Origin of the sequence: Streptococcus sp. HSISS3 (assembly GCF_000448605.1) — a bacterium.
Taxonomy (GTDB): Bacteria; Bacillota; Bacilli; order Lactobacillales; family Streptococcaceae; genus Streptococcus; species Streptococcus raffinosi.
In genome coordinates this window covers 682780-740450 of the sequence record NZ_CM002130.1, presented here as the reverse complement: position 1 = coordinate 740450, position 57671 = coordinate 682780, and the positions used below count along the sequence as shown (strand labels likewise).

Sequence of the window (57671 nt, the reverse complement as noted above, 5' to 3'; positions counted from 1 at the left end):
GACTTCTTCAATTGTAAACATCATAAGTTCCTTTCTTGATTTTAGTCTTACTTTCCCCCTTATGAGCCAGCACTTTCGTAGGCATCCAAGCCCCTATCCCAGAGTTTGAGGGAAATGAAAAAGAAGACAAGGGAAATCAGAATCAAACCACCGATATTAAAGAGCCCATTCTTACCCTGCAAGAAATAACTGGCAGGATAGTAAGCCGTAAAGGCAAATGGCACGATAAAACTGATCAACCAACGAAGGAGCGAATTGTAAATGGAAATCGGGTACTTGGCAAAATCATTGAACATATAAAAAATATAAATCATGGCGCCTGACTGTTTAGTCCAAAAAGCGATACTGGCTGTCGCTATTTTCAAGGAAGTATAAATCAAGGTAGCAAATGGAATACAGACTAGGAAAATCAGGAATTTGGGAATCGTCCAAGCAATGCTTGATACTGTTGTTCCCAATAGAATGCAACCGACCAAAAGTTCCCCCAAGGCATCAATCTGAAAGGTCTCAACCAGAATATGAAAGAGAGGGTTGATAGGACGAGTCAAATACTTGTCAAATTCCCCTTTTCGGACTAGTCGTTGACCTAAGGCCCAGAGATTGTCAAAAAAGAGATGGTCCAATCCCTTGGGAATCAAGGAAAATCCGTAGATAAAGGCAATCTCTTGAAAAGTCCAACCTTCTAGGGATGGGATATGTTGAAAGATAACATTGAGAAACAAGAGGTTCAGACCTTGAGTCAGAAAGACTCCCAAGACACCTACCACAAAATCCACCTTGTATTCCATGATTTGCTTGATGTATTGTCTGATAAAAATCAGATGCATGCGTTGATATTTTTTCATACTAACCTCCTTGAATAGTGATAAATGACTGGACTCGTTTCCAAATCAACTGAGACAAGCCCACCATCACTATAAGCCAGAAGATCTGGAGCAAAAGCGCTTGAAGAATCTGACTGGCATCGTATTTCCCAACAATGATCATAACCGGAGTGTAAATCAAGGATGAAAAAGGCAAGAAGGAGAGAATAGCTGAAACCACCTTTGGAAAGAAAGCCAAGGGAATCAAACTTCCAGACATAAAGGCCACTATGGAAGTCTTGAGTAGATTGGAACCCCAAAGATTTTTAAAGACAAATGCTGAAAATCCAAAGCAGATGTTAAAGAAAAAGTTAATTAGATAGGCGAGCGTTAAGCTAAAAAGATATAGAACAGTTAATCCCAGCACTTCTACAATCCCTTGCCCAGACAGGATTTTCATCAAAATAATGACACTTAAAAATGGCAGTCCAACAGAGATAAAAATCAACCACTTGGAGCCAAGTTCGGTGAAAAGGTAAGAGGCCGCAAAATGCACTGGTCTCAGCAAGCGCATGATAATGGAGCCATCCTTGACCTCCTCCCCAATCATAAAGGAGCTATCAGACCTGGTCAAGAGATTGGTCACAAAACTCATGATGATGTAGAAGGTGATATCTGCCATACTGAAGCCCTGAATCAAAGGCTCCTGGGAGGAGTCAAAGACAGCCTTCCAGAGATAAAAGGCCACAAAAGCTCCCATGACATCGCCAATCCGATAGAGAATAAAGTTGACTCGATAGGTAATCAACTCCTGAATCCCTGCATTGATAAAGGGTTTATACCGTCTCCACAATTTGACCATCTTAGAGCTCCTTTCGGTAGAAGCGACGGATAATATCTTCAATATCCGTATCTACCATCTTCAAATCACGGACTTCAAAATCAGATAAGGTTTGCTTGATAATATCGGCCGATTGGTAGCGGGAACTATCGAATTCAATATTGAGAGTATTTCCTTGTCTATCAATGGACATATCAGGCAAGCCCTCATAATGAGAGACTAGATGATTTTGACCTGGCGTCAGGTCAAAGGAGAGAGTCTTCATCTTGCCAAAGGTCTCCTTGAGCTGACTCACCGTCCCATCAAAAATCTCCTGCCCCTTGTCAATCATAAAAATCCGATCACAGAGTTGCTCAATATCACTCAGATCGTGAGTGGTCAAGAGAATAGTTGTTTCTTCCTCTTGATTGATTTGAGTTATAGCCCGGCGAATGTTATCCTTGACCGACACATCCAAACCAATGGTAGGCTCATCTAAAAAGAGAACCTTGGGATTGTGAAGCAAGGAAGCCGCAATATCCGCCCGCATCCGTTGACCTAGCGAAAGAGTCCGCACGGGATCCTTGATAAAGTCCTTCAAATCCAAGACTTCATTCAAAAAATCCATGCGCTTGTGGAAGAGCGAATCTGGGACATCGTAAATCTCCTTCAAAACCGTGTAAGTCTCTTGCAGGGCCAAGTCCCACCATAGCTGAGTTCGTTGTCCAAAAACAACCCCAATATCCTTGACATAATCCTGGCGATTATCCTGTGGAATCTTGCCATTAATCCGACAAAAACCAGATGTCGGTTTCAAAATTCCTGTCAGCATTTTAATGGTTGTCGACTTCCCAGCACCATTTGCCCCGATAAAACCTAGAATCTGCCCCTTGGGCACCTCAAAGGTCAAATCCTTGACCGCTTCAAAGGTCTGCTTTTCAGGATGAATAAAGGAACGCAAAGCCCCCTTCAACCCCGGTTCCTTGACTGTCTTCACAAAATTTTTCTGAAGATGTTTCACTTCTATCATTGCCATATCTATCTCCTACAGTAAAAAATCAACAAACCGTGTCCTCTAAACACAAAAAGCCAATTTCTCATCTCCTAAAATCTGCCTTCTTTATCACAGCAGAAGACCTTAGTATTACTCTATTATAAAGCAGTTAAAAAAGGAAACCAAGTGTTATTCTCGAAAAAGAGAAAATAGTTTTGATACTTGAAAAAATCATAACCACCCGTTTAATTCACTAAACAAAATGACACAATTCAATAATTCATCAAAGCCTCTACATATTCCTGTAGAGGCTCATTTCAACTTCTCTCATTCTTGCTTGTGAATGTTTAGATAGGTTATAAGCCACAAAAAAGCCACCATATGGTGACTTCATTCTTATCTATTTCTCCTCACCCTAGCCAGTCTTTTTCTTTGGCAATGCGGACGGCTTCTGTTCGGTTGCCTGCATCGAGTTTAGTCAGGATGGCTGTCATGTAATTTCGGACGGTTCCATTTGAGAGAAAGAGGCTTTCAGCAATTTCTTGGTTGGTTGACCCTTGAGCTACCATGGCCAAGACTTCTTGTTCTCGTTGGCTGAGTGGGTTATTGTCAAAGGCGACACCCTCAACTAGCTCTGGCGAATACTCCTTTTGGCCTGCTAGGACGGTATGGATGGTCGCCATAAGGTCACTGATGGAACGCTCTTTGAGCACGTAGGCATCCACCTGGGCTGCAAGGGCTCGTTTAAAATAGCCTTTTCGTTTGAAGGTGGTCACAATAACGACCTTCGTTTCTCTTTGGTTGGCACGGATCCACTCTAGGACATCAAGGCCTGTTTTAACTGGCATTTCAATGTCTAAAATGGCTACGTCGACCTCTTCTTTTTCCAAGAGAGCAATGGCTTCTTGACCATCACTAGCCGCATGGACCTCTTCGACATCGTCTTCCAACATGAGGAGCTGGCAGAGGGCATCCCTCAACATTGACTGGTCTTCGGCAACTAATAATTTCATGCTTTTCCTCCCTCTTTCAAATGTACACGAATAATGGTTGGATGCGATTGAGACAGAATTTCCAAGTCTCCATCTACCAAACTGAGACGCTCTCTGATACTGTGTAGTTCTTGTCCAGTGACTTCCTCAAAGCCACAACCATCATCCTCAAACTCAAGGACAATACCATGATCACGTCTTAGACGAATCTGACAGCTATCGGCCTGGCTATGTTTGATGACATTATTGGCCAGTTCACGAAGCACCATGGACAAGGTAGACTGACTAACGGGTGACAGGCTGTCTAAATCAAGGCTACTATCCACGGTCAGGACGATATCAGATAGGTCAAAGAGCCGCTCAAGTTCCAGTAGCTCCTCGGCCACCGTTCGGTACTTGAGCTTATTGACAATCTCACGCACCTCATACATGGAGTCTCGGCTAATCTGGTTCAATTCTTCCAGATTCTTTCTAGCAGCTTCATACTGCTCCTTGTCCATCTGTTTCAAAGCCAACTCGGTTTTAAGACTCATCATGGCAAAGGTATGCCCTAAGGTATCGTGCAAGTCACGACCAATACGATTACGTTCATTTTCAGCTGATAGGATATTGATGGTACGGTTGGCTTCTTCCATCTTTCTCTCCTGACGTATACGGTTTTGAAAATAGTACATTCCCAACGAAAAGAGGAGAATAGCCATAGACATGAGGTGGGTACCCAAATCGTCTGTCAATAGGAAGGATGATAACGTCAAAATCAAGAGTGTCGCTAGAAAGGATAAGAAGCGATAAGATGATATGCTATCCTCAAATCGCCAAACGAGAAGATTGACGTTGAAAAAAATAAACCACATCATCCCCCCTGGAAGGTCAGGGTCATAAAGATAATGTAAGCTAGAGTGTAAAACCACAGAAAGGGAATCCACTTACTATAAGCTTTTTTCAAATATACCATCAGGAGATAAGCGATGGTAAACAGACCCGTCAAAACTAGGGTCCAGACTGGAAAATACCCGCCAAAAACTCCAAAGATTGGGAAAACAAGGAAAATCAGACTAACAAAATAAGCGAAATCATTTTTCTGGTAAGATCTAAACATGGTCACTTTCTCTGTAAAATTTAATAAAAAGGGCTAAGCCTGTAGCTATTGTAGCATAGACCAAGATAAAAATGAGTGATTTCCATGAAAATTCCCCTTTTTTTGCGAAATTGACTACCAACTGATTAATATGATAGATGGGTGTCCACTCCGAAATGTGCTGAACCCATTTTGGAAACAAGGTTACTGGCATCCAAGAACCACCGATAATAGCAAGTCCAAGAAAGACGATATTTCCGACGATAGCCATGATTTGTTGAGACTTAATTTGGGCTAGGAGTAAGCCAAAGGATAGGAAGACTAGACTTGACAAGAGTAAAAGAGCACCTGAACCGATCCAATGTGATAATGGCATCTTAACATCACGCACAAAAGCTCCCACACAGAAAGTTACGATGATAGCAACCATAAAGTTCATAAGAACTCGAAAGATTTTAGAGAGGTAGTAGGCCTGAATACTGATTTTTGAATGTTCGATGTAGGTTAACCAGTGCTCCGTTTGGTCCTCTCTAAGCATGTAGGGAAAGGTAAAGAAACCAAAGCTGGACATAGAGAATCCTGTCATGGTCAACATATAAGACAAGATAAAGGCTTTTTGTGACTCTGGGTCAGGACTCATTTCCATACCTGAATACAAGAGGAAGAATCCGACAGGCATTCCGATGGACATGATAAAGACTGGCCAACTGCGCCATGTTTTTATCCATTCGATTTTAAGTAGTGCTTTCATGACTTGTCCTCCCTTGTGCTATCAAATAGGCTATCTAAAAGTGTCTTATTTTGAATTTCAATGTCAGAAATGCGACAGCCTTGAGCTTGTAAACTACTCCACACACTTTCAATATCTTTAGTCATAAAGGTTACAACATCACGTTTTTCAGTCACATCATAAATGGCTGCCAGTTTGTCAAGACTTGGCGCAAAGCGACTTGCTAAAGTGACTTGTTTTTCCTTTTCCTCGCTACGCATAGCATGTGGCGTAGTATCCCTAATGAGTTTCCCCTGATGAAGGACCAAAATGCGGTCAGCTGTGTGCTCGACTTCTTCGATATAGTGGGACGAATAAAGAATAGTCACACCTGACTTTTTCAGATCATTGATGATTTCCCAGAAACGTTGGCGTGTCGTAGTGTCCATCCCTGCTGTCGGCTCATCTAAAAAGAGAATGTCAGGCTTGCCAATTAGACAGAGAACAAAAGCAAGAAGACGTTTTTGTCCCCCTGAGAGTTTGTCCGCAAACTGCTGATACTGATCGTCTTTGAATTGTAAGAGCGCTTGAATCTCTACTTTAGATAATCCATTCTCAGAAATATCTTGGAAAAAAGCAATCAGTTCCTTGACTTTCAATTGCGAGGGAATGGTATTTTCTTGGAGAAGGACCGCAATTTTATCTTGCGCTTTCCCCTTTTTACCCTTGATAAAGACTTGACCGCTACTGGCTTTCTTATCACCAAGAATACAGGACATCAAGGTCGTTTTACCAGCACCATTGGGACCAATTAAAGCAAGACAATCACCTTGTCCTACCTCAAAGCTAATATGGTCTAAAATCGTTTTCCTTTTGATTTTTTTGACAAGATTTGTGACTTGAAGGATTGTTTCACTCATGTGTGTGATTTCCTTTCTTTTGGTAGAAGGCTAGAAAAACATAACAAGTTGCAACTGAGACGCCCATAACACTGTAGAGAATATCACTGCTGCCATGAAGTAGGACATAAGCAAAGAGGATGGTCCAAATTGCCGCTAGGAGCATGATGCTCAGTATTTTCAATAGTTTCATGCTGGGCCTCCTAGTTTTTCAAATCATTTATGACAAGGTCGATAAAACTTTTAGCCATAGTGATGAGAATGTAGGCTGAGATAGACAAGCCAATAATCATGCCAAGATTTGAGAAGATAGCTTCAAAATTGCCTCTTTCAAAGATGTCAGTAAACATGCTAAGTCCAGCAAAGATAGTTCCGATAACTGCGTAGATAAGGTAAGATGTTTTGATTTTCATGAGATGACCTCTTTCGTTTTATTATTTCTAAGTTATGACTAAAGTATATCTTTTTGGTCACTCTCTTTTTAGCACCAGATGTCATGACATGATATGACATTTGTCATGTGACATAAAGGCAAGAAAAAGAGCTGACCTTTCAGTCAACTCTAACTTAAGTTATAAGCAAAAGGAAGTTCATTCGTCATTTTGACACTATTCGTTTCTAGCCAAGAAATTATAATTTCAAGGCCAACATGTTAACCGTCATACCTGCTGCTGTTCCCAAAAGGTAGACGACATCTCCTTCTTTAACTAAGCCATGATCTAATGAGTAAGCTAAACCAAATGGAACAGATACAGAAACCATATTACCATAGTCAGTAACTATGTTAAGATATTGATCTTCAGCAATACCAAGTTTATCCATTACCAAAGATAAGGCGCGACTAGCTTGATGGGGAATGATGTAGTCCACATCCGCAAGAGCCAAGTGAGTTTTCTCTTGGAATTCTTGAAACATATCAGGAAGCTTATGCGCTGATAAAAGGAGAATCTTCTTGCCCTTCATATCAAACATAAAGTCCGTTTTTGTCTTTTCTGAATATTTTTTAGGATGGTAAGAAGTCAAACCTCCACGGATTTCAGTATCATGAGCACCTTCTGACCAGGTATGTTGTAGACTTGCAATAACCCCTTTGTCTTGAGAACTTGCTTGGAAAATAAAGGCTGCTGCTCCGTCACTAAAGAGTTCAAAACTTTCTTTTTGTTTCGGATTGAGACCCAGACTTCCGACCTCACTAGATACAATCAAGACACGATGGTATTCACCAGCTTCAATCAAGTAGGACATTGTTGATAAAGCTGAGATAAAACTTGTACAAGTCGTATTGATATCCATAGCTGGGATGGCAAGTCCTTTTGCCACGCGCTCATGAATCAAGGCTGCAGTACAAGGAATAGGCTGCACACCAACTGCACTGGCTGAGACAAGACAATCAATGTCTTCAATTTTCAAATTAGCATTTTCAAGAGCTCGTTGGATAGCCACTTCGGCCAAATCCAACTGTGTTTCTTCATCTTCTACAACACGATAACGTGTTTGATTTTTGAATTGTACGGTTTGTTTTGGAAGACAAACTCCATAACCTGCGATTTCAACATGTCTTTTTACTTCTGTCATTGTCATTCATCCTTTCATAAACGCTGAATACGTTTGAGTTTTCGACTGGTATCCCAATGATAATCGGAAAAATGGATTTCCGGAACCTTAAACTGCTTTTGCTGCGCCAAGAGTTGAAACTGAGCTGTGATAGCTTCTTCTACTTGCTCGTCTCGTTGGCTTAGACAGACTTCAACAATCTTCTCTGAATGTTGCTTGACTTGATAGTCTCCAACATTTTCCACAAAGAGAATACAACGCCTGATAAAATCAGGATAGATTGTCACCTGTCCTCCATCCTGACCTTCAAAGTAGAAGATATCATCGGAGCGACCTTCGACCTTGTCAATCCTTGTATAATGAGAACCACATGGACAAGGTTCAGGATTTTCAACCAAGATATCATTAAGTTTGTAACGATAAACAGGTTGACTGCTTCGCTTGAAATCCGTTATCACTGGATAAAATCGATGCTCATCCAGATACTCTTTCTCTACAAAAATGATATCCTCATTGAGGTGAAGATTGCCTGCAGAGCAAGTGCAGGCTAGAAAACCTTCCGTTGCTTGATAAACCTGGTCAATAATGGGGAGCTTAAAAGCACTTGAGATGCGAATTCTATCACTATCCTCTAAAATTTCTGCTACAGAGACAATTTTTTGCGGTGAGATAGACAAGTCTCCTGTTTTAAGACGCTTGCTCAACTCTATCAGCATGGAAGCTGGTGCCACAACAATCGTCGGTTGATAATGATTAAGACGTTCAATATGTTCATCGGTATTTTTGAAAATATCGAAGTATTCTAATCGTATCAATGACGTATTGATAGTCTGGTAGAGTTCATTATCTGCCCTAAGGAAAAAGGCAATTCGGTGGCCAAAAAGATGACTCTTTGGCAACATCTTAGCTAAAATAGCTGCCGCCCACATGCTTCGCTCTTTCTCGGTCGTGATGAAGAGGCCACGATGTCCCGATGTTCCTGAAGATAAACCAACAGCTACTTCACCTTTAAGTTCCGTGAAGTCACGAGTCTTTTCACTCTCAATAGCCAAGGCTAAAGCCTCATCGCGATCGATGCCTTGAGTGTTTAACTCGTTAAAATGCGTCATCATAAAGGTCTTATCCATATGGTCGAAGTCAGTAGGAACACCATTTTTAAAATAAGGAGACTCCCGTTTTAGAAAATCCATATAGTTAGATAATTGCTTTTTCTGATAAGCTTCTAAAGCTGCTCTCGTTTTGAAGTTGTGAAGCCATCTGGTTTGGATAAAGGTTTTAAGAAAGGTTATTTTTTTCATACAAGATACGCTCTATCCTTTCTACAGGGTCATGGCTAACTAGTACTTCCGTCCCATCTTTTAGGATATCCTCCAGTAACTCAGTCCCCTTGATATAATCCGCCATATTATCCTGAACCAAGGACGGAATGAGATGCATTTGTTTCGTATAAGGTAGCAAATCAACACCCCAGCACAAGTCCGCTGCGATAAAAAGATTATAATCTTGAATATAGAGACAAGCCTGGCCCTTGGCATGGCCATCAACAGAGGCTACCAAGATACTTCCATCTCCAAATAAATCATAGGTCGGACGATAAGGAAAAGTTGAGTTTTGCTGATCAGCCTTGATTACTGTTACCTGTTTCTCAAAAGACGCTGGCAAAAATTCCTTAAAAATCAAATCCTTCAACTTAGGCTTCTGATAAACCTCATAAACCTCCTGAGTCAGAAGGAAGCTCGCATTAGGAAAGAAGCCAGCCCCTCCCAAATGATCAGGATGCAGGTGGGAAAGCATAACATAGGTAATGTCCTCAGGCCTAATCCCCTCCGCCTTCAACAAGTTTGAAATCTGATCCTTTTCTGTCATCTGCACCGGCGTTCCCAAACGATACAAGCCATAGCGAAGCTGGGTCTTAATATCGTAGTGATAACCTGTATCATAAAGCAGATAGCCTTTATCTCTGTGTTTGATTAGAAAGACACCGGCTGGAAAGGTCATCTTTTTATTCTTGACTTTTTTGAACAAAAGACCAGTATAGCTAGTACAATATCCCGCAGGAAAATAATCAATGCTTTCGATAATCTTGGACATATTGTTCAATCCCTTCTGAAATCGTTATTTTAGGCCGATAGCCCAAGTCACGCTCTGCCTTGCTAATATCCAAAGTCTGACTATAGCGCAGTAAATAATAGGTATAGCGTGTTAGGGCTGGCTCTCCTTTGAGCTTTAGGCTCTTATAAATAAACTCCAAACTACTTGAAATAGCACACACAAGTGGAGCTGGGATTTTGCGATAGCGGATGGGATAGCCCAAACCTCTCAAGGTTTCTTCAATCAAGTTCCTAAATGCTCTGGGTTCTCCATTGGTAATATTATAAACCTCTCCAGCTGCTTGAGGAGTTTCCAAAGCCAGACGAATAGCCAAAGCAACATTTTCCACACAGGTCATATCCATCAGTTGGCGACCATCACCAATCAAAGGAATACCGATCTTCTGACTAAGATTAAGAATACGTGGCAAAATGCTGGTGTCTCCAATTCCAAAAAGTCCTCGAGGTCGCAATATGACACTAGACACATCAGGATAATCTTTAAATAGTTTTTCTGATGCCAATTTACTTCGAATGTAATTGTTAAGCCTATTTTCCTGAGGGGCATCGCTTTCTTTGATATCCAGCTGGTCTCTAGGTGCTGCATAGATACTTGGAGACGACACATATACCAAGCGCTCGATTTTAGCCTCACGGCAAGCCTCAAGGACATATTTAGTTCCTAAGACATTCGTTTGGTAAAAGTCTTCCCAAGGACCCCAGACTGTTGACAAAGCGCCGGCATGAACGACCATATCCATTTCCTGACAAGCCTTAGTCAAATCCTCTTGGTTTGTCAAATCTCCTTGAATAAAGGTCACAGAGGCATTTACCAGAGACTGGCCAATTGCACGATTACGACCAAAAGCTCTGACTTGATAACCGTGCTCAACCAGTTCTTCCACAACATATTTGCCTAAAAAACCTGTAGCACCCGTTACTAAAACTTTCTTCATTGTTTTTTCTCCTTGTCTGCCAGCAGGCGAGCAATTTCACCCTCCACTACTTCTGTAGGGTGGTATGACTTGGCAGCATGACTTAAAGCCTTTAGCTCTGACCAATCTTTCTTAGCCAACAATGTCTCAAAAGCTTTCCCAATTGCCTTGTCTTCCTCTCTTTTGGCAGTCAAAGCTACACCTGCCTCAAGTCCACGAATAGCATAGTCATACTGGTCATAATCGTGTGGCAGTATTAGGGCTAGCTTACTATGTATAATACATTGGTAAAAAATACCCGCACCACCATGATGAATGACATAATCCATCTGTGGAATGTACTCTTTGTAGGGAAGATAAGAAACCACTGAAACATTATCCATTAATTTTTGGCATTGGAATGCTTGCCCTCCAAGACCTAAAGTTACAAAAAACTGGCACTCTGGATGAGACTTAGCTAACAGCTTCGTTTGGTAAATTAAATTGTCCTTTGCCCAATCCAATTGGGTCCCACAGGTCACTAGGACTTTTTTATGATTAGCAAATGAAGACAAATCCAGAGGATAATCCTCACCTCGTTCTGCCGAAGCTCCAGAAGGACCCACCCAGTGGTAATGTTCTGGGAACCCTTTCTTTATCTCCAACTCTTTCATTCCTATTCCTAAAATAGAATACGGTGAATAGATACTCTCTTGTCCCTTATGGTTGTACATTTTAAAACCATAACGCTTTAAACGATTTCGTAATAAAAAAGTGGCGGAATACTTCAAGAAACGTGTCATTTTTCTGCCTAGCCATTGTTGAATCAATTGATTGCGATTCTTCGGACTTCCCATTCCTCCGAAAAAACAAGGAGGACCACCCGTCGTTTCAATAGCAAATTGTGTGGCCATTGTCGTTATCCATGGAATCCCCATTTGCTCTGCAACAAGTCCTCCCGACAAGGTTATGAAATCTGCAATCACTAAATCAGGTCGGTTTACTTCCCATTCCGATAGTAATTGATCGGAAACAAGATTAATAATATCAAGACTAGCTGATAGTTGACGATAAGCAGAAAAAAGGCCCAATTGCTCCTTATTATTAGCCACCCTTTCAAAGTCCGCTTCATGACCTTCAAGAATAGTAACAACCTTAAAGCCTGCTGCCTCAGCTACTGCACGTTTCTGCTGTCCTGTGAATAAACGAATATCATAGCGAGGATTTTTTAATAAAGGCATTAGCAGATTCATGGTTGGATAAAGGTGCCCACTTAATGGAACGATAACCACATCAATTTTTAGTTTTCCCATAACACTAGCATAGCAAATTTTTTTTGAAAGAACTACTCAAAACCAAATACTATCTAAACTCATTTTTTCTGAATAGATACACTTCTTCAGTAAGATTTTTCATCCATTAATCAATCAAAGCTTGCCACAAATACTTTATCACAAAACTTTTCAATATTTTTTATCAAGAATCCCCTAATTTACTTCCATCATAACAAATATTCTTTCCAAAGGAATTGAGAGGTAGTTTTCTGTCTCAGTAAAATCTGATAAACTAGAGTTATGCAAACAACAGACTCATTTAGTAAGGCAATTATTTTGGGAGCTACAGGAGGAATTGGACGTCACCTAGCAACTGAACTGGCAAAACATCTTGATTTTCTGGTTCTAGTAGGCCGAAATCCAGACAAATTAGTCCAACTGCAAAATGAATTAGCTGGAAGCAAGGCACAACTTTCAATCAAGGTTTTAAATCTGTGTGATAAGGAAGCACTGGAGAATTTTGGAAAGGCATTAGATGCTGACCTTCTGGTCAATTGTGCAGGACTAGCTAGCTTCTCCATAGGAAGTGATTTAGCCACAGAAAAGGAACAAGAGCTCTGGCAGGTAAACTACCATGCTCCAGTCCAGCTAATGAAATTGCTAGTGCAGAAAAATCGGAAAATCCGGCTAGTCCAACTTTCTTCACTGGCAGCTCTTTTTCCCCATCCCTATTTGGCCGCATACAGTGCCAGTAAGGCTGCTCTGCAAACTTACGTTCTAGCCCTCCATGAAGAACTAAAAAATGCAGATTCTCAGGTCCAGCTAGGTCTGTATATTCTTGGACCAGTCCAAACGCCCATTTTCTCTCAAAAACTAGTTGATGCTCTAGGAGGTAGTCGTTTTCAGATGAAGCCTGAGAAAGTCGCTCAGCAGTTGATTCGATTCATAGAAAGAGATACTTCCTATGCTGTTATCGGCCTTCGCTATCGCTTGCTCGTTTTGCTAGGTCGTCTGCTTCCCCAAGGATGGATCATTCGTCTCCTTGCAAGGTATTTACGAAAGGGACTTAATAGATGAAATTTATATTTATATTTTTAGGCGTTGCTTATCTTCTCTTATTTCTCATCCGCTGGTTGCTGTCACTAATCTATTACAAAAAAGTCAAATCTGATGCTACTGACTTCCCAGAAGAGCTTTTTACTGTGGTCCAACCCATCCTCTCTGGGGATCCTCGTTTAGAGAGTGATTTGCGAGCCAATCTCCAGCAAACAAAAGTAGTTGAGTTTTACTGGTTAATTGACCAGTCTGACACAGAAGCTCAGCATGTAGCGAACAAAATTTGCCAAGATGCTTCCTTTGCCCAACGCATTCGAATCTTTCTCATTGAAGACGTCCCTCAGGGGATTAATCCCAAGAGTTACAAGATTGAGCAGGTTGTAGAGGAGCTGACCCGGCCTTATCTGATTGTTTTGGACGATGATAGTGTGATTGATTTTTCTAAAATGGGTGAGCTGACTACCTATCTAGGTCAAGAGGTCATTCTGACAGGTATTCCCTATAACCAAGAAAGAAGTAATTTCTGGTCCAAGTTGGTTGCAGCATTCGTTAATGGCAATTCCTTTATTACCTATTTTACCATGGCACAAGTTGAGGCAAATTACTCCATCAACGGGATGTTTTATATCCTACCGGTAGAACTTGCAAAAGACCAGGGCCTCTTCACAGCGATTAAGGACTATCTATGTGATGATTTAGCCGTGGCCGATTTTCTAAGTAGTAAAGGGGTATCCATTGTTCAAACTCGAGTTACCTGTAATGTCCGTACGACCATCAAGAGTGCCACACAGTACTTGCTCCAGATGAAGCGGTGGCTTCTCTTTAGCTCTATCTATCTCAAAGAACACCTGGACTGGAAGGTTTTTTGCCTCATTGGCTTACCGAGTTTTCTGACTCTTCCAGTTTTGATCTTAAGTCTTATTTTAGGTTGGCCTTATCTTCTTCTAGCCTTAAGCTTACTGGTATTCAAGGCAGTTTGGATGCTCCTCTATCGACAAAGCATTCTAACCAATCGCTTACACTTGGATGAAGTCACCTACGAAGTGCTGAATGATTTCCTGCTTCCTTGGCTGTTTGTCTATGTTCTAATGACACCTCCTGTGATTAATTGGCGGGGGCGGAAGATTCGAGTGACGGATGGAAAGATTCGTTATGAGTAAGATGACGTCCTATTTAGTCCGTTTGTCTGCTTTGTCTCCTGATCAGACCATGCTAGACTCTGATCGCTTGGTTCTCTTTATTAGTGGGAGCAGTGATATTACTTGTGCCGGGCTGACAGCTGGGCAACTAGACCTCCTCCATGCAATTTGTCCATCTGGCTATTCAGTGGTAGCCAGTAATTTTCCCTTCAATCAAGATTTTGAACATATAAAGTCTCCACAAGTATCCCTCTTGTCAGCTTCTGCATCCCATATCATCTACTATTGGCATACGATTTTGAACCTTCGTTTCCAAAAGTTGTTACAAGTACACATGTCTCCCTTGTTAGAAACTCAGAAAGTAGTTCTTGTTTGTAAGAGTTCAGGTGTCAATATGCTGACCCAGTGGTTGAATAATTTGGAAAATGAGATATCCCTTCCAAGATTTCGCATAATCTCACTTGGACCTGTCTCCCAAAAACTCTTAAACAATAAAATATTAGAGGCTTTAGTGATTAAAGAAAAAAGATCCATATTCTAAATTCTTGGATAGCTATCCAAGAATATTCAAGTGGATACGGATCATTATAACTATGAATACAGAGAAGATGTGAAAGGAATCATTTATGACTGAATTGAACAAAATGATAAAGATTGATGTGATTAGCGTACCATTTAGTGGTCATTTATTTCCGACCTTGACACTTGTGAAACCCTTATTAGAAGACCCTCGTTTTCAAATACGTGTCATCACAGGTTATCAAAAGAAGAAATTAGTTGAAAAAATTGGCTTTGACTGTGTTGCCCTATTTCCAGATCGTCCGACAGTGATGGAAGATATCGCCAATACATCAGAACAAGCAAAACCGCATATTATGTACCAACAATTAATTGCAAATAGCAGACTAATTCCGGAAGTTATCGACGAAATCAAGCGAATTTGGGAGTTCGAGGGAAGACCAGACTTGGTTATTGCAGATTTCATTGCAGTTCCTGCTGGTATGTTAGCAGACCGTTTGGGAATTCCATGGATTACGACCATTCCAAGTCCAGTAGCTATTGAGAGTCGCACGACCACTCCTGCTTATTTAGGAGGGTGGAAACCCCATCAGGGAATCCTCTACAAATGTAGAGATGCACTGGGTAGACAGATTATCCGCATGGCAAAAAGAATTGGCTTTGCACTTGTTAAAAGAAATCTTAAAAATTTACAAGATTTCAAACTTTATAGAGAGGATGGTACAGAAACCATCTATTCTCCTTATTCAATTCTGGCTCTGGGAATAAAAGAGTTGGAGTTTAGAGATGATTTTCCACCCCATCTTAAGTGGGTTGGTTATCGCTGTCTTTCTTTTGACAAACTCCCCAAGGAACAAGAACAGTATTTCACGACCTCTAAAAAACGCGTGTTAGTGACTTGCGGCACCCATTTAAAATGGGAAAAAGAAAGAATGGTGAAATTGGCCCAAATACTAAGTCAAGAATATCCTGACTATCATTTTTATGTCACACTAGGTAACCCAAGTGGTTTGCAAAATCCGCCACATCATCTAAATAACAATCTTTTACTTTTCGATTATCTGCCCTACACAGACATTCTAGATAAAATGGACTTTGTGATACATCACGCTGGTTCCGGTATTCTAATGGGATGTATCGAACAAGGCATTCCTAGCCTTATTCTTCCTCAAGATTTTGATCAGTTTGACAACGCCTTACGAGCTGAATTAGCACAGGTAGGGCTTGTCTCTCGAAAAAAAACAGATTCTGAAGTCTTAGATTTATTCCAAGCATTAATTTCTCAAAAAGATTGGCCTAAATTACATTCTCTAACTCAGATAAGCAAAGCCTATCAACCTACAGAAATACTTTATCAAGAGATTGAAAGACTCTTAAACATAGATAAATAATCTTATTAACAAAAACTTAGGTCCTCTCCTAAGTTTTTTTGTAAATTTTAGTCAGTATAAAAAGCCAACCCGAGGGTCAGCTTCTTACTGTCTAATATCGATCAGCGAGTTCGTAAAAAGTGCGGACGACACGTCCTTTATAATGCACTCTGACTTTCCGTAGCCAAAGGCTATCACCTTTTTCAAGAATATTAAAGTTAGATTGGCTGACGAAAAAGTTACGTTTAGTGTCACCAACCTTAACCACTAGGAAATGATTAGCCCTTGTTCTTGGTGCTTTGGCAATTCTCTTTCCAATGATGACGCCAACAACCTTAGACCAATCCTCGCTATAATAACCCATCTTGGTTAAGACAAAGAGGAGAAATCTATCCGTTAATATCCAGATAATAGCGATAAGCCCAAGCAAAAAAACGATAAAGATTCCCGTCACCAAGCCTAGACTACCACTTTCACGCCCACTTTCAAACCAGAGATGTAAGCCTTTCTGATTTCCAAAATACAAGAGAGCTAGGAAAATACCTGTAAGGAGGAGAGCGAAGACTCTTTCACTATTTCTTAAAATAAAATCTTTCATGTCCTACTCCTTCTCTACCGTAGAGTAGCTACCATTTTCACTCTTGATAGCAATATCTGATGACATGGCAACTGATAAAGTAATTGGACCACGGACCTGGCCGTCACTATCTCTAAGTTCCCAATTGCTACCGTCAGTTGTTGTTGCAATCCCCTTGGTCTCTTGACCATTTTCATAAACCGGCAAAACATAAACTTCTGTCACACCTGGTAGTTCTTGACGCTGTCCTGTCGAGCTATCCTCAATCACAAAGGTTGAACTGGCCTGGTCGTAGACCACCTTTTTAGTGTCAGAAATGGGCTTGTCTGACTTTTTAGCCAAATCAGAAATAGCAGATGCTGCTTTATCTACCGTCCCCTGTGAGACCAGTTCATTTCCTGTAAGCCCTGTGATGACTTGTATCTTCTTAGGTTGCGATTTAAGCATTTCTCGGGTGAAAAAGCCATTGGCTAGGAAAAAGATACCACATACCATAATGAGAAAATAGACGACAATAATCTTTTGCCCTGTTCGGGTGGGCTCGGTCACTTCCGTCACTTGACGTATCGGACGTCCCTGCCAAACATCTTGCTTGTATTTCTTATCCAAGAGGTCACAAAGGTAGGCCTCCAACAATGTGAAATCAAACTCCTTGGCTAACGTTTCAAGCCCTTCCAAGGTCTCATATTTCAGGCCGCCTCTTTCGAGTATAGCGCCTATAGTCATAGTCAAACGGTAGGCAAAATCCTGATCACCTAGCCAGCCCAAATCAGAGCACTGATTGATATAACCATTGAGTTTAGAAATAGTCAGAGGATTGCAAAGAAAATACTCCTCAACAACTTGAAGAAAACTATCCTGATCTTTGATAGCTAAATCTTCTCTAAGAACAGAGTCCTCGCTAGTCCTTGAATGAGGCTCACTTTGATTGAACGTTTCATGAATATCAGATAAGGCTAACTCATCCAACTGTTCCTGTTCTTCCTCAGAGATTACCTGCTGAAAGTCATGTTCTGTCACTTGCTTGTCTTCGACTTCTTCCGTCGCAGAAGCCGTAAGCTCAAGTTCTTCAATACTTTCTTGATCTTGGCTAGACTTGCTAGCATCTGTAGCTTTTTTAAAGGAATCTTCTAGCTGAGAGGCAGATACCAGACCGACCACGCTGCCATCGGCCTGTTTATGGCCTATGACAGCACCCACATCCTCATTTCCAGAATACGATTTTTGCCAGGCAAGGGCCTCTTGATAAGCCTTTTGCAGGCGTTGAAAATTTTCAGGATCATCCTCAGGGTGATAAACCTTACTTTGTTTGGCGTAGGCTCTCTTGATGTCCTTAAGATTATTGGTTGGTTGAATGCCCAAAATCGACCAAAAATTCATGCGTCACCTCCTATCTCCAGAAATTAGGGTCATCAGACCTATCAAAGGGCTCACCAGTCTCCTCATGGTCAGCTTCTTCTTGACGGAAAATATCCAAATCATCTAGTGACAAGATATTTTCAATGCTATCAAGATAAGCTTGGTAGCGTTTCACGATTTCTTTTCGCTTCTTGATATTGTTAATAGCCAACTGATAGCCTTTTTCAAAATCTTCCATTTGCCACAAAAAATGTAATTGCATCTTATAAGGCATTTCCATGACTAAACGATAGGCTCGCTCTGATTGCGTTTTAAAGTCGGCCTCAAAGGACAATTGATCAGAGACAAGCTTGATATTCTCAAGGTGCTCACTCTTATCGACTTCTTCGATTTTACTTTGATTACCGATACGATACGTTTTAGTCTCGCCTGTTGACCCCAGTTTAACCTCTATATAGAGCATGGAATTAATATCGTAAGTAAAGGTGGTCTCAAAAAACTCTGTCTTAGTCGCAGTTCCAGGAACATCGATAATAAACTCATCCAAAAAGAGATTTGCTTCAGGATCGAGCGATTCTCCCTGATAAATCATAAAGCGACATTGTTTCTGTCCCCGACTGGCATAATAATATTTGCTTGCAGAGGTCGGAAGGACAGACAGCTTATTAATGACCTTTGAAAAGATGTTTTTATCAAAGTCAGAGTCATAGGCACTGATTCCCAATGAGAAAGGACAAATATCTGTAATCACTAAATCTTTGACCTTCTCTTGACGCTCCTTGACTGCCAAGTAAGTCCCCAAACCACGCGCAACCAACTCATCCATATCTTTCAGACGCTTAATAGGAAGATTGAGCAGATTCGTGATATAAGATTGAACCAAAGGCATCATCCTAGACCCACCGACCAAGATAAAGGCATCCAGTTCATGTGCCTTGTAACCACTATCACTCACCGCCCTACCAATAACTTTCTTAACACGGTCAAGAACCGGTTGAATGATGGTCTTAAGCTCTGCCTGATTGTATTGTTTCATGTAATATTGGTCATCATAGGTCAAGGATACCGCAGCCACTTTTTCCTTTTGCAGCTTTAGTTTGCATCGCTCTGCGGATAAGAGGAGACTAGATTTTTGCTTCCTACCTAATTTCTCCAAATCAATCCCTTGCGACTGGCAAAAATCTTCAGCAATAGCCTTATCAAAGTCACTACCACCCAAGAAGTTATCCCCTGCAATGGAAACAATTGAAATCACATTATCAAAGCAATCAACCACAGAAACATCAAGCGTTCCTCCTCCAAAGTCGAAGACAATGAAAGACTCATCCTTGCCAATCTTATGACAAGAAATGGCTGCCGCAGAAGGCTCGTTAATCAAACGTTCCACCTTAATGCCCAATCGTTGTCCAATAGCCTTGGTGGCTGAACGCTGCTTCTCGTTAAAATAAGCTGGCACACTAATGAGTACCTCATCTACCTTTTCACCTAAGTAGTTTTCAGCATCTGCCACCAACTGTTTAACCACTAGGGTTGATAAATCCGTTGCCGAAAAGGCTTCCCCATCAAGGTAAAACATTTCATTGCTTCCCATGGAACGTTTAAAGAGTTGGGCCGTATTATCAGGATCAGTCACTAAGCGTTCCTTCGCAATTTTTCCAACTGTCAAGACATCGTCTGACACATGGACAACGCTTGGCGTCAAATAGTCGCCAAAACTATTTGGAATCAGCTGGACCTCTCCCTCACGATAGGTAACCGCTAAACTATTCGTCGTTCCCAAATCAATACCAATTGTTGCCATAACATTCTCCTAAACTGCTTTTGTCTTTCTATTATAACATAGTCAAAAATGTCCTCTTCAAGTGGTAAATAAACGTTTTCAAATACGCCATGAACTAAGAAGGCCTGCATATAATGACATCACATTCTTTTTGAGAACAAAGTGAGTATAACTGAGACTTTCCGCTATGATAAAAACCCCCGAAGAACTTAAACTTCAGAGGTTCAGAAATATCGAGACCTTATACTCTAAGCATAGGCATGGAACTTCTTTGAAATTCGCTGACATCCGTCATAACCCAAGGAAAGTCTCAAAAGAGATTCTTTATCAAAAAATAAAAGCCAACCCAAGGTCAGCTTTTCATTTATCTTAATGACTATTTTTTGAATGGTTCTTCCACCATGATGAGAGGATAGAACCTGAGATATTGTGCCAAATACTAAAGATAGTTGATGGGATAGCAGCTTGTGGCACGAAATATTTCATAGCAAGCGTTGCCCCAAGACTTGAGTCTTGCATACCCACTTCGAAGGTAATGGCTTTTTGTTGTGGCTCTTCCAAACCAAGGATTTTTGAAAATCCAAAACCAAGGGCATACCCACAAAGATTGTGGAGCATGACAACTGGAATGACAAGAGCTGTTGCTGCTGTGAAAATATTGGCATGGTTGGCAGAAACAACTGCCCCAACAATCAAGAGGATAGCAGCCTGTGAAATCAAAGGCATAATCTTAATGATGGCATCGATTTTCTTACCAAAGATTGAGTGAACGAGCACACCCAAGATAATAGGGACAACCACGATACGCAAGGTACTTAGGAAGAGGCTTTGGGCAGGGACACTCACGTACTGACCAGCCAAGAATGACAAGAGGGTTGGAATCATGAGTGGTGCCAAGAGAGTTGAGAGGGTTTCAATAGAGACATCCAAGGCAACATCCCCACCTGAAAGGAAGGCCATGACACTCGATGAAGTCCCACTTGGACAAGAGCCAACAAGGATAACCCCTGCTGCTGTCGCACCTTTCAGATGGAAAATCATACAAAGCAACCAAGCCAAACCAGGCATGATGACATAGTGAGCTACAGTCCCGAGAACAACTGGAATTGGACGCTTAGCAATACGTTTAAAATCTTCAGTTGTCAAGGTAAGCCCCATACCAAAGAGAATCAAACCAAGCAGATAAGCCGTATTGGGAATGACCCAACTACTAGTTGCAGGAAAGGCGTAGTTAAAGGCCGCCCAGAGGATAACAGCTACAGTAAACCATTTGCTGAGCCATTTACTAAAAGATACAAGTGACTCCATAATGAAACCTTCTTTCTATTTTCACGATATAGTATAGCACTTTCATTTTGAATTTCAAGGTAAATTTCGAATTTTCTGAAATTATTTTCAAAAAATAAACCCTCACACTTAACATGCGAGGATTTTGTGATTTCTATAAACCTTAAGCCTTGTCTTGCGACTTTTCTTCAAATTGCTGAGCCCGTTCTTCTCCCCACCACAGTGGCAACAATTCTCCCAGAGTGATAGTCTGGCGTGTTTCGTAGTCAACCATAAACTCTAAATGACGATTGTCGGGATGGAGTTCCATTAAAAATTCTCGACAAGCTCCACAAGGCATGCCAGATGGTCCACCATGAGGTGGCTGGTCACGAAAGGCGATAATACGCTTGACCTTAGTCTGACCAGTTTCTTGATACATATTGAAAAGGGCAGCCCTTTCGGCACATAGATGGAAAACACCACACGTCCCTTCCATACAAAAGCCTGTGAAAATTTGCCCATCTTCAGCCTCAACGGCAGCTACAACGTGCCTAGCATAGACAAAGTCTGAGACTTCCTGTGGCTGATACAAAGCTTTTGCCTCTTCATACATCTTCTGCCAAGTATCCATTATTTCTCCTTTAACCTCGATCACTTTCTCTATGAGACTTGATAAAGAGTGCAAGCACTATTGATACTGCCGTATAAGCCAAAATAAACAAAAGTGATTTCCATGAAAATGTCCCATTGATAGCAAAATTAACGACCAATTCATTGACATGATAGACAGGTGTCCACTCAGAGATACTCTGAACCCACTTAGGGAACATGGAAATAGGAACCCATGAACCACTCACTATAGGCAAGACAAGGTAAATAATATTAGCTACAAGAGACATGATTTGTTGAGATTTAATCTGAGCGATAAGTAAACCAAAAGCTAGAAAGAGTAGACTGGACAAGAGTAAAAGAGCACCTGATCCTAGCCATCTAAAGAATGGCATCTCAACATCTCGGAAAAAGGCACCTACACAAAAGGTCACAATGATAGCAACCATAAAGTTTAGAAGCACACGAAAAATTTTAGAAAGATAATAAGCTGCGATACTAACCTTTGAGTGCTCGATATAGGTCAACCAGTGTTCAATTCGATCCTCTTGTAACATATAGGGAAAGGTGAACAAACCAAAACTAGACATAGAAAAGCCAGTCATGGTTAACATATAAGACAGCAAAAACTCTTTTTGGGCTTCTGGAGTAGGCGCTGAGAAAATACTTGAAAAAAGGAGGAAAAAGCCAACAGGTATCCCGATTCCCATGATAAAGACTGGCCAGCTACGCCATGTTTTTATCCATTCTATTTTTAATAATGCTTTCATGCCTTGTCCTCCCTTGTTGAATCAAATAGGCTATCCAAGAGTGTTTTATTTTGGATTTCAATATCAGAAATTCCACAGCCTGATTTTTCGAGTCTTTGCCATACCTTTTCGATATCTTTGGTCATGAAGCTAATGACATCCCGCTTTTCAGTAACCTCATATATATCTTCCAAGCCATGAACAATGTTAACAAAGCTACTTGGAAGAGTGACCTGTTTCTCTTTCTCTTCATGTCGCATAGCATATGGTGTGGTATCTCTGATAAGTTTTCCTTGATGGAGGACTAAGATACGGTCAGCTGTGTGTTCCACTTCTTCAATATAGTGAGAGGAATAGAGAATGGTCACACCTGATTTTTTCAAATCATTAACAATCTCCCAGAAACGCTGACGAGTCGAGGTATCCATACCCGCTGTCGGTTCGTCCAAAAAGAGGATTTTAGGTTTATCAATCAAACAAAGGACAAAAGCCAGAAGACGTCTTTGCCCACCTGAGAGTTTGTCCGCAAACTGCTGGTACTGGTCTTCCTTAAATTGCAGGAGTTCCTGAACCTCTTGATTGGTCAAGGGATTATCAGAAATAGATTGGAAGAAGGCAATCAGCTCACTGACTTTCAAACTATTTGGAATGGTATTTTCCTGAAGGAGAACCGCGATTTTATTTTTGGCCTTACCTGCCTTACCATCAATGAGGACCTGACCACTGCTGGGCTTTTTATCTCCAAGAATACAAGACATCAAGACAGTCTTACCCGCCCCATTAGGTCCAATCAAGGCGACACAATCTCCCTGATTTATCTCAAAACTAATATCCTCTAAAATGGTCTTTCCCTTGATGCGTTTTCCAAGGGATGTGACTTGAATAACCGTTTCACTCATACGTGTGATGTCCTTTCTTTTGTATAGGAACCATGCTAATTGACAATAGAGCTGATATCATTGGACTCCCTTAATACTCCACTTCCAACTCCGTACAGAAGAGACTTCCGCTCAGATGAAGTCTCGTTTCAACTTGTTCTAAATCAGATTCAAAACGATCCACCTTTACAGATGATAGGGGATGTGAGATTCCAGTGGTGTCCATGACACAACCATGAGGAAGTCGAATATGAACTTCACCAAACTTAGCATCAAGATGAACTGCTACCTGACTTGATGCAAAGCTGGCTTGACTCAAATCCATCCACAGCTCACCGAAAGCCATATTCATATCAACCGTTTCGACTTCTTGAGAATAGATGCGATACCTATCCTCAGTCATATATGTTTTAACAGAAATATGTGGTCCTTCTTGGTCGTTCTTATTGACCTTATAGTCTTTAGTGAGACCCTTCTTTTGCCTATTGCCATAGAGAAACTCTAAGGCCAAACCTATTAGAAAGATACCGCTAAAGAGTTTCCACTGTGCAAAATCGAGATCTAACAAGTCATGAACATAGGGTGATAAGAAGGCCAAACCAAGAAAAATAAGGAGAGGTCGCCTATTCAAGATACCAAAACAAATGACGGCCACGAAGAAGACCAGATTATAATTGACCATGATCCAAAAATCTGGAATAAAGGCACTAGCGATAAAACAAGCTGCTAGTAAAAACAACAAGAAGGACCGAAGATTAAAATGTTCCATAAGAAAACTCCTTTCTAAAGAAATGATTGCAATTTTCCAATTATTTTCACTATCAGTATAGCACTATTTGTAAACGTATTCAATGTTATAAGAGAAGGATTTGCAAGAAAAAAAGAGCTTTCGCTCTTTCATCATTTTCAATGTTTGATAGTTACTTGTCCAAAGGATACAGATCCTGTTAGAGAAACTGTAGTGCTTGATAACTCTCGCTCTCCTAGACTATCATAGCCTTTCACTCCTGCTAGGCTTGTATGAAGCCCATCTGTATCCACTTGCCAACCCTTGGGCACTCGAATGATAACCTGAGAAAAATTTGCCTGAACCACAATCTGAGGTCGGTCCGTCATAAACTGAGCCTGACGCAAATCAAGGGTCAAACGCCCAAAATCAGCATTGGCATAGACAGTCTCAAGGTTTTGAGAAGTCACCACCTGAACAGATTCTGAAAAAAGACTCTTGGCAAAAATCTCACGTTCACGTCCTTTAGTCACTTTATAAGACATATTTTTCTTAAAACCTGGCTTGCTAAAACGGTCTACCGCAATGCCCAAGATAAGAATCCCTACAAAGAGGGTCCATTCCGAATAGTCCAAGCGAAAAAGGTCATGGATGTAGGTTGATAGAAAGGCCAGCCCCAAGAAAAAGAGAAACTTACCCTTAGACTGCCAACTCAAAAGCACAAAAAACAAGGCCAAAATCAACTTATAATTAAAAGCCAAATACAAATCTGGAATAAAAGCTGTCGCAATAAAATAGGCCGCAATGATTAATAAGGTAATAACACCTGAATTAAAGCGTTTCATAACAGGTCCTCCCTAAATTCTGTCCTTAAGTTTTTCCACAAAGAGGTAGGCCGCTGGACAAAAAAGCGTATTTTTGATGGTCAGATGATTGATCTGATAGATTTTCTTGCGATCCGTGTGCGGAAAGGCTGCACAGGCCTTAGGACGGACATCATAAATATCACAGAGATTATCAGGCCCTAAGAAGGGACAAGGCATAGACTTGAAGACCTTGTCGCCATCCTCATCTACCTGAAGGTACATCTCCTCGAAAGCAGGTAACTTCATGCGAAAATGCTTAGCAATGCGAGTGATGTCCTGCTCTGTAAAGTCAGGACCAAGTGTCTTACAGCAATTAGCACACTGGGTACAATCAATCTCCTGAAAGACTTCATTGTGCACCTCCTGAACAATCTTATCTAAATTTTTAGGAGCCTTCTTCTTAAGTTGTGCTAGAAACTTACGGTGCTCCCCCTGCTTTTGACGTGCCAATTCCTCGTAACGTTTGACATCAATAGTCTGTGACATGTGTTTTCTCCGATGATTTATAATTCTTTCATCTATTATAGCATAAAAGAAATAGAGCCTAGCATGAACTAGACTCTATGTCAATTACATCGTTACGATTCGACGATAGGAACGAGACGTTAGGGCAAAAACCAAGATATAGGCTAGGAAGAATACGCCACAAACAATGATAGTAACCACTAACATAAGACTTGGATTAAGAACTCCAATGATACGCACAATCAAACTGATCATATGATAGGCAAAGGCCAAGTGAATAAAGGCAAAAATCAAGGGGAGGAAGAAGACAGTAAGGACTTGCTTTCCAATGGTTTGCTTGACTTGGAGGTCGTCCAAGCCAATCTTTTGAAGAATAACAAAGCGCTCACGATCCTCATAACCCTCGGAAATCTGTTTATAGTAAATCACGAGAACTGTGCCAAGCATGAAGATGATGGATAGGAAAATGCCGATAAAGAAGGTTCCACCAACAAAGCCATTTACCATGCCTTCTGCATCATATCGGCTATTTGCAGTGAAGTAAGACTTAGGGAGGCCAGTAGTTTGTCCAGCTAACTGTTGTGTTTCTTTATCCGTGATTTTGTCTAGCAAATTTGAATTTTTCTTGGCATCATGTGAAGGGTCTTTGACATTAACACCAACATAGGTAGCTTGGGTGGTTGCTGTTCCTTTGATACTTTCTTGAAAATCATCCATATCAGGAACAACAAGGTAGCTATAATCAGAAACTATGACTGTAAAGAGGTTGGGTACTTTACCTTTAAGAAAGTCATTAAGGCTATCATGGATCTGGTAGGTTTGACTGTTGACAGACAAACTCTTTTGATCTTTTAATGTTTTATTTTTAGTAAATAAGCCAACTTGATTTGAAGTCAGATTGAGGTCTTTACCTGTTAATTGTTTATAAGTAGATTGTGAGAAGACAAGAAAAATTGACTTTGGTAGAACTTTTCTTTCATTCTCAGTAAAGATGGTTAGCTTGTTTTTTCTTGTTCTTTGATACCAAAGTAGAGGTAACTTGCTTCCACTTTTCTATTTACCTGATTTCCCGTCTGTACTAAGAAATCATCCATAGCTTTCCGTGTACTTGTTAAATCTACATTCGTCCCTGTAACTGAGTAATCATGCGGAGCAGAACTCGCCAGATAGTCTTTTTTTCCAGCATAAATACTTGCAGCACCTACAAGTGTCACCAAAACCATACTTGAGAGAATGGCAATGGTCGCCAGCCCAACTGCATTTTTTTTCATCCGAAAGACAAGGTTGGAAATGGAAATCATATTATTAGGCTTGTAATAGTAGTTCTTCTTCTTTTTCAAGAGTTGCAGAACAACTGTTGTCCCGGCATTAAAGAGAAGGTAAGTTCCTAGAATGACCAGTAGAACAGCTAGGAAAAAACTCATAATAGCCGTTACTGGATTCTGAACAGAGAGAGCAAGATAGTAACCATACCCCATAGCACCAAGTCCCAAAAGGGTTTGAATAACTAGGAAACGTCCCTTTTTTTCACCCTTAAGGCCATCTTTAGTTAATTGTAAAGGATTAAGACGTAGCAATCGGAAACCATTTACCAAAACCAACAAACTAAAAATACAAGCAAAGATGACAAGAACAATAGGAATTGTCATTACTTGAAAGGTTGAAACTAAACCAGTACTTTCACCGATAAGCCTTTGAAGAAAAGCATAAATGAGTTTATCGAAAAGTGCCCCCACACCTATACCTAGAAGCAAAGTCACAAAACTCATAATCACTGTTTCTTTTAGAATCATACTAAAGAGGTGACGCTTCTCTAAGCCTAGCACACTATAGAGACCAAGCTCCCTTGAACGATTTTTCATAACAAAGCTATTGGCATAAAGAACAATAATTCCAGAGGATAGGGCGACAATTCCAAGTCCCATCCCCAAAACCATCTTGATAGCATCTGCCCCAGTCAAGTCATCCAGATGAGGATTAAGCGTTAAAGATGTAAAGATATAGGTAATGGCAATAGCCAGAACAGTTGCTAAAGCAAAAGGATAATAAAGCTTACGATTTTTTATGAGATTGGACAAAGCCAGTCTATTGGTTAGACGAAACATATTAGTTCACCTCACTTGCCATTGCAGTTAGTGTATCGGAAATTTCCTGGAACATTTGATGTTCAGACTTATCTCCTTTGAAGATTTGATTATAAAGAATTCCATCCTTGATAAACAAAACACGCTTCGCACGACTGGCGGCAGCCGTCGAGTGAGTTACCATGAGAATGGTCTGACCGCTGGTATTGATGGCATCAAAGACATCTAAGAGTGCCGCTGAAGATTTGGAATCCAGAGCACCTGTTGGCTCATCTGCTAAGAGGATTTCTGGTTGAGTGATGATTGCACGCGCAACCGCAACCCTTTGTTTTTGCCCACCTGAAATTTCATAAGGGTACTTCTCTAGTAAGGAATGAATTCCCAGTTGACGACTAATTGCATCAACTTGTGTCATCATTTGCTTAAGTGGGCGACGAGAAAGAACCAAAGGTAGCAAGATATTATCTTTAACGGATAGGGTATCCAAGAGGTTGAAATCTTGGAAAACAAACCCTAATTTTTCACGACGGAAACTGGAAGCATCCTTATTTTTGATTCTTGCTGTATCCATACCATTAAGATAGACACGCCCTGCCGTTGGTTTATCAAGCATGGCAAGGATGTTGAGTAGGGTTGATTTTCCTGAGCCGGACTCACCCATGATTGCAACATATTCACCCTTTTCAACCGTAAAATGGATATCTTTAAGGGCTTCAACCTGATTTCCCTTGAATCGTGTTTTATAGATTTTTTTAACATGTTGAACATCTAGTAATGTCATAATAAGCTCCTTTATTTAATAGATTTGGAAGAGATTTTAGGAACCTCTTACTTAACTTCTGATACCATTTTATAGAAAAAGCAGGGCTACAACCATAACCCTTGCTTTCATTTCTGGTCTTATTTCTTACACTTTTGTAAGTTAGTAATCAATAGCCAACTTCTGCTTTTGAAAATGAATGGAAACGGTGGTTCCTTGTCCTACTTGAGAGCTAATACTAATCTCATGTCCAAGCTGATCAGCAATCTTCTTAGAAAGATAGAGACCTAACCCAGACGACTGCTGAGTCAAGTGGCCATTGTAACCTGAAAAACCACGCTCAAAGACACGTAAAATATCACTATTTTTAATACCAATCCCTGTATCTTTAAGATAAAGCCTATTATCTTTGAAGTAAATATCAATACCACCACTCTTTGTGTACTTCAAACAATTTGACAAGACCTGCTCAATGATGACTAAGAGCCATTTTTCATCTGATATAACCCTAACATCCAAGTCATGTAGATTAATCGTTAACCCTTTTTGAATAAAGAATAGACTATGCTTTTTAACAACTTCTTTAACCAAGGGTTCTAATGCGACCTGTCTCAACTGCAAATCATCATGAAAATTTTCCAAACGTAAATACTGCAAGACCAAATTGGTGTAGGCATCAATCTTGAAGACCTCTTGCTCCAAGAGAGCCTTGGTTTTACTATTCCTAACATCCTGAAGTAATAATTGACTGGCTGCTATTGGTGTCTTGATTTGGTGAACCCAGAGCGTATAGTAGTCCATCAAATCTGTATAGCGCTTGCGCTCCTCCTCAGTCTGAACCATCTGACTCTCCCTAGCATTTTCCAAGGCCTGAGCTAGATAAAACTCTAAAGGACTTAACGGAGTAATTTCTTCATAAAGATAAGCTGCTTTTGACGTTTTGAAGGATCTACTCAGGTCCCAAATAACCATGATGACGCTCACAAATGTCAAAATTGTCAAGGCATAATAAAGAACATCTGCCACCTCTTCAAATAAAAAGGCAAACAAAAGCAAGATGAGGCCGTTAAAGATAAACACTAGATAGAAAGGTAGACGAGACCTAATCTGATATTTGATAAATTGACGCTTATCCATCATGACGCAACCCGTAACCGACACCTTTCTTGGTTTCAATAAAATCCTTCAAACCAACTGCCTCTAACTTCTTACGTAAACGTGCCACATTGACAGACAGGGTATTATCATCAATAAAGAAGTCACTGTTCCAAAGCTCCTTCATAAGGTCTTCCCGACTAACGATATTTCCAGCATGGTCGAAGAGAACTTGTAAAATCTGAAACTCGTTCTTGGTCAAAGAAACGACTTCTCCCTGATAAACCAGATCCATGGCCTTAAGGTTCAGAATCACACCCATATATTCCAAAAGACTCTGATCCTTTCCAAACTCATAAGATCGGCGCAAAAGCCCTTGAATTTTTGCCAAGAGAACATTTTGGTCAAAGGGTTTAGTCACAAAATCGTCCCCACCCATATTGATTGCCATAACGATATCCATGGCCTGATCCCTGGAAGACAAGAACATAATAGGCACCTTGGAGACCTTACGAATTTCCTGACACCAATGATAACCATTAAATAGTGGTAAACCAATATCCATAAGAACCAAGTGGGGCTCTACTTTTACAAAAATAGATAATACTTCCATGAAATCTTCAACAAGAACAACTTCGTAACCCCACTGTTCTAGCATTTTTTTGACTTGTTGACGGATAACCTCGTCATCCTCCACTAATAAAATCTTATGCATAACTCAACCTCTTTCATTTCTCACTATTATAACAATAAATACCCCAAGAAACGACCATTCTCAACAAATCTTACAATAATGTTAGATTAAATTTTCCAACTTTTAAAATAGTGCGTTTTCATAGGAAAAATCCTTTGAGTCTTCAAAGAAAATATAGTATTATAATAGAGTTGATGTTGGTTTATCATCAACCAACGACAGCTTCATCGAACAATGAGAAGATTACTTATTTATGTCACGAATTGGCGTGACGTTTCTACAAGGTGCCGTAACACCTAACAATAAGTAAGTCATAAAGTTATCAAAAGATTTTACCGTCTTTTTATGATTTTAAAGGCTTGCTTTGCAGGCCTTTTTCTGTTATTCGATTGGTTTGATCTTTGTCAGAGTCTCAATGGAATCTGAGAAAATCAACATACACTATAGTTACATTTTTTATAGGAGGTAATATGAAATTACTGGAAGACCGCATTCTCAAAGATGGGAATGTCCTTGGGGAGAACATCCTCAAAGTTGACTCTTTCCTTACTCACCAAGTGGACTTTGATCTCATGCGTGAGATTGGAAAGGTCTTTGCTGAAAAGTTCAAGGATGCAGGCATCACCAAGGTGGTGACGATTGAGGCATCTGGTATTGCTCCAGCCCTCTATGCTGCTGAGGCTTTGGATGTCCCTATGATCTTTGCTAAGAAGGCTAAAAATATCACCATGAATGAAGGGATTCTCACTGCTGAGGTTTACTCCTTCACTAAGCAGGTGACTAGCACTGTCTCTATCGCAAGCAAGTTCCTCACTCCTGAAGATAAGGTTCTCATCGTTGATGACTTCCTAGCTAACGGCCAAGCTGCCAAAGGCTTGATTCAAATCATCGAAGAAGCTGGCGCACACGTCGAAGCGGTCGGTATCGTTATTGAGAAATCTTTCCAAGATGGTCGTGCCCTTCTGGAAGAAGCTGGCTATCCAGTCGTTTCACTTGCTCGTTTGGATCGTTTTGAAAATGGTCAGGTCGTATTTAAGGAGGCAGACATCTAATGCAAAATAAAGAGAAACATTCGCAGGCGGCGGTCCTAGGACTGCAACACCTACTTGCCATGTACTCGGGATCAATCCTGGTTCCAATCATGATTGCTGGAGCCTTAGGGTATTCAGCTCATGAATTAACCTACTTGATTTCCACCGACATTTTCATGTGTGGTGTAGCAACCTTCCTCCAACTTCAACTTAATAAATACTTCGGTATCGGTCTTCCAATTGTTCTTGGGGTTGCCTTCCAGTCAGTAGCACCACTTATTATGATTGGTGAGAAACACGGTAGCGGTGCTATGTTTGGTGCTCTTATCGTTTCAGGGATTTATGTTTTCCTCATTTCTGGCGTCTTCTCAAAAGTGGCCAATCTCTTCCCTTCTATCGTTACGGGATCTGTCATCACTACTATTGGTTTGACCCTCATCCCTGTGGCTATCGGAAATATGGGGAACAACGTTGATAAACCAACTGGTCAAAGTCTCTTCCTTGCAGCTATCACCGTTCTCATCATCCTTTTGATTAATATTTTCACTAAAGGATTTATCAAATCCATCTCAATCTTGATTGGTTTGATTGTCGGTACTGCTATCGCAGCAAGCATGGGCTTGGTTGACTTCTCACCAGTGGCTGCGGCACCTATTGTCCACGTGCCAACACCATTCTACTTCGGAATGCCTAAGTTTGAGTTGTCATCAATCATCATGATGTGTATTATCGCTACCGTGTCTATGGTTGAATCAACTGGGGTTTACTTGGCCCTCTCTGATATTACCAAAGAACCACTCGATAGCACTCGCCTTCGTAACGGTTACCGCGCTGAAGGTTTGGCTGTTCTCCTTGGTGGACTCTTCAACACCTTCCCATACACTGGTTTTTCACAAAACGTTGGTCTTGTGAAATTGTCAGGTATCAAGACTCGCTTGCCAATCTACTATGCAGCTGGTTTCCTTGTTCTTCTTGGACTCCTTCCTAAGTTTGGTGCCTTAGCGCAAATCATCCCAAGCCCAGTCCTTGGTGGCGCTATGCTTGTTATGTTCGGTTTTGTTTCTATCCAAGGGATGCAAATCTTGGCACGTGTTGATTTCGCCAACAACGAACACAACTTCTTGATTGCTGCGGTATCAATCGCTGCAGGGGTTGGTCTTAACGGCAGCAACCTCTTCAACAGCCTACCAAATGCTTTCCAAATGTTCTTCTCAAACGGTATCGTCGTTGCAAGCTTGCTTGCCATCGTCCTCAATGCCATTTTGAACCATAACAAAAAAGAAAATAACACAAGAACACCTGAGTCACTTGACTTAGGTGTTTTGTCATGCAATAAAACAGATTGAATCCAAGTCATAACTATAGTACAATGAAAATACAAATGTTTGAAAAATTAATTTAGAAAGGAAAACAGAATGCACGAAACACATTCTCTCCGTGAGCGATTTCTTGTTTTCTTCAAGATTTTTGTGCCCATACTGATTTATCAGTTTGCCAACTTTTCGGCAGCCTTTGTGGACACTACCATGACTGGTCAATACGATACCCTACACTTGGCGGGGGTAGCCATGGCAACGAGTTTATGGAGTCCTTTTTTCACCTTTTTAACAGGTATAGTCTCTGCCCTAGTTCCTATTATCGGACACCATCTAGGAGCAGGTCGCAAGGACCGAGTGGCACCTGATTTCTATCAATTTCTTTATATGGCCTTGGGCCTATCACTTATCCTCTTTGCCCTCGTTTTTCTGGGGGCGCCCTTGGTTTTGAATCATCTAGGTTTAGAACCTTTGGTCAGAAAGGTAGCCCTTGGTTATTTACGCTTTTTGAGTCTTGGTATTATTCCCCTCCTACTCTTTAGCGTGGTTCGCTCCTTCCTTGATGCGCTTGGCCTCACGCGCCTTTCCATGTACCTCATGCTTCTGCTCCTACCTCTCAATGGTTTCTTCAATTTCCTCATCATCTATGGCATTGCTGGTTTACCAGAGTTAGGGGGAGCTGGAGCTGGGCTTGGAACTTCATTGGCTTACTGGGCCCTTCTCCTTATTTCCATCTCGGTTATCAGAAAGCATAAAAAGGTTAAACCCTACCACATTGAAAAGATTCAACCCCTTGATAAAGTAGCTCTGCTTGACGCCCTTAAACTAGGTCTCCCTATTGGTGGAACGGTCTTTGCGGAAGTCGCCATCTTCTCTGGTGTTGGTCTGATTATGTCTAAGTATCCGTCACTAGTGATTGCTAGTCACCAAGCAGCCATGAATTTCTCAAATCTCATGTATGCTTTTCCTCTCAGCATTTCCAGTGCCATGGCTATCATTATTTCCTACGAATTTGGGGCCAGACGCATGGATGCCGTCAAGAGCTACAGCAAGCTGGGACGGTTAACAGCCCTAGGATTTTCTATCTTTACCTTGATTTTCCTCTACTTCTTGCGTTATGATTTGGCTGAACTTTATGGGCATGAGCCTGACTTTTTGAGAATGACGGCCATTTTCATGACCTATAGCCTCTTCTTCCAAGTGGCAGATGTCTTTGCGGCTCCGCTTCAAGGAATCCTGCGTGGCTATAAAGATACCAAAGTACCTTTTTATCTCGGTGTCCTAACCTACTGGGGCATCACCCTCCCAGTTGGCTTCCTGCTTGAAAAAGCCACTGGCCTTGGTCCCTATAGTTACTGGATTGGTCTGATTGCCAGTCTTATCGTCAGTGGTCTCTGTTACCAATGGCGTTTAAATAAGATCGTTAAGCGTTACGAATTTCATCGTTGATATACCTTAAGCAGTCTCATCAGACTGCTTTTTATCTGCTCAAATCTTGATAACAAAGAAAAAGCCTCCTGCATATTGAAAACAGATGAACTGTTATCAATACACAGAAAACTTTTTTATGAGTGATTCTTTAGATTCAGATTTTCCTACAGCATTACCCAGATGAACTTATTAATGAAAACAAAGTTGTTTGATATGAAAAAAAGTGTCACAAAGTCCAGCCGGATCAACTAGGGCACTATAGAACATGACTAAACCACATAGTGCTAAGAAATGATAAAAATAAACGACCTTCTCTCCTGTTTTAGGGAGTAAGAGAAAAGACCAAAACCATAAGCCACAAATCGTTACTAATATGATTATTTTATCAACGCATTCCATAACAATTTCTCCATCATAGAAGATTTAGCACAATAAAATAGCCCAAAGGACTATCTGAATATTATCATAAAAACCTAACAAGTGCTGTCATATTCCCTAAGGGAAATCTCGGGGATTTTGTCGCTAGTTTTGTTTGAGTAAGTTTAGACATATAATATCATAATTGGGAGGTTGGGGAAGACTATTATTACACAAAGTACAATAATGTTTACAGACACCAAAACTTGTAATTAAAGGGAAAATCAATTCTTTACACTTGTTAGATTTCTCACTACTATAGTGTACTACTTTTTTGGTTTGATGTGTAAAACAATTTGTATAAAATTGTAAAAAAATGTAATGAAATGTCACTTTTTTGTCCTGAATGGTCATATCACATGACATGTTAGTTCTTGTAGCACATGGATTTTCCAATATTGAAACGCTCATTATTAAAGAGGCTGGCTCAAAAGAAACCAACCTCCTAAATAAATTGTTAAAAAGCACTTAAACATGATGATTCGATTGTCAGATAGAGCCCCAAGAGCAAGCCAAACTAGAACTTTTGCAATTTCAATGCTTTTGTCCTGTATATCAGTTTATGCAACTCTCATCAGTCCACCTGATCAAGCAAGTAAGCATAACCTTCTTTTTCCATATCTGCCTTAGGAACAAATCGTGTTGCGGCACCATTGATACAATAGCGCAAACCACCTTTATCGCTTGGACCATCTGGAAAGACATGCCCTAGATGGGAGTCCCCCGCACGACTACGGACCTCGATACGTTCCATATTGTGAGAATAATCTTCCTTGTAGTTGGCTACCTCAGGACTAATCGGATGGGAAAAACTGGGCCAACCACAGGCAGAATCAAACTTGTCCTTGGATGAAAAGAGAGGTTCACCAGTCACCACATCCACATAGATGCCAGGTTCAAACTGATTCCAAAGGGGACTCGTAAAGGCACGTTCCGTCCCATTTTCCTGAGTAACCGCATAGGCTTCGGGACTCAGATTTTTCTTAAGATCCTCCTGATTTGGCTTGTGATAGGCACTGGCATCAATGACTGGAGTTGAGGCTTGATTGACATTGATATGGCAGTAGCCCTTAGGATGCTTCTTGAGATAATCCTGATGGTATTCCTCAGCAGGAATAAAGTGTTGCAAAGGCAACAACTCAACCGCCAAAGGCTGACCGTATTGTTCGGACATTTCTTGGAAAACTTGCTTGATGACTGGTAGATCATTGTCATCTGTGTAATAAACACCCGTGCGGTACTGACTACCCACATCATTGCCCTGTTTATTTTTGCTTAGAGGGTTGATGATACGGAAGTAATGTAGCAAAATCTCTCGCAATGACACTTGGCTGGCATCATAAGTCACCTGAACAGTCTCAGCGTGTCCCGTCTGACCAATGAGCTCATAGCGAGTGGTCTCACTACGTCCATTAGCATAACCCGAAACAGCATCTAACACACCAGGAACACGTGAAAAGTATTCCTCCACGCCCCAGAAACAGCCACCAGCAAGATAAATAGTATGTTGATTTAGCTTAGCCATCTGTATAACTCCTTTCACAAGATAATCTTTCTCTACGCCTTAAGTGTAACGCTTTTCAGCAAATTTCGCACTTATAGCGACTTGGGAAGAGAAAAAATCCCACCACATTGTGATAGGATTCAAATAGATGACTTTATTACCTTGATAAATCTACAAATAAACAGACTGACAGGTAATCAATACATCAGGTAACAACTGGACAACAATTCCTTCATCAGGATTTTCAGAATCATCAAATAGAAATGCTAGTTCTCCAGTTCTTTCGATGTACAATTCACTTAAACTAAATCTCTGTTTACTTTCAATACCGAATTCAGCTATCAACAAGGATTTAAGCTTTTCTATTTGTTTATCCTTTTCCTCTAAAAACTGAGAGTAAACCGACTCTTGTTGTTCAGTAATACCATCATTTTCATAGTACGCAGAAAAATCTACAGGAACAATTTGAGATTGTGAAAACAAATTTACTTCAAGCTTGGTGTAATACCCAAAATCAAATTCTAATTCACCAAATTTTGACTCTATCATGATTAATTACCTTTCTTTTCATTTAATTCTTTACATTTCGCAATTCCACCTTTATGTGGAATTGCACCGTGGGCATCTATAGGTACCAGATCTAATGTTTTCATATCACTTCTCTCATGATAGGTAAGATTATTTTCTTTTCTATATGCTTTTGCCTCTTCAGGACTGACTCCCATTTTGATAGCTAATTGTAAATCAGCTTGTTTAAAATTTTTATCCCTATTTTCTGAAAAATTTTTTATTTTAAAGCTTTCTTTAGCTAAAGGTGTAAAATCTGGTTCACCATTTTTAAACGTAATTCCATCAATACCATATGGTTGAAATATTTCCTTAATCGTTTTCTGTTCTGGATTAGTAAGTTTATTCTGCGGGACATAGTTTGGATCAGGAGTCCATTTCGAATTTCCAGGCTCACCAGTCCAGTTGCCATTTGTGCTAGGAATAAATTGCTTTTCAAAATTATTGTCATTTATTTTAAAAAGTGATTTTGTAAAATTTTTAATGTCTTGTCCAGACAATTTATCCTTTGGGAGAATACTTTTAAAATTATCGGCAGTATTTTTTACAGCTTCAAGATTTTTCCTTCCATTAGTATACGCCCCCTTCTTTTGTTTGAACTTCTACAAAACGTTTAAATAGGTTTTCGTAAGAGGAATCTCGAAACTGATGTTCTTCAATTACCAATGCCAAGATGATATTAATCGTTTCTTTAGGGTAAGATTCGATAGGTAGTTGGAAGTTATGTACAACAGTGTCAACCCAATCATGAATATCGTCTTCATCCTTTGATTTCTCGATTGCCCTATTAGCATCTAGCAATTCATACACAAGTTCTCTCAAACTCTTCAAATTAACATCTCCGCCAGAATCATTAACTTCCATAAGAAGCCTCTTAATCTTTGAGCTGATATTTGAATTTAATATCAATTCACTTACACTAGAATAATCTACATGCTTACCTTTGGTCATCCAATTTGTTATAAGATAATCTAAAATAACCGATTTGACATTGTTGGCTTTGAAACTTTTAGACGTAGCACTTCCTACAAATGTATTCTGAAATGTATCAGAATCATGCTCAACTTTTTCAACCTTACATAAAACTGGTTGAATCCATTCATTTTGATAGACTGCTGCAACTCCCTTTGGTAGTTTGGCAAGTTCTATGATTTGATCATCGTTTAGATTAGCTGACTTACCTACTAATTCACGATCTGAAAAATCAGGTAATCGCATGATAATCTTAGTATTGGTATTTCGAATAACTGATAAGTCCATTAATCCTGGAGCTTGATCGGCAATAATAAATCCTTCTCCATATGTGCGCATTTCAGCAATGGCATTTGCCAACATCTCCACACTTTTACCTAAGAGATTAGCTGATTCAGACATTTGTTCTGTTGATGTGCGTTTTAGAAGGTTATGAGCTTCTTCAAGTACAGTGATGTGTTTTAATTCGGCATTCATATCCCCACTAGTCATGCGATACTCTTGCAATTTCAAAACCAAAATCCCCATTAGCAAAGATTTTGTCTCAGTGGAACCGACTCTACTAAGATCAACAATGACATTCGTATCAAATAGATGCTCATTTGTGAGTTCCTCATTTGAGAAGATAAGTCCATTAATACCGTTTGTAAGAGACTCAATTCGAGTTAGTAAGGCTCCCTTGTAAGCACCTTTATTCTCATCATCATATTCACTGGAATCAATTATCGCCTTAATATTGTCTGCTATATCATTGAAGTTTGGATACAGTCTACCATAAGGGTTGGTTGATTCAAGGAGATTCCATCCACAATCCTGATAAGATTGTTCTACAGCTTTTTTCAAAACCGCTGGCATAGCCGCATACATCGGCCAGCACACATTGAAAATTTCGACTAGCCTATCTAGATGCTCTAAGATATGAATTTCTTTAGGGAAACTAAAAGGATTCAACCTCAACAAAGGTGTTAACTGAGGATTCGTTCCATAAACTGAAACATCGTCGTGATTACCAAAGATATGCTTATATTCTCCTTTTGCAGGTTCAACAACTAGGAATTTCAAGCCATTCTTTCTACCTTCATTAAGAAGTTGATAAATCGTATTACTCTTACCAGAACCCGTACTTCCTGTTACAAAAACATGAGAAGCCAAAGAGTTTTGTCTAAGGTTAACAGGTACATCTTCCTTATGATACATATGGAAAATATCTCCTAAATGAAGCATCTTATTAGTAACATCTTCTTCATCAAATTTAGCAATATTTCGTCCGAACTCTGCACACTCTAAAATCGGTAGTCCAGGAATAGATTTTCTAGGAAAGTTCAATGAAAAGGCTAATTCTTGACCAGTGAGAGGTACTGTTGACGTCACGATAGATGGATAGACATTAAAGGTTGAATCAGCTAATAACAGATTAGGGTTTAATCCAAATAAAGGGTGGCGTAATTCTCTAAGATAAGATACAATTTCCTCTGCATCACCACTGCTCTCACCTAAATCTCCCCTCCATAAATTAACTGAAGACTGACTCATGAATGATTCTTCACCTTGGGTCAAAGCTAAATAAGTGTGAGCAACATTATTGGCAATATTTTGATCCTCACTGAGTACATAGGCAGCAAACTCCCACATGCCCATAGCTGTTCCTTTTTCTAAACGTTTCATCTGTTCTTCAAGGACCTTAAGAGCGTGAGAAATATTATGATTGGTAAAGGACTGGGTAATGCCCTCGTTCTTACCAACAGTAGCAGTCACATTTGAGGCACGCGCAAAATTAGCACCGATATTAGAACCTAAGTTAACACCACTTGAAGAGCCTAAGGTTTGTCCAACCGTTTGTGATAGGGCACGACTAGCAGTTTTAGCAAGGGCACGGCTAACAGTTTTTGCAGTTGATTGACCAATAGAGTCTGCAGTACTTGTTCCTTTATTCCAAGTGTGATGGTAATCACCACTTCCTCCTAGACCAACAAATACTTTTTTTATCGGGAAACTGATATTAGCATTTATAGATCCGCCAACATTATCTGATGATCCTTTATTTGTCCCATCTGTATGGGAAGTAATTGTACTCTCATTCTGTCCAGACGAATCAGTTTGAGATTGACCACTAGTTTGCGTATCCCCGGCAGATTGGTTAACTGACTGATTCTTACCGTGTTGAATACCTGCACTGGCTCCTACATTAACACCAAAAGTAGCCATAGAGGTCGTTGCATCTGAAGAAGTGAAAGTATAGTTAGTTTGCCATTTTTCATATGGTGCTAGGGCTGAAAATAGCTCAGATAAGCGCAACTTTCTATTTTCTATATCTTGGATAGGACTTGCTAAAAGGATTAAGGTATAGTTTTCGGATGGTTGTGACGGAATGATTCCATCAATCAATTTTTCAATAGTTTGACTAATAAATTTTTCTGATTTAGCAGTTGGTAAATTAGACACCGTTGCCACCGAATAAGGCTTAGAGTTTGCTAGACAAGGAATCCTTCCAATTCCCTTTTCATTCTGAACTGTAGATCCAGGAAAGTTACCTTTAATGGCTTCTAACAATCGCTTGCGATAATTTTCGACATTAACATTATCAGAATCATTCTTAGTATTTACCACAGCTAGAAAAACTTCTGTATTAGTCTCAGTTCGATTGAAAACCAGAGCAATATTACAGTCTTCATTAGAAAGCACTTCATAAACATTAACGAGCTTTTCTAAACTATTTTCTTTTTTGTCTACGACCCATTTTGTGATATTGAAATACCTGATATTGTATGATTCTTGGAAGTCCGTACCAAATTCTACCTTATTTTCGATAGGAACATAGAGTTCTTTTATCTGTTCCAAATACGAATTAAAAATTTCTACTCCACATGAAGCTAATAAACGATTCGTTAATTCCTCATCACTAATATTAGGTTGATCAGCTAGATATTTCTCTCTTTGCTCCTCAACTTGTTTGAGTTGCTCTGGGCTCAGAGCTGATAGTTTCGCCACCTTATCAGCAGCCTTGGCCCCTACCTTATTAATAATGTTTTTTATTCCCATAAGATTCACCTACAAAAAACTATTTCCAAGTAATCATACGTTTAATCTGGTTAGTATAATTTTCAATCTGTTGTTGTTGCTCTTCTAAACTTGCAACTTCGTTTCTTGTTCTCTGAATTTTCGCATTTAAAGCACTCAATTCTGGACTAAATTCAATAATATTTTGGACAATTATACTTGTGAGATTAAATAGCCACATTTTAAAAGCTTTTTCATGCTCTGAACAAATACTTCCAGCAAATTCCGTCATTTTTGATCTAAATAAATCATTAAAGGTCCTCTTAAGACCAGACGCATTAACTTTACTTGATCTCAAAGTAAAATCACCCAATCTAAAGACATAACTGAGTTCTTCTTTACTAAATTTTTCAAGATTCAATTGACCAAAATCTATCTCTTCATAAGATAAAATCAATTGAGAAAGCTTTTGACGTTTTTCTGGTTCAAGGCCCAAATCACCTGAAATAATAGCCTCGAATTGAGATTTTATTTCAGAAGCATGATTAGCCCAAAAAGTGCTAGAAATACGTTCAAACTCTACCCTTGAAAAATAAAGTTCTTCTACAAATTTATTTCTAAAATAGTCAACTGTTTGCGCAGAAGCTAGATTCTCTAAATTGATTTTCTTTGTCTTGTTCTCACGTGTAACACTGAGATAGTTACTAAACTCATTACTGATATTGCCTAATTTCAGATTACTAATATCAATTTGTTGATGCTCAGTCAAATTTAACGTTGCATTCAATGAAAGTATCTCAGTCTGTATGTCATTGAAACGGTTTAGAACATCATCTTTATTAATTTGTTTCATGAGATCTGCTTGGAAAATCTTCATTTCTTTTGGATACTGAATCAAAAGGTCATTTTCCATTGACAACGAAGTAGATTTCAAACTTTCAACAATGACGAGTTTTTGGTCATCAAGATTAGCCTCCAATTCAGCCTCTCTGCTATGTAAATCTTCATTTTTCTCAGTTATTACAGCGTTAGTTTTTATCAAAAGCTTATCTAATAAAGCTTTTGCCTGCTGGCACTTATCATAGTGTGAATAGCGGTCAACAAAAGTTTTTATGGTATCTTCAATAGTCAATAAACCACTGTTTGCATAGATGAGGTCTGAGCTTTTTTCAGCAGTTGCTCGAACGGTACTAGACATTTGTCTTGGAAGGATATCGAACTCATACAATTTCTTATAGTATTTCGTTTCAGGATTTGAATATTTTTCTCTATAAGTATCAAATTGCTCAGAGTAAAACTCTCCCTCAAGATGACCTTTTAACTTCGCTCCAAGTCCTAAAATTGAAGACACGTAATAAATGCCTTGAGCATATAATTCTCTTGGAACGGCTTGATTCATAATCTTGTTTCTAAATGAATCACGTTTAAAATTAGTCAGACTTAAATCTGCAGCCTCAGCCTTATTAACCACAATCATGGTGAACCGTTCATCTAATCCATCTACTGAAATAAGCTTTTCTTTTAAGTTACTGTTATCTGTGCTATCCAAGGAACTACTGTCAGTTACAAAAACTGGCAAGCCATTTGACATACCAGCCATAGCATTTACAAGAACTTCTGAATGTTGACTATTTGTTGATGAATTAGAACCCGGAGTATCAAATATCGTAATTTTTGAGCCTACTTCTCCTAAAATACCTTTTGAAAACGGAACATTAATTTCGATTAAATCTCCAACACCTTCATCAGCAAAATCATTGATAACTTCTAATACTGCATGTAGTTTTGAAATGATTGAATCAAAAGAATCAAGCAGGATATCATTAACTTCCTTACCAAATGGATCAGTGACATTCAATCCATCACAAAATACTTGGTCATCATGGAAAGTAAAAATAACTCTTTCATCCTTATATACAAAAGAAATCTTAGCACGATCTTCATAAGAACTAGCTGTAACTTTATAGATTTTAGCGGTCACAGGAGTCTCAGCACTTGGGAGTAATTCCTGTCCAATCAAGGCATTGATAAAAGTTGACTTCCCTGCACTATAGGTTCCTAAAACACAGATAGGAACTGTGTCTCCTGAGGCATCTGAAAAGCGTTTTAACTGTGTTTCAATCTCCTTGTTGCTCTCCCCAATATTCTTTATAATCAGTGGCTCAAGATTTCTAAAAATACGATTGATTTCTGGCAGAACATCACGCGCATTCTCTAAGTAGTTTGTTGATGATGACAAAATGATATTTGAAAACCGCTCATCTTTTAAAGCCTCTTCTAACTGTTGCTTCTCATCATTAGGCCCTTCAAAAATTAATTCTAGTTTTTCATCAGGAATAGAATATTCATTTTCAATTTCTTTTAAAATATCATATACCTTAAAAGGAAAAAACCACGTTGAAAAAGGGCTGAAACTAACCTGCTATTTGAGTTGTTTTCACTATTTATCGTCACCCAATTATCACTAGATAAGTCGTAACGACTGAAAGTTACTGTCTTTTCGTAAGGATTGCTTACAACTTTAATTTTATTCATAATTACTCCGATTATTTAATAATACAAGTGTATTATATCACAGCAAAATCTTTCTGTAGGCGCTTTCTATAAAATCTAACTATTTTTATTTATCTAATTCAAATCTAATTTATTGCCCCACACAAAAAATCCCATCACATGTGTGATAGGATTTTGTTGTCATTCCATTTCAAAGCTGTCGCTCTTGATTTTATCAGGTAAAACGAGAGACAAGAGTATGCACAAGATGGCTGGAATCAACCATGGCAAGGATGCTCCTGACAATGGCAGGAGGTTAATGAGGGCATTGAGTCCCGCAAGTTTAAACTGGCTTCCAATTACACTAAGCAAGGCAATCAGCGTGACTACTGCAACTGTCACTTGCATACCAGGTTTAGACAAGGCCACGAACTTGTTGGCAATCACAATCATGACAATCGTGATGGTAATTGGGTAGAGAATCAAAAGCACTGGTACTGAGAAAGCAATGATATTGTTAAGTCCCAAGTTGGCAATCGCAAACCCAATCAAGGTAAAGATAATGGCGTAAGCCTTGTAGGATACTTTCGGAAATGCCTTGTGGAAGAATTCCCCAGTCGCAACGATAAGTCCTGCAGTAGTTGTGAAACAAGTCACTGTCACCATGATAGCTAGGAAAATCTGAGCTACTGATCCAAAGATGGCTTGTGTGGCTTGTGACAAGACGCTGGCACCAATATTAGCATCTTTTGGTAGTCCTGCTACTTGGAGTGGGAAATGATTTCCCAAAAAGGCTAGTCCCAGATACAAAGCACCAAAGAGAAGCGTTACTATGAAACCAACAACCCAAATCGTTGAAATATACTCTTTTTTCGATTTAAAGCCCAATTGATTAAGTGTGACCACTGCCACTACACTGAAGGCCACAGAAGCCAAGGCATCCAAGGTGTTGTACCCTTCCAAGAATCCCTTACCAAAAGCAGAAGCCTGATAGGCTTGGCTAGCCAGCTGAGGACTGTGTCCACCGTATTTAAGCGCTCCAGCCACGATAACAATGACAATCATGATGGCAAAAATAGGCGTTAGGATGCGTCCAATACTATCTAAGATTTTGGAAGGGTTCATTGCAATCCAAAGCGCTAGAGCGAAGTAAATCACAGTGAAAGCCAAGAGCCATAGATTTGTATGCCCACTTCCAATCAAAGGTGAGAAGCCAATTGAAAAGGCTGCTGCCGCTGTTCTAGGAATGGCAAAGAAAGGACCAATGGACAGATAAAGGACTGCCAAATAGACTAAGGCAAACTTAGGCGAGATTTTTTGTGAAATCTCATGGATGTAGCCCTTGGGATTTAGGGTCCCAATAACCAGCGTTAGTATAGCAATGCCAACACCAGATAGGACAAAGCCTGCAATGGCTGGCAAAAAATGACCTCCAGATTCAAAGCCTAGCTGAGGGGGAAAGGTTAGATTTCCCGCTCCAAAAAACATACCAAACAGCAATAGGGCTGTAAGGCCTCCTTTTTTTAACATAGGGAACTCCATATCTAAAACAAATAAGATAGATGATAATAGCTATCTCAGTTGTTGATTTTTTTTATAATATTATTCAGTATCTCATGCGACTAATGAAATTACAAGGCTTACAGCTTCATTCGGAAAGGTTTTCAAGATTAATAATATTCAGAAAAAGCGCAAAAAAAGACAAATCCCAAGGATTGTCTTAATTCTTATTAAGGGTGGCTGACAATAATTTCCAAATCACCACTAAGTGTCCACGAAGTCACATCGCTTGGTAGAATGAAGTGGCTACCTTTGGCAATGTCGTAATCCTGTCCATCTACATGAAGGCTTCCTTGGCCATCAAGCACACTGAACAAACTATAATCAGCGGTCTTTTCAAAATCAGCCTTACCTGAGATTTCCCATTTATATACGGCAAAGAAATCACTAGCAACTAAAAGCGTTGATTTGAGGTCATCTACTTTTGTTGTGACTGGACGACTATTGGCAGGTTCTCCAATAGTAAGCACATCGATCGACTTTTCCAGATGGAGCTCACGCAAATTGCCTTGGTCATCCTTACGGTCAAAATCATACACACGGTAGGTCGTATCACTAGATTGTTGGGTTTCAAGAACCATGATTCCTGCGCCAATAGCATGCATGGTCCCACTTGGCACATAGAAGAAATCGCCTGCTTTAACTGGGACTTTGGTCAAGAGATTTTCCCAATCCTTACTTTCAATTTGCTGACGCAGTTCTTCTTTTGATTTGGCATTGTGGCCATAAATAATTTCAGCGCCTGGCTCAGCAGCAATGATATACCAACATTCTGTTTTACCAAGTTCACCTTCATGTTCAAGTCCGTAAGCATCATCTGGATGAACCTGCACACTGAGCCAATCATTGGCATCCAAAATCTTAGTTAAAAGTGGAAAAACAGGTTCCTGACGATTTCCAAACAATTCACGATGCTCTGCATAAAGAACATCTAAAGTTTGACCGGCATAGCGACCATTTTTAATAGTAGAAACACCATTTGGGTGTGCGGAAATAGCCCAGTACTCTCCTACATGGTCGCTTGGAATGTCGTAGCCAAAGACATCACGCAAATGCGTGCCACCCCAAATCTTCTCCTGCATAACAGATTGTAAAAATAATGGTTCAGACATAAAAACTCCTTATATAAGAATGAATAGACTCAAAATCTATGTCTTAACATAGATGATTACTCACATCATGATAAATGAATCAGTTCCACTTTAAAGCGGATGTTCCAAAAATCACCTATAGCCAGTAAGCTCCATCGTCAGCAAATCACAAACAGACTTTGACGAGTAATTACCTCAATTATAAGCATAATTTGTGAAAATATCAACAGAGTCCTTAAAGAAATCATAAGATTTTGGCTTAATGGCTGCAAGTCATTTCAATAGCAAATTTCCTTTAAGAATCCTACTCATTCCTTCATTTTTCGGATAGATTGATTGAATTTAAAGACTTTTTAACCTATAATGTTATTGATATTATGAAAGGAAATCTCTCAATGAAATTCTATTCCTATGACTATGTGCTAAGTCAGATTAGCCAACAAAACTGGGTTATGGTTGCCATTACTGCAGGACTTATTTTAGTGACCGGTGTATTTGCTTTTAAAGCCTTCAAAGAACGCCATGATACTAAGTTTCGTGAACTCTCTATTATTTCTATTTTAACCTTAGTTGCCGTGGTTCTAATTGCTATCAGTAATTTCCAAAGCAATCAATCTAACAACGACCAATTTAGAGCATCTCTTCACTTTATCGAGGTTGTGTCTAAAAATCTTGACGTTGATAAGAGCAAGGTTTATGTCAATACTTCTACTACTACAGATGGCGCTATCCTCAAAGTTGGAAACAAGTACTATCGTGCCATCTCAGGTTCAGAACCTGACAGCTACTTGCTAGAACAAATAAAACTTTACAAGTCTGATGTTGAACTCGTGGAGGTTAAAAAATGACATCTTTTTATCTTACTGTTGCAATTAAACTAGCTTTGGGGCTTATTTCACTCGTCTTTGTTATCAATTTAACAGGTAAAGGAAACCTAGCACCTAGCTCAGCTACTGACCAAGTACAGAACTTTGTTCTTGGTGCAATCCTCGGTGGTACAATTTATAGTAGTACCGTTTCAATCCTCCAATATATCGTGATTTTGATTATTTGGACGATTTTGATTTTACTTCTAAAATGGCTAATTACCAATATTCTCTTTATCAAACATTTGATTGACGGTAAACCAACTGTCATCATCAAACATGGTCAACTAGATCCTGAAGCTTGTCGCTCTAAAGGACTTTCAGCCTCTGATGTCGCTTTAAAATTACGTTCCCAAGGAATTTTTCAACTTAAAGAGGTTAAACGTGCAGTTATTGAACAGAACGGCCAATTGATTGTGGTTCGTGCGGGTGATGAAAATCCGAAATACCCAATCATTACTGATGGGGTCATTCAAACAGAAATTCTTGATACTATTGGTAAAACGGAGGATTGGTTAAATGAAGAGCTTCAAAAAATGGGATATGATAACATTTCAGATATCTTCATTGCTGAATACGATAAAGGAAACATTAATGTCGTTACTTATTAAACAAATCACTTGCATTACCGTTTAATATTGTCTACAATGGTCTCATCATAAAAAGGAGGTTCTACTATGGGAATCGAAGATAAATTGAATCAAGCTAAAGGTGCTCTTAAAGAGGGTGCTGGTAAACTGACTGGCGACAAAAAGACTGAAGTCGAAGGTGCTGTCGAAAAAGTTGTAGCAAAAGCAAAAGACGGTATCGAAGATGTTAAAGAAGGCGTTGAAGGTGCTGTTGAAGGCCTTAAAAATGCTTTTTCTAAAAAATAATAATAAATAAACAGAAGCTCTTTTCCTTTTTTGAAGAGGGCTTCTGTTTTTCTTTATGTTCTTAACTAGAATTACTTACGAGAATGCTTGCTTCCTTTTAAGGCAAATGAGGTTGTCATCATCACTGCTCCTAATGCGCCTAGTCCCAAGCTACTCACATCACCAGTATCTGGTAGGGTTGATTTGTTTGCTTGCTTGCTTTGAGCACTTTTAGCAGACTGATTAGCCTTAGAGCTTGTCTGACTATTTTGTTTTTGAGCAAAATCAGTCTGAACATTTGTTTTTGTAGCTTCCTTTTGGTTGGAAACTTCTCTTAGCTGACCTTTTGATTCCGCTTGGGAACTTTGATTTTGAGTGAAAATCTTATTCAACTTCTCAGCTGTCTCTTCGTCTGGATGTTGGGCACTGCTTGGCGTATTGGTATTTGCCTTCTCAGTCTGTGCTTCTGCTGACTGATTGGCAACTGCTACTTCTGATACCAATGATGTTACTTCAGGGTCCGAAGCATTAGTCCTTGATGAGCCTTGACCTGATGGGCTTGTGCTTCTGGCTGTCGTTGCTGAAGTAGTTGCATTTGATTGGTTCGCATTAGTTGCTACTGAAGTACTAGCAGTCGTTGAGGCTGAGGCATTCGCAGTTGGAGACATTGTGGCACTAGCAGTCGTAGACCTTGTGGTACTCACATTTGGAGACGTTGAGTTACTTGTTTGACTAGCAAAGTTTGGTGGAGTTGGACGTCCTGAATTAGACATCTGACTTGTTGAAGTCGTACTACTTGTGCTTGTCGTATTTTCAGAACTTGTACTACTTGTACTAGTTGTATTCTCAGAACTTGTCGTACCTGATTGCCCCCATGGTGTGTTAACGCTTCCGGTATTGGTAGAGCTTCCACCATAACTAGTCGGTCCACCGTAGCCTCCGAAGTTATCAGACATTGAGCTATTGCCAAAACCACCACCTGGGAAGCCGCCCATGCCACCAGCACCAGGACCGTTGTTTGTGCCTTCTTCAGTAGCTGTTGCAGTCACACTAGCACCACTTGATGTCGTAATGGTATAGGTTTCACCCGAAGTTAGACTCTCGGTACTAAAGACCACATTTCCAAATGAAGTTGTTGCTGTTGTGGTCGCTACAACATTTCCAGAACTATCTGTAACTGTGATGGTATCTCCAGCACTACCAGAGATGTTGACCATGATATAAGACTGGCTTGAACCCGTTGTAAAGGCCTGAGCCATTCCTTGGTTACCAATAGCCCAAACGGTACCGCCAGAAATAATACCTGTTCCATCGTAGTCGATAGCGGCATTATCTGCACTCGTCTGAGCGACGTAGAGAGAACCACTTTTCACTGTCACATTGCCGTTACTGTCGATACCATCACCATCTGCCAAGATAGTTACCGTTGCACCGTCAATATTGATGCCCACTTCATTTTCCAAGTCAGACGTCGAATTGGTTAGGCTTGAAGTATCAGCGCTGTCCTTGGTCGTCCACTCAGTGGCATTAATACCGTCATCAACAGCAGTGATATCAACGGTTCCACCTGTCAAATTGATATAACGCCCTTCAAGGCCTTCGTCACCTGCTACAACTGTTACTTTAGAATTGCCTTCGACAGTCAATTCATCCGTAACCGTAATACCTTTGTCAGTCGCATTAATGGTTACTGTTGAATCGGTAATTGTCAAATCACCACTATTAACATCTGTTTCGTCTTCAACCTGAATACCGTCATCAGTTGCCGTGATGTTGACTGTGGCATTTTTAATGGTAACAGCTGTCGTCGCATTGATACCGTCTTTAGCCTCTGACGTCAAATCAAGCGTTACTGAATCAACAGTCACACTATCAGCCTTGATGGCGTGCTTTTCAGTACTTGAAAGGGTAAGGGTGCTTCCAGTACCACTCGTGATTGTCAGGGCTCCCGCTGCTTCGATTGCATTAGCAGACGTCGAAGAAATAGAACTGTCTGAAAGGACATTAACAGTCAATTCTGCTGAAGAATTGGAAGTGATAGACGAATCTGTTAAGGTCACACCATCCAAGTAGATTGTAACTGGATCTGTCACGCTACCCGCCACAATAATGGTATAGCTTGAACCATTTCCGGTCAAAGTGTATGACCCTGCTTGATTGATGGTAATTGTCGTTCCATCAATTGTGACAGTACCGCTATCACTTGTTACCACGGTTGTTCCATTGAAAGTAATCGTTGTCGTAGAGCTTTCTGAGTCACTATCTTCAGACTCAGTTGTCGTCGTTTCAGTAGCTGAATCTGAGGCGCTGTTGGTTAACACTGAAGCTGTTTCAGATGCAGTGGCATCAGTGGTGCTTGAGCTTGTATTAGAGCTAGTGTTTTCGTCTGCATTGTTCGTTTCAGATGCTGAGGTTTCACTAGTTGTGCTTTCAGCAGTTTCAGAAGAACTTGCTTCTGGAGTTGCTGAAGTGCTTGACTGTTCAGATGTTTCACTGCTTGTTGATGTAACAGTCGTGCCCTCTGTCGTACTTGTTGTACTTATTGTTGACGAATCAGTGTCTGAAGTTGAAGCCGCAGTTGAAGTACTTGTAACCGATTCTGTGCTTGTTTCAGTAGTGTCTGATGTATTGTCGGTCTGAGTACTTTCTTCAATTAAATCAGCAGTAGTTTCACCTGTTGAAACCGTTGAGAGTGTTGATTCAGTGTTTGTCTCGTCTGCTGAAACCTTACTGTCATTTAAGACAACTGAGCTACCAAAGATTAAGCTCGCTACCAGGACTGAACCTGCTGTTTTCCATTTTGATGATTTCTTAATGGCATAACGTTCTTGTGTTTGTTTAGTTTGTGTGTATGTCATTTTTTGTTCCTCTTACTTACTTTTGTGATGACTCTATTAAACACAAGAAACCTAAGATAGGACTTAAAGAAAAGTTAACCTTTCCTTAAAGTAAAAAAGTCCCCAAGATATTGGGAACTTTCATACTATAGGATAAACCACTCTAACTTCTACCGAAACAATTAACCTTTCATCACTGAAGGTCATTCCTGTCTCATGCAGGCATTTGCTAAAGAGGTCTTCATGGAGCTCTTGCCAATAGGATAAGCTTTAGTATCCAAGGCCTTCCTTGTAGGATTCCCTCATTTGGTCAGCTTTCATATTTGTACTCCTATACTTCCTCTCTCTTCATTTTACCAAAAACGCTAGGTCATCAGAAGTAAAATAAGGTTTCATAACATTTCAGTACATGCTAGGAATCTTGATTTTATGCGATTTTTAAAATTTTGAATTCCAACAGATTGCAGCACAAATTAATGAAATCTCTACTTTTTTCTCTACCTTTTTAGGTTTGAAAAATTGAATCGGATAACCAAATAAAAGACGCTCTAGTTTTATGATTAACTAGAGCGTCTTTTATTAATTAAATCAATAATAAGTTATTGGTACAACATACAACCAATAGTTTCAAGCAAAAATTTGATAGTAATTTACTTATAAAAATCCTTCATTAAGTCATTTAAGTCAGTTTTTAGAATAACCTGCCTATCTTGAGTTAATTGACATTTTTCCTCATGGATTAGTTTTTCTAATATCTTTTCTCCTAATACTCCACCAATATGAAACTTTCTTTCAGAAAAATCTAAACATAATTTGATATTAGGATTAGACTGATAACCCAACCATTGCTGTATTGCATTACTTCCTGCTTGAGTTAAAGAGTAGCTGATAGGGGATTCCTGTTCCATTAATTTATTTTGAATAAACCACTCAAATATTGAAACTCCTGCTTTCCCTGCTAAATGGTGAAAACATGTCCGTGCTTCACCAAGCTTAATTGCTTGAGGACGTCTAGACAGTTTTGCAATAGCTTGTCTTCCTTGCTCCGTGGTGAGAGTATTATCATTATTTAATTTATAGTAAATTCGGCCGTAAAAGTTAAATAAAACTATTTTAGGACTAGCCTTTAAAAAAGCAATTTCACTTTTCGATAAAGAATACCCTAAAGTTCTTTCAATCTCATTTTGGGTGAGAAAACGGTTAGATGATAAAACCGAGATAATTTGTGACGTTGACATAGTAGTTTACCACCTTTTTAATGATTAAAGCCTCAATTTTTAAAGAAATGGTAGAAATTCGGCATAAGTTGTGTAATGAGCTGTGTTGGCTCATAAAGAACGAATTTTTTAGCTTTAGTTGTCGTTAATAAGTTAGCATCCTTTAAAATTTGTAAATGTCTGGATATACTTGAATTACTCATTAATAAAATTTGAGCCAAAGATTGTGTCGTACTTGGTTTATCAATAACATAATTCATAATTTGTAAACGGACAGGGTCACTCAAAGCTTTAAAAATAGTAATCAAATTTTCCGGTGTGGAGTTATAGTAACTTGGCTGTTCTGTAATATCATAGGTAATAGCAATTCCTTGGTTGAAAGATTCAACAAACAGATGAGGCCAAATAAAATAACTTGGTAATAACATAATAGAATCACTATCTTGCAGTTGGATTTCTTGGTCAAAAGGTTTAATGATGGCCAGCCTGTTCTTTCTCCAATGAATGCGGTCAATTTGCAAATGATTAAACATTTCTTCAAAACCATTTTCCCTTAAAAAAGAAGCTTGATGTTGGATTTCTGTTAAGAGCTTTCGTTGAATACCTTTACTTTTCCAAGTTTCATCAAATATTTCTTGGCGGTACCAATCAATAAAAGAGAAAAGATGTTGATAAACACCAGAGGCATTCTTCCTCAAGTCTATAAGTAACTGATTATCCTCATTCAAAGAAAAATCCTTCCATTCTAATCCTTTTGCTAATGTTGGAATGAAGGAGTTTTCTCTGTCACTGGACACTTTCTCTAAATGTTCAATTAATTGAATAGTTGGGAATTCATCAAGAAATTTCTTTAAATTTTGTATCTCTTCTTCAATCGTTGTCGCATGATAGCGAAAATTACAAAGTAAAATAGGAGAAACACCAAGTTCATAAAAAAGTTGAAAATAGTGAAGCTTCTCATAGAAATCATCTGTCAATCTATCTTGTATCTCAATGACCCAATCAATATTTGTACCATGATGACGCGGGTTCAATAAGATATGTAAGCTTCTAAAAAGTTCATTTAAGGGTGAGTACACAAATTGTATCCTTTGTGTTAATGTTTCATCCGTTTTCAGAGCATAGTTACTAAATTGAACTGTAATAGTCATGTGCATGTTCCTTCTAAACGATTCGATATTTTCAGAATCGATTGATTAAAATTTTATTTCATTGTATCATATTTATAATTTTTAGAAAAGAGGTTATATTTATGATACACGATACCAAACATTTTATTTACACAGCTAAACCCAAGGAGGAAATTTTATGAGTAGACGGTTGCAGGATTTACTAATAACAGTTATCGCAGGTATGGGAATGTTATTATCAACTTTAGATACTGGTATTATCAATGTTGCACTATCTTTCCTAAAAGATCAATTCCATACAACAGCTAATACTGCAGCTTTTACAATAACTGGATATGCACTGGCATTGGCAATATTCATACTTCCTTTAGGCATTTTTAGTGACAAATTCGGCAAACTAAAAATTTCTTACTTAGGATTCGTTCTTTTTGGACTCAGCTCGCTTTTTTGTGGGTTTGCTAATAGTATTGGTTGGCTTATCGCTGGACGAGTAATTCAAGGAATTGGGGCAGCTGCCTTACAAGCTACTTCTGCAGCTTTGATTACAACATTAGTATCAGAAGAACAAAAAAATAGCTCTATTAGTATTTTAGGAGTTATGATAGGTTTAGGTCCTGTATTAGGTCCCTCTTTAGGTGGCATATTGCTATCTTTAAATGTTTGGCGATTTATTTTTTGGATAAATGTCCCTTTCGTAATTATTGGTATTATTTGCAATCACTATCTTCTTAACAAAGTTTCTGAGCAGACTAACAATCAAAAATTAGACACATCTGGAACAATTGTTAATGCAATAATATTAATTTGCCTATTGTTAGGACTATCATTATTAAGTAAGAGTCATTTACAAATAATCAGTCTTATTCTAATAACAATTAGTTTATTGATTGGTATTTTATTTTATCGAATTGAATTTAACCAAAAAAATCCACTTGTCAATGTTAAGGGACTTAAGGAGAATCCTAAAGTAATTTCTCACCTTTTACAGACGATTGCTTTTGGTTTTGCCTCTGCCATGATATTTTTACTACCTCCATTTATTTTTGAACAGTTATATCATTTAGGAGTAGGAGTTACTGGATTTCTTGTTTTGGGAGCTCCAGCTGGATTAGTTATCTTTTCACGAGTATCAGGAAAATTGAACGACGGGAGTAAAAACATAACTTTTAGCCACTTAGGTTTGGGTATTATTTGCCTGTCTTTAATTTTCTTAGTATTTCTTAACCCCAAATGGTCTTATCTGTTTCTAACTTTTGGACTTTTTATTTATGGTGTTGGTGGTGGCTATTTTCAGCCTGCAAATATCGCCAGTATTATGCAAGCCAGTCCCATGGAAATGCAAGGAAGCACGGGAGCTTTACAACGAATGGTACAAAATATTGCCATTTCGGCTGGTTCAGCAGTTGGTTCAACCTGTCTAAATCTTTGGCCAAACAATCTATTATTAGCTACTCGGATTGGATGGGGAATTACATTAGTGTTAGTTATTATGAGTTTAAAGGACATGATTTTTTCAAAACACAATAATTAACTATAAAAAAGATTTCAGTGACTACTGAAATCTTTTAGCTCTCTTCATTATACCAAAAAACGCTAGATCAACAGATCCAGCGTTTTCCTCTTAATACTTAGAATGTTTGTAACCGTAAAAGGCATAAATAGCTGAACCGATTAGCACTGCTATGCCAAAGGCTAACCAGGTCTGCCAACTATACTGACTCATAAAGGAGAGACAGACGATAATTGAGATAATTGGCAAGACCGGAACAAATGGGACCTTAAACTCATCCTTCTGCGGCAAGCCCTTGTCCTTACGAAGAATGATGAGGGCAATAGCCAAGAGAACCAGGTAAGCCAAGGTCGCAATGTTAACCAAAGATGCCATATTAGCCAAAGAGAAGAGTCCTGCTGAGATGGCTGAAAGAATACCAGTCAAAAGTGTCGCATGATGTGGAACCTTATGGGTCTTTGAAACCTTTTGGAAGGTTTGTGGAAGGAAACCATCACGCGCCAAGCTATAAACCATACGGCTAAGGGCATAGGCCATGGAAATACATACGGTAATCAAGGTCATAATGGCAACCACCGATACATAATTGGCAGCCCAAGGCACACCAATATAACGAAGGGCATAAGCTACAGCATCGTCAACATTTAGCTTAGTATAGTGAACCGCTCCCGTCAAGACTAGCGAAACCACTGCATAAAGTGCAGCGACGATAATCAAGGCGAGAACAATGCCTCGAGGAACATTCTTTTGGGGTTCCTTAATCTCATCTACTGTCATAGAGATAGATTCAAAACCAAGAAAACCAAAGAACATGAGAGAAGCCCCCGCCATAATCCCCGTCTTACCACCATAGATTTGGCCAAAGCCAAATGGTGCGAAGTTAGCCCAGTTGCTTGGATTCAGATGGAAGAGACCAACTAGGATAAAGACCGCCAAAGCAGAAAACTTAAGCACCACTAAGAGCGAGTTCAAACGAAGGGCTTGTTTGGAATCCAATAGGAGGAGAGCCGTCACTAGCACCAAAACCAAGACTGGCAAGAGGTCAATATAAGTCCCTTGACTCGGATTAAAAGGGCCACTGATAGCTTGAGGAAGCTGTAGACCAAAGCTTGCCAGGAGTCCCTTGAGGTAGGCTCCCCAACCAGAGGCAACACTAGACACGGCATTCATGAAAACGATCATTGTAAGCCACCCCCCCATCCAAGCAGGGTACTCACCCCAAGAGGCGTAGAGATAACCGTAAACACCACCAGCCGATGGGTAACGTGAGGCAAACTCAGCAAAGAAAATAGCTGACATACCCACACAAACGGCTGAAATCAAAACCGAAATAATCAGGGCAGGACCTGCCAAGGTTGATGCTGCGGTACCAGTAATCGTAAAGATTCCTGTTCCCACCATGGCACCAATTCCCAAGAGGACGACATCCCTGAGGGTCAGATGACGTTTCATCTCGGTTTGAGCGAGACCGACATCCTTTTTACGAAAATACTCATTTTTATACTCCAATTTTTGAGAAATACCGCACTATTATACCATATTCCAGGCCAAAAAAGACCTATTTCTGTATTTTTATACTCCTATTATTAAAAAGCATGTTCAAGATTAGGATTTCGTAAAAATGATTTTCTAATGTATTGCCTATACCTATCAAAAACCACCTGCTCAAAATCTTGATCTAGTCGCCCATTTCTTCTACTGTTTTAGCAGATTTCTAAATATTTAAAATATTTAGAAAAGGCTATAAAAAGGATGCCAATTGCGTTTGATTCTTCTAATGAAAGATGTTAGAATGAGGTCATAAAAATGGAAAAGGGGAACTTTTATGGAAAATAAAGTTCATTTTAAACTTCATAAAGTGAAGAAACAATGGGTTACCATTGCCGTGTCTGGTTTGGCACTTGGTGCCTCATTGATTGGAGTTGGCGTCTCTGCCGACGAACAAGCTACGAATCAAGCCACCTCATCAAGCACACCTGAAAGCGTCAGCCAAGATCCCGATCTTGTCATCACAGAGACAGCTACAACTACGACTAAATCTGAAGACGCAGCAACTGCTAAACCAAGCAATACAAATCCCACTGTCACGGCTGACAAACAGCCAGTCCTTAAAGAAGACCAAGCAAGTAGTTCTTACAATTTGTCCAGTGGCGAAACGAGAACTGCTCCTTCAACTTCAGAAGTCGCTAGCACAGCTACTGACGTAAACAGTCAAGCACCAGAATCTGTTGAAACTACTATCGTTTCTGGCGGTCAATTCAAGAGTGATGCTGAAGGCAACTGGTACTACCTTAAAGACGGGAAAAATCTGACAGGTGCTCAAAACGTTGACCATTTCGACCTTTATTTCCACGAGGATGGAAAGCAAGCTAAGGGCGAGATCATCACTGAAAATGGACAATCTTTCTACTATGACAAGGCCAATGGACGTAAGGTAACCAACACCTCTATCAATATCAACGGTCAAGCCTATACTGCTGATGCCCAAGGACGCCTGACAGTGGTTCTGCCTGAAACTAACAAACGCAACCAGTTTATCGAAGACAACAACCACAACTGGTATTACCTTGGTAAAGATGGCAAGCCCGTCACTGGTGCTCAGACCATTGATGGCTTTAACCTCTACTTCCACGAAGACGGTCGACAAGCTAAAAACGAAATCGTTACTATTAATGGTGATAGCTACTATTTCGATAAAGACAATGGTCGTCGTGCAACAGGTCACCAGGCTCTTGACAACGTCAACCATAAATACTTTGGTTTTTACTACTTCGACAAAGATGGCAAGATGGTCAAAGATGACTTCGTCACCGAGAATGGCGATCTTTACTACTTTGATGCTACTGGCAATCAACCTAATTTTGTCTTTGTTTCAGATAAAGCTGGTCATTGGTATTACATGAGTGACTTCAAGGCAACTAAAGGTTTCTCAGCCCCATTTGGTTTCGATACCGAATTCCTAGACCGTAGCCAATCCGACTATAAGACAAGCGTGCAAAACCTGAACGGCCAACAGTATTACTTTGATCCCAAGACTGGTATCATGGTAACCAATCGCTATGTTTCTGACGATCAGGGGAATTGGTATTACTTTGGCAAAGATGGTAAAGCGCTTCACGGTTTTCAAACAGTGGACGGTAACCTTCATTACTTCAATGATAGTGGCCAACAAGTCAAAGGTGACTTCCTTTACTACAATAACGATATCTACTATTTCGATAAAGACAATGGAAATCCAGTAACTAACCAATTCGTTAATAGAGACGATGCTTGGTACTATTTCGGAGCTGATGGTAAAGCCGTGTCTGGTTTCCAAACCATTAACGGACAGAACCTATATTTCTACGAATATGGTGTCCAAGCCAAGGGACAACTGGTTACTGTTGACGGCAAAACCTACTACTTCGACCCAAATACAGGTGAAAAGTGGGTTAATCGTTCACTTACCTTAAACGGTACGGTCTATAACTTTGACAATAATGGTGTGGCGACGACTAAAGCTGACCAAACCACAAATCGAAACCAATTTGTTAAAGGTACCGATCAAGAATGGTACTACTACGATGCTAATGGTAAAAAGTCACTGGTTTCCAAACTATTAACAAGGACCTCTACTTCTTTAACGAGAAAGGCCAACAAGTTCGAGGAGGTATTTTCAACCTAGGTGATAACTACTACGTCGCCAACAAAGATACTGGTGCTATCCTTCGCAATGCCTTTTATCACGATACATCAACTGGACCTTATGGCAACTT

General features: G+C 39.6%; 51 protein-coding genes, 2 pseudogenes and 1 riboswitch (1 of these 54 running past the window's edge). Of the genes and pseudogenes, 13 read left to right on the top strand and 40 right to left on the bottom strand.

The window, feature by feature from the left end; genetic code table 11:
- From HSISS3_RS03600 to HSISS3_RS03530, 15 genes and pseudogenes are all read right to left on the bottom strand, one after another.
- Positions 1-21, bottom strand: partial view of a GNAT family N-acetyltransferase gene (locus HSISS3_RS03600; RefSeq protein WP_021145135.1) — the 5' portion only. 441 nt of this gene lie to the left of the window's left edge; 21 of the gene's 462 nt are visible here — the first part of the coding sequence; its start codon is at positions 19-21; its stop codon lies beyond the left edge, outside the window.
- Positions 22-59: 38 nt separating this feature from the next.
- Positions 60-845 carry an ABC transporter permease gene (locus HSISS3_RS03595; protein ID WP_021145134.1) on the bottom strand — a complete coding sequence of 262 codons (786 nt, stop codon included), beginning with the start codon at positions 843-845 and terminating at the stop codon, positions 60-62.
- A gap of 1 nt (position 846) precedes the next feature.
- The gene (locus tag HSISS3_RS03590) at positions 847-1665 is read right to left on the bottom strand and encodes an ABC transporter permease (protein ID WP_021145133.1); all 819 of its coding nucleotides are present in this window, start codon (positions 1663-1665) and stop codon (positions 847-849) included.
- 1 nt (position 1666) lies between these two features.
- Positions 1667-2659, bottom strand: a complete 993-nt coding sequence (locus tag HSISS3_RS03585; RefSeq protein ID WP_021151727.1) for an ABC transporter ATP-binding protein — start codon at positions 2657-2659, stop codon at positions 1667-1669.
- A 368-nt stretch (positions 2660-3027) separates the two neighbouring features.
- On the bottom strand, positions 3028-3630 hold the full coding sequence (locus HSISS3_RS03580; RefSeq protein ID WP_003094426.1) for a response regulator transcription factor: 603 nt from the start codon (positions 3628-3630) through the stop codon (positions 3028-3030).
- A pseudogene (locus HSISS3_RS03575) lies at positions 3627-4708 on the bottom strand (sensor histidine kinase). The gene HSISS3_RS03580 and the pseudogene HSISS3_RS03575 overlap by 4 nt, the downstream one beginning before the upstream one ends.
- On the bottom strand, positions 4701-5438 hold the full coding sequence (locus HSISS3_RS03570) for an ABC transporter permease (RefSeq protein WP_021151724.1): 738 nt from the start codon (positions 5436-5438) through the stop codon (positions 4701-4703). The pseudogene HSISS3_RS03575 and the gene HSISS3_RS03570 overlap by 8 nt, the downstream one beginning before the upstream one ends.
- Positions 5435-6316: an ABC transporter ATP-binding protein gene (locus tag HSISS3_RS03565; RefSeq protein ID WP_021151723.1), complete on the bottom strand. Its 882-nt coding sequence runs from the start codon at positions 6314-6316 to the stop codon at positions 5435-5437. The genes HSISS3_RS03570 and HSISS3_RS03565 overlap by 4 nt, the downstream gene beginning before the upstream one ends.
- Complete coding sequence (locus HSISS3_RS03560) at positions 6309-6488, bottom strand: hypothetical protein (protein WP_021151722.1); 180 nt, start codon at positions 6486-6488, stop codon at positions 6309-6311. The genes HSISS3_RS03565 and HSISS3_RS03560 overlap by 8 nt, the downstream gene beginning before the upstream one ends.
- A gap of 10 nt (positions 6489-6498) precedes the next feature.
- Entirely contained in the window at positions 6499-6708 is a 210-nt protein-coding gene (locus tag HSISS3_RS03555) for a hypothetical protein (RefSeq protein WP_021151721.1), read from the bottom strand.
- Between the two features lie 217 nt (positions 6709-6925).
- Positions 6926-7870, bottom strand: coding sequence for a 3-oxoacyl-[acyl-carrier-protein] synthase III C-terminal domain-containing protein (locus HSISS3_RS03550; RefSeq protein ID WP_008534924.1), 945 nt, complete (start codon positions 7868-7870; stop codon positions 6926-6928).
- A 14-nt stretch (positions 7871-7884) separates the two neighbouring features.
- Positions 7885-9147, bottom strand: a complete 1263-nt coding sequence (locus HSISS3_RS03545; RefSeq protein WP_021151720.1) for a F390 synthetase-related protein — start codon at positions 9145-9147, stop codon at positions 7885-7887.
- Positions 9125-9940 carry an MBL fold metallo-hydrolase gene (locus HSISS3_RS03540; RefSeq protein ID WP_021151719.1) on the bottom strand — a complete coding sequence of 272 codons (816 nt, stop codon included), beginning with the start codon at positions 9938-9940 and terminating at the stop codon, positions 9125-9127. Before HSISS3_RS03540 ends, HSISS3_RS03545 begins: the two co-directional genes overlap by 23 nt.
- The gene (locus HSISS3_RS03535; RefSeq protein ID WP_021151718.1) at positions 9915-10895 is read right to left on the bottom strand and encodes an NAD-dependent epimerase/dehydratase family protein; all 981 of its coding nucleotides are present in this window, start codon (positions 10893-10895) and stop codon (positions 9915-9917) included. Before HSISS3_RS03535 ends, HSISS3_RS03540 begins: the two co-directional genes overlap by 26 nt.
- The gene (locus HSISS3_RS03530; RefSeq protein WP_021151717.1) at positions 10892-12166 is read right to left on the bottom strand and encodes a glycosyltransferase; all 1275 of its coding nucleotides are present in this window, start codon (positions 12164-12166) and stop codon (positions 10892-10894) included. The genes HSISS3_RS03535 and HSISS3_RS03530 overlap by 4 nt, the downstream gene beginning before the upstream one ends.
- Positions 12167-12427: 261 nt before the next feature.
- Between HSISS3_RS03530 and HSISS3_RS03525 the strand changes: the two genes are divergently transcribed.
- The 4 genes from HSISS3_RS03525 to HSISS3_RS03510 all read left to right on the top strand — a co-directional run bounded on the left by HSISS3_RS03525 (position 12428) and on the right by HSISS3_RS03510 (position 16232).
- Positions 12428-13204 (top strand): SDR family NAD(P)-dependent oxidoreductase, encoded by a 777-nt coding sequence (locus tag HSISS3_RS03525; protein ID WP_021151716.1) that lies wholly within the window; start codon positions 12428-12430, stop codon positions 13202-13204.
- Positions 13201-14343 carry a glycosyltransferase family 2 protein gene (locus HSISS3_RS03520; protein WP_021151715.1) on the top strand — a complete coding sequence of 381 codons (1143 nt, stop codon included), beginning with the start codon at positions 13201-13203 and terminating at the stop codon, positions 14341-14343. Before HSISS3_RS03525 ends, HSISS3_RS03520 begins: the two co-directional genes overlap by 4 nt.
- Positions 14336-14863 carry a hypothetical protein gene (locus tag HSISS3_RS03515; protein WP_240472098.1) on the top strand — a complete coding sequence of 176 codons (528 nt, stop codon included), beginning with the start codon at positions 14336-14338 and terminating at the stop codon, positions 14861-14863. The genes HSISS3_RS03520 and HSISS3_RS03515 overlap by 8 nt, the downstream gene beginning before the upstream one ends.
- A gap of 85 nt (positions 14864-14948) precedes the next feature.
- A complete protein-coding gene (locus HSISS3_RS03510; RefSeq protein ID WP_021151714.1) occupies positions 14949-16232 on the top strand; it encodes a glycosyltransferase in 1284 nt (427 codons plus the stop codon).
- Between the two features lie 91 nt (positions 16233-16323).
- Here the strand turns inward: HSISS3_RS03510 and HSISS3_RS03505 are convergent, their stop codons facing one another.
- From HSISS3_RS03505 to HSISS3_RS03440, 14 genes and pseudogenes are all read right to left on the bottom strand, one after another.
- Entirely contained in the window at positions 16324-16809 is a 486-nt protein-coding gene (locus HSISS3_RS03505; protein ID WP_021151713.1) for a hypothetical protein, read from the bottom strand.
- A gap of 3 nt (positions 16810-16812) precedes the next feature.
- Complete coding sequence (locus HSISS3_RS03500) at positions 16813-18168, bottom strand: J domain-containing protein (RefSeq protein ID WP_021151712.1); 1356 nt, start codon at positions 18166-18168, stop codon at positions 16813-16815.
- A 10-nt stretch (positions 18169-18178) separates the two neighbouring features.
- The gene (locus HSISS3_RS03495) at positions 18179-19948 is read right to left on the bottom strand and encodes an Hsp70 family protein (RefSeq protein WP_021151711.1); all 1770 of its coding nucleotides are present in this window, start codon (positions 19946-19948) and stop codon (positions 18179-18181) included.
- A gap of 348 nt (positions 19949-20296) precedes the next feature.
- Positions 20297-21235 carry a bile acid:sodium symporter family protein gene (locus HSISS3_RS03490; RefSeq protein WP_021151710.1) on the bottom strand — a complete coding sequence of 313 codons (939 nt, stop codon included), beginning with the start codon at positions 21233-21235 and terminating at the stop codon, positions 20297-20299.
- A gap of 142 nt (positions 21236-21377) precedes the next feature.
- Positions 21378-21827, bottom strand: coding sequence for a cytidine deaminase family protein (locus HSISS3_RS03485; protein WP_021151709.1), 450 nt, complete (start codon positions 21825-21827; stop codon positions 21378-21380).
- 10 nt (positions 21828-21837) lie between these two features.
- Positions 21838-22575, bottom strand: coding sequence for an ABC transporter permease (locus HSISS3_RS03480; RefSeq protein ID WP_021151708.1), 738 nt, complete (start codon positions 22573-22575; stop codon positions 21838-21840).
- Positions 22572-23453 carry an ABC transporter ATP-binding protein gene (locus HSISS3_RS03475; RefSeq protein ID WP_021151707.1) on the bottom strand — a complete coding sequence of 294 codons (882 nt, stop codon included), beginning with the start codon at positions 23451-23453 and terminating at the stop codon, positions 22572-22574. The genes HSISS3_RS03480 and HSISS3_RS03475 overlap by 4 nt, the downstream gene beginning before the upstream one ends.
- Before the next feature lie 70 nt (positions 23454-23523).
- A complete protein-coding gene (locus tag HSISS3_RS03470; protein WP_021151706.1) occupies positions 23524-24201 on the bottom strand; it encodes a hypothetical protein in 678 nt (225 codons plus the stop codon).
- A gap of 137 nt (positions 24202-24338) precedes the next feature.
- Complete coding sequence (locus HSISS3_RS03465; RefSeq protein WP_021151705.1) at positions 24339-25004, bottom strand: hypothetical protein; 666 nt, start codon at positions 25002-25004, stop codon at positions 24339-24341.
- 12 nt (positions 25005-25016) lie between these two features.
- On the bottom strand, positions 25017-25511 hold the full coding sequence (locus HSISS3_RS03460; protein ID WP_014621752.1) for a YkgJ family cysteine cluster protein: 495 nt from the start codon (positions 25509-25511) through the stop codon (positions 25017-25019).
- Between the two features lie 84 nt (positions 25512-25595).
- Positions 25596-27595: pseudogene (locus HSISS3_RS03455) on the bottom strand (ABC transporter permease).
- A gap of 1 nt (position 27596) precedes the next feature.
- Positions 27597-28355 (bottom strand): ABC transporter ATP-binding protein, encoded by a 759-nt coding sequence (locus HSISS3_RS03450; protein ID WP_021151702.1) that lies wholly within the window; start codon positions 28353-28355, stop codon positions 27597-27599.
- A gap of 141 nt (positions 28356-28496) precedes the next feature.
- A complete protein-coding gene (locus HSISS3_RS03445; RefSeq protein WP_021151701.1) occupies positions 28497-29471 on the bottom strand; it encodes a sensor histidine kinase in 975 nt (324 codons plus the stop codon).
- A complete protein-coding gene (locus HSISS3_RS03440) occupies positions 29464-30144 on the bottom strand; it encodes a response regulator transcription factor (RefSeq protein WP_004182305.1) in 681 nt (226 codons plus the stop codon). Before HSISS3_RS03440 ends, HSISS3_RS03445 begins: the two co-directional genes overlap by 8 nt.
- Before the next feature lie 206 nt (positions 30145-30350).
- Positions 30351-30446, top strand: a riboswitch (purine riboswitch).
- A gap of 147 nt (positions 30447-30593) precedes the next feature.
- Here HSISS3_RS03440 and HSISS3_RS03435 point away from each other — a divergent pair.
- The 3 genes from HSISS3_RS03435 to HSISS3_RS03425 all read left to right on the top strand — a co-directional run bounded on the left by HSISS3_RS03435 (position 30594) and on the right by HSISS3_RS03425 (position 33919).
- Positions 30594-31175 carry a xanthine phosphoribosyltransferase gene (locus tag HSISS3_RS03435; RefSeq protein ID WP_004182304.1) on the top strand — a complete coding sequence of 194 codons (582 nt, stop codon included), beginning with the start codon at positions 30594-30596 and terminating at the stop codon, positions 31173-31175.
- A complete protein-coding gene (locus HSISS3_RS03430) occupies positions 31175-32500 on the top strand; it encodes a nucleobase:cation symporter-2 family protein (RefSeq protein ID WP_021151700.1) in 1326 nt (441 codons plus the stop codon). The genes HSISS3_RS03435 and HSISS3_RS03430 overlap by 1 nt, the downstream gene beginning before the upstream one ends.
- 69 nt (positions 32501-32569) lie before the next feature.
- A complete protein-coding gene (locus tag HSISS3_RS03425) occupies positions 32570-33919 on the top strand; it encodes an MATE family efflux transporter (protein WP_021151699.1) in 1350 nt (449 codons plus the stop codon).
- A gap of 973 nt (positions 33920-34892) precedes the next feature.
- Here the strand turns inward: HSISS3_RS03425 and msrB are convergent.
- The 7 genes from msrB to manA all read right to left on the bottom strand — a co-directional run bounded on the left by msrB (position 34893) and on the right by manA (position 45523).
- Positions 34893-35843 carry a peptide-methionine (R)-S-oxide reductase MsrB gene (gene msrB / locus HSISS3_RS03415; protein ID WP_021151698.1) on the bottom strand — a complete coding sequence of 317 codons (951 nt, stop codon included), beginning with the start codon at positions 35841-35843 and terminating at the stop codon, positions 34893-34895.
- A gap of 150 nt (positions 35844-35993) precedes the next feature.
- Positions 35994-36371, bottom strand: coding sequence for a hypothetical protein (locus HSISS3_RS03410; protein WP_021151697.1), 378 nt, complete (start codon positions 36369-36371; stop codon positions 35994-35996).
- A 2-nt stretch (positions 36372-36373) separates the two neighbouring features.
- Positions 36374-36889 (bottom strand): HNH endonuclease, encoded by a 516-nt coding sequence (locus HSISS3_RS11280; protein WP_021151696.1) that lies wholly within the window; start codon positions 36887-36889, stop codon positions 36374-36376.
- Positions 36890-36959: 70 nt separating this feature from the next.
- Positions 36960-40400 carry an ATP-binding protein gene (locus tag HSISS3_RS03400; RefSeq protein WP_021151695.1) on the bottom strand — a complete coding sequence of 1147 codons (3441 nt, stop codon included), beginning with the start codon at positions 40398-40400 and terminating at the stop codon, positions 36960-36962.
- Positions 40401-40419: 19 nt separating this feature from the next.
- On the bottom strand, positions 40420-42597 hold the full coding sequence (locus HSISS3_RS03395; RefSeq protein WP_021151694.1) for a dynamin family protein: 2178 nt from the start codon (positions 42595-42597) through the stop codon (positions 40420-40422).
- 455 nt (positions 42598-43052) lie between these two features.
- Positions 43053-44381, bottom strand: coding sequence for a branched-chain amino acid transport system II carrier protein (gene brnQ, locus HSISS3_RS03390; RefSeq protein WP_021151693.1), 1329 nt, complete (start codon positions 44379-44381; stop codon positions 43053-43055).
- Between the two features lie 200 nt (positions 44382-44581).
- A complete protein-coding gene (manA, locus tag HSISS3_RS03385) occupies positions 44582-45523 on the bottom strand; it encodes a mannose-6-phosphate isomerase, class I (protein WP_021151692.1) in 942 nt (313 codons plus the stop codon).
- A 374-nt stretch (positions 45524-45897) separates the two neighbouring features.
- Here manA and HSISS3_RS03380 point away from each other — a divergent pair, with 374 nt between their 5' ends.
- From HSISS3_RS03380 to HSISS3_RS03370, 3 genes are all read left to right on the top strand, one after another.
- Positions 45898-46350, top strand: a complete 453-nt coding sequence (locus tag HSISS3_RS03380) for a DUF3290 family protein (RefSeq protein WP_002885310.1) — start codon at positions 45898-45900, stop codon at positions 46348-46350.
- Entirely contained in the window at positions 46347-46979 is a 633-nt protein-coding gene (locus HSISS3_RS03375) for a DUF421 domain-containing protein (RefSeq protein WP_021151691.1), read from the top strand. Before HSISS3_RS03380 ends, HSISS3_RS03375 begins: the two co-directional genes overlap by 4 nt.
- Before the next feature lie 66 nt (positions 46980-47045).
- The gene (locus tag HSISS3_RS03370) at positions 47046-47243 is read left to right on the top strand and encodes a CsbD family protein (RefSeq protein WP_008534959.1); all 198 of its coding nucleotides are present in this window, start codon (positions 47046-47048) and stop codon (positions 47241-47243) included.
- A gap of 71 nt (positions 47244-47314) precedes the next feature.
- Here HSISS3_RS03370 and HSISS3_RS03365 read toward each other — a convergent pair whose 3' ends face one another.
- From HSISS3_RS03365 to HSISS3_RS03355, 3 genes are all read right to left on the bottom strand, one after another.
- On the bottom strand, positions 47315-50080 hold the full coding sequence (locus HSISS3_RS03365; RefSeq protein ID WP_021151690.1) for a carbohydrate-binding domain-containing protein: 2766 nt from the start codon (positions 50078-50080) through the stop codon (positions 47315-47317).
- Positions 50081-50709: 629 nt separating this feature from the next.
- Entirely contained in the window at positions 50710-50967 is a 258-nt protein-coding gene (locus HSISS3_RS03360; RefSeq protein WP_042772055.1) for a hypothetical protein, read from the bottom strand.
- Between the two features lie 362 nt (positions 50968-51329).
- Entirely contained in the window at positions 51330-52427 is a 1098-nt protein-coding gene (locus tag HSISS3_RS03355) for an ArsR/SmtB family transcription factor (RefSeq protein WP_042771799.1), read from the bottom strand.
- A 157-nt stretch (positions 52428-52584) separates the two neighbouring features.
- Between HSISS3_RS03355 and HSISS3_RS03350 the strand changes: the two genes are divergently transcribed.
- Positions 52585-53937, top strand: a complete 1353-nt coding sequence (locus HSISS3_RS03350; protein WP_021151687.1) for an MFS transporter — start codon at positions 52585-52587, stop codon at positions 53935-53937.
- A 90-nt stretch (positions 53938-54027) separates the two neighbouring features.
- Here HSISS3_RS03350 and HSISS3_RS03345 read toward each other — a convergent pair whose 3' ends face one another.
- A complete protein-coding gene (locus tag HSISS3_RS03345) occupies positions 54028-55368 on the bottom strand; it encodes an amino acid permease (RefSeq protein WP_051176079.1) in 1341 nt (446 codons plus the stop codon).
- A gap of 373 nt (positions 55369-55741) precedes the next feature.
- Between HSISS3_RS03345 and HSISS3_RS03340 the strand changes: the two genes are divergently transcribed.
- Together HSISS3_RS03340 and HSISS3_RS12290 are read left to right on the top strand one after the other, a co-directional pair.
- On the top strand, positions 55742-57580 hold the full coding sequence (locus HSISS3_RS03340) for a KxYKxGKxW signal peptide domain-containing protein (RefSeq protein ID WP_021151685.1): 1839 nt from the start codon (positions 55742-55744) through the stop codon (positions 57578-57580).
- On the top strand, positions 57514-57671 hold a 158-nt coding region (locus tag HSISS3_RS12290), incomplete at its 3' end, for a hypothetical protein (protein ID WP_240472105.1). The genes HSISS3_RS03340 and HSISS3_RS12290, both read left to right, overlap by 67 nt.

Coding starts and splice junctions, on each gene's coding strand:
- HSISS3_RS03540 (WP_021151719.1), bottom strand. CDS start 9,940: ATGTCCAAGATTATCGAAAGCATTGATTATTTTCCTGCGGGATATTGT.
- HSISS3_RS03360 (WP_042772055.1), bottom strand. CDS start 50,967: ATGGAACAGGAATCCCCTATCAGCTACTCTTTAACTCAAGCAGGAAGT.
- HSISS3_RS03445 (WP_021151701.1), bottom strand. CDS start 29,471: ATGGATAAGCGTCAATTTATCAAATATCAGATTAGGTCTCGTCTACCT.
- HSISS3_RS03355 (WP_042771799.1), bottom strand. CDS start 52,427: ATGACTATTACAGTTCAATTTAGTAACTATGCTCTGAAAACGGATGAA.
- HSISS3_RS03440 (WP_004182305.1), bottom strand. CDS start 30,144: ATGCATAAGATTTTATTAGTGGAGGATGACGAGGTTATCCGTCAACAA.
- HSISS3_RS03375 (WP_021151691.1), top strand. CDS start 46,347: ATGACATCTTTTTATCTTACTGTTGCAATTAAACTAGCTTTGGGGCTT.
- HSISS3_RS03465 (WP_021151705.1), bottom strand. CDS start 25,004: ATGAAACGCTTTAATTCAGGTGTTATTACCTTATTAATCATTGCGGCC.
- msrB (WP_021151698.1), bottom strand. CDS start 35,843: ATGGCTAAGCTAAATCAACATACTATTTATCTTGCTGGTGGCTGTTTC.
- HSISS3_RS03365 (WP_021151690.1), bottom strand. CDS start 50,080: ATGACATACACACAAACTAAACAAACACAAGAACGTTATGCCATTAAG.
- HSISS3_RS03450 (WP_021151702.1), bottom strand. CDS start 28,355: ATGACATTACTAGATGTTCAACATGTTAAAAAAATCTATAAAACACGA.
- HSISS3_RS03525 (WP_021151716.1), top strand. CDS start 12,428: ATGCAAACAACAGACTCATTTAGTAAGGCAATTATTTTGGGAGCTACA.
- HSISS3_RS03585 (WP_021151727.1), bottom strand. CDS start 2,659: ATGGCAATGATAGAAGTGAAACATCTTCAGAAAAATTTTGTGAAGACA.
- HSISS3_RS03565 (WP_021151723.1), bottom strand. CDS start 6,316: ATGAGTGAAACAATCCTTCAAGTCACAAATCTTGTCAAAAAAATCAAA.
- manA (WP_021151692.1), bottom strand. CDS start 45,523: ATGTCTGAACCATTATTTTTACAATCTGTTATGCAGGAGAAGATTTGG.
- HSISS3_RS03555 (WP_021151721.1), bottom strand. CDS start 6,708: ATGAAAATCAAAACATCTTACCTTATCTACGCAGTTATCGGAACTATC.
- HSISS3_RS03490 (WP_021151710.1), bottom strand. CDS start 21,235: ATGGAGTCACTTGTATCTTTTAGTAAATGGCTCAGCAAATGGTTTACT.
- HSISS3_RS03345 (WP_051176079.1), bottom strand. CDS start 55,368: ATGAAACGTCATCTGACCCTCAGGGATGTCGTCCTCTTGGGAATTGGT.
- HSISS3_RS03480 (WP_021151708.1), bottom strand. CDS start 22,575: ATGAAAGCATTATTAAAAATAGAATGGATAAAAACATGGCGTAGCTGG.
- HSISS3_RS03500 (WP_021151712.1), bottom strand. CDS start 18,168: ATGAATTTTTGGTCGATTTTGGGCATTCAACCAACCAATAATCTTAAG.
- HSISS3_RS03580 (WP_003094426.1), bottom strand. CDS start 3,630: ATGAAATTATTAGTTGCCGAAGACCAGTCAATGTTGAGGGATGCCCTC.
- HSISS3_RS03410 (WP_021151697.1), bottom strand. CDS start 36,371: ATGATAGAGTCAAAATTTGGTGAATTAGAATTTGATTTTGGGTATTAC.
- HSISS3_RS03530 (WP_021151717.1), bottom strand. CDS start 12,166: ATGGGAAAACTAAAAATTGATGTGGTTATCGTTCCATTAAGTGGGCAC.
- HSISS3_RS03460 (WP_014621752.1), bottom strand. CDS start 25,511: ATGTCACAGACTATTGATGTCAAACGTTACGAGGAATTGGCACGTCAA.
- HSISS3_RS03515 (WP_240472098.1), top strand. CDS start 14,336: ATGAGTAAGATGACGTCCTATTTAGTCCGTTTGTCTGCTTTGTCTCCT.
- HSISS3_RS03430 (WP_021151700.1), top strand. CDS start 31,175: ATGCAAAATAAAGAGAAACATTCGCAGGCGGCGGTCCTAGGACTGCAA.
- HSISS3_RS03590 (WP_021145133.1), bottom strand. CDS start 1,665: ATGGTCAAATTGTGGAGACGGTATAAACCCTTTATCAATGCAGGGATT.
- HSISS3_RS03560 (WP_021151722.1), bottom strand. CDS start 6,488: ATGAAACTATTGAAAATACTGAGCATCATGCTCCTAGCGGCAATTTGG.
- HSISS3_RS03400 (WP_021151695.1), bottom strand. CDS start 40,400: ATGGGAATAAAAAACATTATTAATAAGGTAGGGGCCAAGGCTGCTGAT.
- HSISS3_RS03535 (WP_021151718.1), bottom strand. CDS start 10,895: ATGAAGAAAGTTTTAGTAACGGGTGCTACAGGTTTTTTAGGCAAATAT.
- brnQ (WP_021151693.1), bottom strand. CDS start 44,381: ATGTTAAAAAAAGGAGGCCTTACAGCCCTATTGCTGTTTGGTATGTTT.
- HSISS3_RS03545 (WP_021151720.1), bottom strand. CDS start 9,147: ATGAAAAAAATAACCTTTCTTAAAACCTTTATCCAAACCAGATGGCTT.
- HSISS3_RS03510 (WP_021151714.1), top strand. CDS start 14,949: ATGACTGAATTGAACAAAATGATAAAGATTGATGTGATTAGCGTACCA.
- HSISS3_RS03495 (WP_021151711.1), bottom strand. CDS start 19,948: ATGGCAACAATTGGTATTGATTTGGGAACGACGAATAGTTTAGCGGTT.
- HSISS3_RS03505 (WP_021151713.1), bottom strand. CDS start 16,809: ATGAAAGATTTTATTTTAAGAAATAGTGAAAGAGTCTTCGCTCTCCTC.
- HSISS3_RS03380 (WP_002885310.1), top strand. CDS start 45,898: ATGAAATTCTATTCCTATGACTATGTGCTAAGTCAGATTAGCCAACAA.
- HSISS3_RS03340 (WP_021151685.1), top strand. CDS start 55,742: ATGGAAAATAAAGTTCATTTTAAACTTCATAAAGTGAAGAAACAATGG.
- HSISS3_RS03435 (WP_004182304.1), top strand. CDS start 30,594: ATGAAATTACTGGAAGACCGCATTCTCAAAGATGGGAATGTCCTTGGG.
- HSISS3_RS03350 (WP_021151687.1), top strand. CDS start 52,585: ATGAGTAGACGGTTGCAGGATTTACTAATAACAGTTATCGCAGGTATG.
- HSISS3_RS03550 (WP_008534924.1), bottom strand. CDS start 7,870: ATGACAGAAGTAAAAAGACATGTTGAAATCGCAGGTTATGGAGTTTGT.
- HSISS3_RS03520 (WP_021151715.1), top strand. CDS start 13,201: ATGAAATTTATATTTATATTTTTAGGCGTTGCTTATCTTCTCTTATTT.
- HSISS3_RS03470 (WP_021151706.1), bottom strand. CDS start 24,201: ATGGAACATTTTAATCTTCGGTCCTTCTTGTTGTTTTTACTAGCAGCT.
- HSISS3_RS03370 (WP_008534959.1), top strand. CDS start 47,046: ATGGGAATCGAAGATAAATTGAATCAAGCTAAAGGTGCTCTTAAAGAG.
- HSISS3_RS03425 (WP_021151699.1), top strand. CDS start 32,570: ATGCACGAAACACATTCTCTCCGTGAGCGATTTCTTGTTTTCTTCAAG.
- HSISS3_RS03570 (WP_021151724.1), bottom strand. CDS start 5,438: ATGAAAGCACTACTTAAAATCGAATGGATAAAAACATGGCGCAGTTGG.
- HSISS3_RS03595 (WP_021145134.1), bottom strand. CDS start 845: ATGAAAAAATATCAACGCATGCATCTGATTTTTATCAGACAATACATC.
- HSISS3_RS03485 (WP_021151709.1), bottom strand. CDS start 21,827: ATGGATACTTGGCAGAAGATGTATGAAGAGGCAAAAGCTTTGTATCAG.
- HSISS3_RS03475 (WP_021151707.1), bottom strand. CDS start 23,453: ATGAGTGAAACGGTTATTCAAGTCACATCCCTTGGAAAACGCATCAAG.